Consider the following 54,078-nt stretch of genomic DNA (forward strand, 5'->3'; position numbering starts at 1 on the left):
TGGAGGTATATTTCCATAACAACGGGGCTGACATCTTCTAAAACATTTTAAGCTAGATTTAATGTTGCAGCATGTGTGTTGCAGCACTGCCGTGCAAGCTGCTCCTGCATGGCTTTTTACGGTTCTGTTGCCAACGGCCGGAAAGCAGCCGGAGAAAGAAACCTTTGCAACCGTGTTGCACGTATCAACAGATTACTTATATTGCATCCAATTATTGAGAGCCATCAGCAAAAATCTGAACAGAGCAAACAACCAAATCTGAATCAACATCGGGAAAGGCAATCCGTTTATCGCAAGGCACCAAACACGTTACCATATCGCAGCGCTGATCCCGCGAATTTAGTCCGTTAATCAATTTCATCACGCCCATTTTGTAATCAGCATAACCCGTATGAAAATTCCTTAAATCCAAAACCCAAATTCTTTTTTATGAGAAAGCATTTCTCCTTGCTATTAGGACTTAGCTTGTCCTTACTGATATTCTCTTGTCAGAAAAAAGCAGATCATACAGACCCTTCCACTGAACCCAGCAAACATGGAATGGGAGCACATCTCAACCCGGATGCGTATAACAGGTTACCTCTCACTAACTTCGACGAAGTACGCAAGGATCTTATCAACAAAGGTTACGCGCGCATCGTGGAAAACGCCAAAGTAGCTGCACTGCCCAGTCGCGTCATCCTGAATCACCCGTCTATCGGTAACCAGGGCGCTACCGGTACCTGCGTATCCTGGTCCAGCGGTTATGCAGCAGTAGGTACATTAAACAATGAGTTCCCCAGCGGTGTCTCCAACCCACGCAGTCCGTGGTATGTATATCAGGTGGATCACTCTTCACAAGGCGACTGTGATCCCAACGATGGCATGTACATCGATGCAGGACTCGATATCCTGAGGAATAACGGTGTACCTTCCTACTCTGTTGACTCCAGGCTGGGCTCACCCTGCTCATACCCTACATCTGCCCAGAACACAGATGCAGCCAGGAACAAGATCAGGACTTACGGCAGGCTTTCTTCCGTAACAGATGTTAAGAATGCCCTCAATCTCCGTCTCCCTGTTGAAATGGGATTAATGGTATACAGCAGCTTCGAAACCGCATTTGATTATGGCACTATCTACAAGACTACATCCGGGCAGGAATTAGGCGGCCATGCGATTTGTATTGTAGGCTATGATGATGCAAAACACGCGTTCCTGATCCAGAACAGCTGGGGCACCGGCGGTGGCGATGCCACTTATCCTGGTTGTATGTGGCTCGACTACAACGTTCTCAGCGACTCCCGCCTGGGAGTAGAACTGTATTCAGTATCTAAATAAACTGATGCTGGTTACAAAATGGGACACTATGATTTTTGTGATTTGATTGATTATACTGATGAACGAAGATCAATAAGGAAATTCATTTAAAGATTACACCATCAAGGCTATTCGCATATATAAAATATAATGATCTTCGTTCATCAGTATAATCAATCAAATCACAAAAATCATAGTTCAGACAGTATCCTCTTCTATCTTCGTTCATCAGCATAATCAATCAAATCACGAAAATCACAGTAGCCAACTTCAATGATCACAAAATTGCCGATCTTTGTAAAGCACCCATGCTGCAAACTGATTTATACTGGTTTTCACCTATATGCATACTGTAGAACTACATCAAACTATAACTGAATTATGAACGAACTTTTTCAGGAGATCTTAGATAAACCGCTTCATTCCATTGCTGTTATCGGTAACCTGATCATCATTGAAAGCCTCCTGTCTGTAGACAATGCCGCCGTGTTGGCCACCATGGTAATGGACCTGGAACCTAAGCAACGCCAAAGGGCTCTCCGTTACGGTATCTGGGGTGCCTACTTCTTCCGCGGCGTTGCAATGGTATTTGCCGCTTTCCTGATCCAGATCTGGTGGCTAAAGCCATTGGGCGGGCTATACCTGCTTTACCTGGTGTGGGCCTGGTGGAGAAGTAAAAGGGCGAAACAAAGGCAGCAGGAAGAAGAAGTAATAGACAAAAAGAAGAACTGGCTGTACCGCAAAACAGTAGGCACTATTGGCAATTTCTGGTCTACCGTGATACTGGTGGAACTGATGGATATGGCGTTCTCCATTGACAACGTATTTGCCGCTGTGGCTTTCAGTCCCAATATTATCCTGGTATGTACGGGCGTGTTCATCGGTATCCTCGCCATGCGCTTCATTGCGCAGTGGTTTGTAAAGCTCATGGAGAAATATCCGTTCCTGGAAACAGCCGCCTTTCTGGTGATTGGCGTCCTAGGGCTGAAACTCGCACTATCGCTATTTGAGCATTTCTATCCGGACACTTCCTTCGGAACTTTCCTCAGCAGCCACGTAGCGGATATGACCACATCCATCATTACCGTGTCTATCTTCTTCATTCCTATCCTTACTAGTCTGCTTTTCAATTATCCGAAAAAACACACAGAACACGTATAATACAATTTGCTTCATATTATCAAACCCTTTGCAGATATAGTATGCAAAGGGTTTACTATTTTCCGGAAGGGTAACACCGCACTAGATAAACATTTCCCTATTCACCAGAAATACCCTATCTTCCCCTATACCCGCAAATGTTACCCGATGTCCCTTCAGTACAAATACCTGATGTATTATTGCACCCTGCTGCTGCTGATATTCTCTCCGGCATGTCAGTGTAAAAAGGATGCAGTTGTAAGTCCGGGTGAGATACCGCCTCCTCCCGTACCTCCGGCAAACGACTACCTGGTTACAGCTATTTTTGTAAACGGCATACCGAAAGACAGTCTTATCTACAATAAAAAGAACCAGGTAACAGAAAGATGGGAGTTCCATTCCTATTACCGGCTCTGGCTGAGCCATACAGTATACCGGTATAATAGCAACGGCTATGTGAAAGAAGCGGAATACTACAATGAAGTGGCCTATAACGTGAAAGGGCGTACGCAGAAAGATTCCCTGGTGTGGGCGCCGGGGCTGCTCACTATCTACACCACCTTTTACCGGTTGCAGGACGGCGCCGTATCAGGCTCAGATGTATCAAAACTGGCACTCAACAATAATAATCAGGTAATCACGGCGGGAACCCGGGATACAATCATTTACACAATTGTGAAGGGGAAATTCCTTTCATACATAGGATATGAATTCACGGGGAATGATATACGGGAGCTGATGGACATGACATATGTTGCGATCGAAAACAGCGTTCCCGTTACCAATATACAGCATTTCAAAATGGATTATGATGAAGGCAGGCTTAACCCTTTATACCCCGCCGTAGCGGGGAATCCACTGCTGCTCAGGGCGTTGGCCGGAGACGTATACCCCCTTCCACGAAATGAACTATATCCATACCTGTGCAGCAAACACTATGTAACGCAGGTGCAGAAAATAACAGAATCAGGCCCGCCCGTATCTTCCGTAGCCGTTTATACCAAAGATGAAACCAGCCGTTATGCCAGTACGCAGACGCTGGGAAATCACGGTATTACTATCAGTTATCATTACAGGAAAGCGGATTAACTCCTTACAGTTACAAACACCCCAAGCCCTCCCTTTTCAGGTAAGAAAATGACGGGAATTCAGCTAACATGCCAGGCTGTGCTATAATTGTGTAGCCTGAATGACCGTGAACAATTGTTATTATATCGTGTTTTAATTAGGATATAGATGAGCAAACGGTATATAACATCAAATTGACAGGCATTTTTATTAATTGCTTTTATTAACAAAAAAATGCATTCCTATGAAAAGTGTTGAATCGTATGGATTAACCCCTTTGACCCCAGTGAGTGTAGAAGCATAAACGGTGGTGCGCCAGTGGACCCTTTAGGGATTTTACAGCAAGTATTTGACGGTATAGCTAACATCTTTAAAACTATAGAAGCTATCTTACCAGCAGGTTCGCCCGCTTTAAACATTCTTCATAATGTTTTTAATGGCTTAGCATCTCTCTTTGGCTCTTTAGGTTAGTAGCGCAAGCTACCGGGAGCTTACATTGGTTAGGCAGTAGCTGCGGATGGAATAACTTCCATCCGCTTTATTTTCCATCCGCTCTTTTCAACCTCACAAACAAGGCCATTCCAGAACCATCCCTGCCTCCTTTGTATAGCTCCCAGTTGTTACCGTCAATCGCTTTTAAGCGGTAGGAATACGCAGGATTTGCCAGCTCATTCCTGACCCAACGCGGAAATGCATTGGCGGCCCGGGCATTTTCCCAGGTTCGGATCACCTCGAAGATGACGTCCTTCTGCGGGCAGCTTTCTACATCTTTCTGGTTCAGCGGAAGACTGTAGGTAGTCCCCACACCCACTGAAATGGCTTGTATATGCTCATACTGCTCTACCCTTGAATTCGCTTTAATGGCGAAATTTCCTCCCATGCCTACAGGGAAAAAGTTCGAATAGGTGACGTCTCTCAGATCTTTCCCCTGGCTGGTAGTACTACCCCATTCCCTGGTATCAGCGTCATAAAGATTTTTACCGCCGCCAACATTCCAGATACTCTGATAGTGCCAGGAGCCTTCAGACAGGGTGGCCCCGGTAAACCGGATATACGGAACGCCGTTTTTATGCGCTTGTTCAAACATCTTCCGGAAAAAGCGCTTGGTAGAATAATATCCGTGCCCGTTATTGAACAAAAATTCCTGCCCGTCAAAATCATAATAGGCCAGGCCATTGATCCGGCAAACATCAGCATAGTATTCCGCGATCTTGTCCTGCAGTTGCAGATTGGGAATAATGCCATCGTACCCGTAATTAACGGTAACCTGCAGCTTATATATAGTATCTCCTGTCAAATGATTAGTCGGAACAGTATTCCAGTAGCCGCGTTTCACCTTTAAAAGGCGGTATGGCGGTTTATCAGATACCCCCAGGTAATGAATCAGCTCCTTCCCGATCTTTATCATATTTAAATTTGTACAATGCCCTTCCCAGCTGGCAATTTCCTCAAGGTGCGCCGGATCATTCACAATAATATTTGTGTCTGTCGGACTGAGCGCGCCAACAAGCACCCGTTTCTGCTGATAACATAAACTGTCACTGGGAACAGGACTTGCATCCAGGGTACCTGGAGCCAGCGAATTGGTGATGGGCGTACGCCCGATGATAATACCACTTTTGCCAGCCATATCCGAAAACTCCTTATGCGATTTATTTCCGGCCGTCATTTTTATCGGCTTCTTTTCGAAGCTCAGGCCGTCAAGGTATCCTGCATTTCCCCGGTTGGGCCGCAAAAATCCCTGGTCATATAAACTGATAGCCCTGAATCCTAATCTCGCGGTATAAGCAATGATGCTGTCGTTCAAGTTGCCGCTGGTCATCGCATCAGGAACAAAGGCAACCGGATCCTTCACCCATTTGCCATTGATTGTTGGATAGGGCAATCCTTCTGATAAAACAATGTTTCTGATAACGTCCGTCAGTGCTGTACTATCGGGACTTCCCCAAAATGCCACAGACGAGCCGATGTAATCCACGCCGGGTATAGGCTGAACCTCCAGGTGATTGGGAATGTTCGCCTTCATGTGGGGAATCAGTGAAAAATAAACTTCTCTGCTATATGTTCTGTCTCTCGATTGATAAGAAATGGAAATCCGCCCTTCCTTGTCAACCTGTGCAGCATCACCATACATAATGCGGTAATATGGTTCCTTATGCGCATAAAAACCAACATCGCTGATACCGTTGCCACCCAGAGAAAACACCTGGCCCTCATGCAACGTCGCCGGCAAGGGAAAGCGCCTGGTGTCCGGGCTATGTATGATATATTGAAAGGGTGCTGCATCTGCCACCGTTGCAGCAGTGCCACCCAATGTATTGTCGTCCAATGCCAGCATGCCAATGGCATAATTCGTGGTTTCACTGGTATCACGCGCAACCCCGATGATTTCTCCCAGAAGGTTGGTAATGTTGGTATGATAAAAGCCCCACTGAATGGCTTCTACCCCCTTGCGTGGCGCAAGTGATTGAAGCTTCAGCTTAAAATACTTCCGCTGCGGGATGATGATCACCTTTGCAACAGATCCGTTCGGATATTCCAGTGTTAGCTGATTGGCTGACTTATCATAACTCGCTTTAACCGGCTCATAGTATACTTTTTTTTCTCCATCGAACAACGACATAAAAGCAGAAGGCTTATCAGCCGGACTGAACTCCCTATTGGGCTTTACCGTGATATTCTTCATACTGGTTATATAGCCCCTGTTGTCAATATGGATACTGAAATAATCCGTATTAAAATCCCATTGTGCGTAGGAGGCGCCTGCCCAAAGGGAAAGAGCGGTCATCAAAAAAACCAATCTTGGCAGAAATATCCATTTATTCCTCATATAGTTTATACCTTTTACGATGGGAATAAAAATCAGACTATAAACAGTAAAAAACAACCATCAATTTGATATAATGTAATGCTAAATTTACTGTACTTAATATCCTTTGGCAGGTAACCACACCATCCAAAATACAACAGCCAGGGTACAATAGCATATTGAACCCTGGCTGTTAGCCTTGTAATACATTCTTTTACTTCATATATCCGTTTCCGTTATTAATGCATTGGCGTGTCTTTGATTTCACCTCCGCCCTTGATCAGCCCCGCCAGTTCCGGGTTACTTTTCTTTTCCCTGGTCAGCACCTTGCGGGTGATAATTATACTGAGCAGGATACACACCGCCCCGATCAGGAAGTGCATGCCGGGGAAATGGAACGGCGCAGCTGCCGATGTAAAGTAGGCGAAAGTACCGTTCATCAGCAACGGGCCGAAGATAGTAGTAAGACTCATCAGACTGGTAAGGGCGCCCTGTAGTTCTCCCTGCTGGCTGGGAGATACATGCCCGGATATTACGGACTGCAACGATGGGCCACACAGTCCGCCGAGGCAGTAAGGCACCAGGAACACAAACATCATCCAGCCCTCTGAGGCAAAGGCAAACAATACCAGCCCCACAGCGTAGAGCGACAGACCAAGATAGATGCTCTTTTCATTCCCGATTTTTGGATTTATCACCCTGGTAAGGCCTGCCTGTACAGCACCCACCAGCACGCCTACCACAGCGAGGGAAATACCGACCATTTTTTCGCTCCAGTTGAAACGATAAATAGTAAAGAAGTTCCAGTTCCCCTGAACAGCCTGGGCGCCAAGATAAATCAGGAAGAAAGCGAAAGCGAGTCCGCCAATCTCAGGATGCTTGGCCAGAAACTTCAATGAACCGAAAGGATTGGCCCGCGCCCATTCAAAAGGACGTCGGTTCTCTTTACTTAATGATTCCGGCAGGAAGAAATATCCGTAGATGCAGTTCAGAAGGCAGAGCACCGCGGCGGCATAGAAAGGAGCCCTGATCCCCCAGGTGGCCAGTAACGCCCCAAGCGCAGGCCCCAGTACAAAACCCAGGCCGAAAGCAGCGCCAATAAGACCAAAGTTTTTAGCTTTGGAGATCTCATCCGTACTTACATCTGCAATATAAGCAGAAGCTGTAGTGAAACTGGCTCCCGTGATACCTGCTATCACACGGCCCAGAAACAGCCAGCCGTAAGCCGGCGCCAGCGCTAGTATAATGTAGTCGATACCAAAGCCCAGTAACGACAACAACAGAACAGGACGACGGCCGTATTTGTCGCTCAGGTTGCCAACAACCGGCGCAAACACAAATTGCATAATAGCAAACACCGAAAGCAGTGCAGCGCCATAAGTGCTGGCTTCGTTGACAGGGATGCCCTTCAGCTGGGCGATCAGATCAGCCATTACAGGAATGATCAGCCCCCATCCCATTACATCGATGAGTAGTGTGATGAAAATAAAGCCAATAGCAGCTTTCTTGGATGTGTGCATAGATTTTACATTGAGAACTTACAAAGATGCATTTTTCCGTTTCAGAAAAAAAGAAGAAAATATCTTTCACCACCTTACCGCCAACCAGTTCTCTTCGCTGTTTGGGCCTCAGGAAAAAACCAGCTGTTGATAAATGCAGCAACGACGTGAATATAATACTACGATACAATGACAAAGGTAATGGTTGCAGCAATGATACCATAGCCTGTTCCGGCAAATATCCCGACAATACCGGTAAAAGCATTGGTTCTGTCGGTGAAAACAGATGACGATAGTAACCGGAATTTTTTAAATTAATTGTACATTGACAGGATAAACTTTATTATCAGATGAAAATACGAGCACTTAGTTTTATCTTATTGCTATGCCTGGCATCCACGAGCTATGGACAGAGTAAAGACACCACTGACAAATACGCAAAAGCAAGAGCCATTATCATTGATCGCGACAGAATCCTTACCCCTAACGGCGTGCAGGAAAATTATGAGGTACCTGTAGGCGGTGTAAAGCAATGGGTGTTTGTAAGGGGGTACGACAAAGAAAATCCCATCATTCTCTTTGTGCACGGCGGCCCCGCCTCTCCCCTCGCACCGGTAGCATGGATGTATCAGCGGCCCATTGAAGAATATTTCACAGTAGTAAATTACGACCAGCGCGCCTCCGGAAAAACCTATCGCACCAATGACACCACCGGCCTCGGAGAAACCATCCACATCGACCGTTACGTAGACGACGCCGTTGAACTGGCAGAATTTATCCGGAAGAAATACAACAAGAAAAAACTTGTTCTCGCAGGACATAGCTGGGGCACCATCGTTGCGATGAGAGCAGCACTCAAACGTCCCGATCTGTTCTACGCCTACGTTGGAATCGGACAGGCCATTAATGTGATGGACAATGAGCGGCTGAGTTTTGAATTCGGCGTGAAAGAGGCCACCAGGCTAAAAAATGAAGAAGCGCTGAAAGAGCTGCAATCCATCGCCCCTTATCCTGGAGACAAACCAGTTACAAGAGATCGTATCATCATTGCCCGCAAATGGCCACAGTATTACGGCGGACTTACCGCTTACCGGGAAGAGTCCATGTATTTCTATAATGGCCCGTTGCTTTCACCCGATTACGAAAGAAAGGATGTAAGAGCAATAGATGACGGCAATATCTTCACACTCGGGCGTATCCTGCCTGAGTTCCTGGCCGTTGACTTTAAGAAAGTCAAAACGTTCCCAATACCGGTCCTCATGTTCATGGGAAGACATGACTACACCACCCCTTCAGTACCCACCGAAGCCTGGTTGCAACAGGTAAAGGCGCCCTACAAGAAGGGAATCTGGTTTGAACATTCATCTCACATGATACCAATGGAAGAACCTGGGAAAGTGTTCCTCAGCCTGGTGCAATATGTACTGCCGCTCACACAGAAATAAAAATAAAAAGAGAGGCCAGTCCCCTCAGACTGACCTCTACTGTAGTTACTGATTGGGCCTGGATAGAAATCCTGGCCCTTTTCATACCATTGTCTTATGTTGTGCGAAATATAACAACGTTAGTGTTTGCCGGAAGGCAGCAGGTAACCTACACTGATACCAAAGTAGTTAGCCTTTGATTTGCTCCCCGGGAGCACATCGCTCATACCAAGACTGTAGTTAACGCTGAAGAACAATCCGCTCTTCAGTTCATAACCAGCCAGGAAGTTAGCGCCTGCGTCAATCCGTTTTGCATGGAGCTTACCGTCGTTCTCATTTTCCTTACCGTCAAATTTCACTTTTACGGTTTCTGTCTTGTCTCCCTTTGCGTTACCGCTGATGCCCATAGCAATGTATGGCCCAGCGCCAACAAACAATCTGCCGCTTCCTACCTGTGGCTTATACAGGAAGTTTACAGGAAGTTCAAGATAGTTCAGCTTTGTTGTAACCGACGGCAATACTGTAACACCGGCAGGTGAAACAAGCTCTTTACTGCGATAACCTTTGGCGCTGAATAACAGTTGTGGTTGCAATGAGAAATTTTTAGCGACCGCGATGTCCGCCACAACACCGGCGTGCCATCCCGATTTACGTTGAACGTACTCGTTGCTTTCAAATTTCATTCCGGCGTTGCTGAATCCAGCTTTCACGCCTAATCTTACCTGGGCATAGGTGGCAATGGAGCCAATCATGGGGAATAACAGTACTAATAAATGTTTCTTCATAAAGATTGCAGGTTTAAAAATCGTTTTAGCAAAGGTAATACACGCATTTGCATATTTCCTAACGTATAAATACGCAATCTGTTCGTGAAAAATACTTAGATCGGAGAAGCCAAGGATAATCTTAGTAATAAACGGGGTAACACATCTATATAATTATCAACAACTTAAATAAAATATATTCTAACAAAGCATAGCAAATCATATACATATCCTATTTAACTGGTTGCATATCGCCCTCAGTTAAATATATCGATATTATATAATAACACTACTTATCCGCCAGTTCAATCCATACAGGTGCATGGTCACTCGACTTCTCCCAACCCCGTACATGCCGGTCCACTCCCGCCGCTTTCAACCGGCCGCTCACCTGCGGGCTTAACAGGAAATGATCTATACGCAAACCAGCATTACGGCCATATGCATCACGGAAGTAATCCCAGAACGTATATATCTTCTCATCAGGATATAATGTGCGGATGGCGTCCGTCCAACCCTGTGCCACCAGGTTGCTGAAAGCCTCCCGCACCTCTGGCAGGAACAGCGCATCGTTCACCCATTTCTCCGGTTTATATACATCTAGTTCTGTCGGCATCACATTGAAATCGCCCGTTAATATCACAGGCTTGTCCTGCGTCAGCAGGCCTTTGGCATGATCCGTCAACCGGCGGAACCAACCCATCTTATAATCAAGCTTTGGACCAGGTGCAGGATTCCCATTGGGCAGATAAAGACAGCCTATAAGCACGTTGTCAATCTCAGCTTCCATATAGCGGCTGTGTACATCTTCAGGATCACCCGGCAAAGTACGCCTGACTTCCTGCGGCATTCCCCTTTTTGAAAGTATGGCAACGCCATTCCAGCTTTTCTGTCCATGCCATATAACATTGTACCCTGCATCCTCGATAGCCTGCAGCGGAAACTTCTCCTGCGGCGCTTTCAGCTCCTGCAGACACGCTATATCAGGGGCCGATTCATTCAGCCAGCGGAGTAATACCGGTAAACGCCCGTTAACACCATTCACATTGTAGGTGGCTATTTTCATAGAAAACGATGATGGTCTGCATTAAAGTTAGGGATTAATGTTTACATCATTCATTATAGACAAATTTGTCTATAATGAAAATATAACTATCTTTGTGTCATGGCAAGACCAGGGAATCCAAGAGAAAAGATCATGGCTACTGCAGGGAAGCTCTTCTATGAACAGGGCTACAACGCAACCGGTATCAACCAGATACTGGAAGAAGCAGGTGTCGCAAAAGCAAGCCTCTATAGCCATTTTGGTTCAAAAGAAGAACTCGGTATCGCTTACCTGAAAGAGATGAGCATCGCCTGGTTCAGAGCCTTCTTTACTGCTATCGGGAAAAAGACAATACCCGAAGACAGACTGCTGGCCATTTTCAGCTTCCTGGAAGACAACATGCTGAAGCAGGAATTCATGGGATGCAGGTTCATCAACATGCTGGCGGAAACCGGTAACAACGACATGCAACAGGCAATCGTCGCACATAAACAACAGCTGCGCGATCAGATACATCAGCTCACCGTCGCTGCATGCTCCCAGCTTCCCGCACGGGATACCAAGGCCATCGCAGATACCGTTTACCTGCTCTTTGAAGGCGCTATCGTGGAAAGCAAAGTGTACCGCGATGTATGGCCCATCAGGTCCGCCCGCAAAGCAGTAAAACAACTGGCAGGAATCGCATAACGATTGTAACAACCCGTCACCGGGTTATTTTTATACATCATTATAGACAAATTGGTCTATAACTAAATATATCATCATGAGCACCACCATCAAAGCATTAACGCGGGAAGATGCTCCCGCCGCCGCAACAAGGGTAATGGATCAGCTGACACGCTCCCTCGGCCGTGTTCCTAACATGTACGCCGTAATGGCCAACTCTCCTGCCGTATTGGAAGCCTACACCAGTTTCAGTAACTCACTCAGAAAAGGTTCCATCGGCGCACCACTGGAAGAAAGTATAGCCATCGGCGCCGCAGCTTACAACAACTGTGAGTATTGCCTTTCAGCTCATAGTTACCTTGGCGCCAGGAACGGCCTGAGCGGGAAAGAGATTGCAGACGCCACAACGCTGACGGCACAAGACCCCAAAGCTGCCGCTGCCCTGGAGTTCACCCAAAAGATATTGTCAGCTCCGGCCACACTTTCCCTGGAAGATGCTGACCAGCTGCGCAACAACGGCTTTACTGACGGAGAAATACTCGAGATCATCGCCAACGTGGTTCGTAACATGTTCACCAATTATCTCAATGTGGTAGCCGGTACCGTTAATGACTGGCCTCCTGTAAACCAAACCGTCGCTCATGAAAACAAATAATCACACAATCGTAATCAGCAGGGCATTTGAACCGCTGCTGCAAGCCGCACGCGAAGCCATTCAACAGGAAGGCTTCCTCCTGATTCAGGAGATCAATCCACAGGCCATACTGGCTGCGCACAACATGCATATTCCTCCGGTACGGCAACTACTGTACTTCCATCCGGATTATATGAAAGAGATTATTGACAAAGATCCGGCTGCTGTTATCGAGGCGCCACTGAAACTTGTATTGCGTGAAACAGGGGCAACAGAAACAACCATACACGCCTTTCATCCGTCAATACATTTTGAAGGATACAAGAACCTGGCGTCACTGAGCGCTACGCTGGCCACCAAAACCAACAATATTCTTGCTGCATTGCAGGTTTAACATACAAAGCCGGGAAATTCGCACTTCATGCGGTTTCCCGGCTTATTCATTTGATGAATAACTGTATAACGATCGTCACAACAAAACGGGAGTGCTTTTAAATGTAATCCAACATTACATTTGCAAAAGATGAATGATCAGATAATATGAAGAAAGTTAATCTTTGCTGGTTTCGCAGGGATCTCCGGCTGGAGGACCAGGCCGCATTGTATCATGCGTTGAGCAGTGAGCATCCGGTGGTGCCGGTTTTTGTATTCGATACAAACATCCTGGACGATCTCGAAGACAAGGACGACCGCCGCGTGACTTTCATTCATACACAGTTGCTCCATTTACAGAGTCGCATTGAAAAAACAGGAAGTACTTTTGACATCTTTCATGGCACACCAATCGCAGCTTTTCAACACTGGTTGTCGAAGTATAATGTAGGCGCCGTTTACGCCAATCATGATTATGAACCTTATGCCCGCAGCAGGGACCAGGAAATAGCAGCGTTTCTGAAAGAAAAGAATGTAGGCCTTCATACTTTCAAAGACCAGGTAATCTTTGAAACAACCGACATCGGCAAGGATAACGGTACCCCCTATACGGTATTTACTCCATACAGCCGCAAATGGAAAGCTGCCCTGCAAAAAAAACACTACAACAGCTATCCGGTTGAACAGCACCTCCACCACCTGTTTCCGCAGGCATCCCAACCTGTTCCCGGGTTAAAGCAACTTGGGTTCAACGCGGTGGAAGTCGGCTTTCCTTCACCGGAACCGGATCAGTCACTGATCGCCGGCTATCATCAAACCAGGGACACACCGGGTATTCATGGAACTTCAAGGCTGGGCGTACATCTCCGCTTCGGCGCCATCAGTATCCGGCAGCTGGTCAGCAACGCATTACAATTAAACGAAACTTTCCTGAATGAACTGATCTGGCGCGAATTTTTCCAGATGATACTCTGGCACTTTCCACAGGTAGCCCATCAGTCATTCAAACCGGAATACGACCGGATCAAATGGCGCAACAACGAAACAGAATTCCGTCGCTGGTGTGATGGTACAACCGGCTACCCCATTGTGGATGCAGGTATGCGCGAGCTGAACGCCACCGGTTACATGCATAACCGGGTACGCATGATCACCGCCAGCTTCCTTACCAAACACCTGCTTACTGACTGGCGTTATGGGGAAGGTTATTTCGCGCGGAAGCTGCTGGATTATGATCTGGCCTCCAATAATGGAAACTGGCAATGGGCCGCCGGTTGCGGGTGCGATGCCGCGCCGTATTTCCGGATATTCAATCCCTATATCCAGACAAAAAAATTTGATAAAGACCTCACTTATATACGCCGCTGGATACCCGAGCTGGATACACTCATTTACCCTGCTCCCGTTGTAGAACACGAGACGGCACGGCAACGAGCACTGGCTGCTTATAGCGAAGCATTGAAGAAATAAAAATAGCTTCCCGCATATTACAGTGTTATCATCAGAAAATCGAACAGGAAATTACCCTGCCAGCTCGCAGAGCTTTCTACACGTGTGATCACTACACTAAAAGAGGTAAGCGATTTTGATATGAGGTTGATGTTATAACTGTCTGGATAACTGCTGGTGTTCTTGGCCTGGAAGATCAATACATCCGGCAGTGTGGTGAGTGCAGTCCCCAGCGTATAGGTAACTTTCAGAAAAGGCCTGTCTGAAGTAGTAGGTGCGGTTGTCTTCTGATCTACTTTCCAGCTACACGCCCCAAACACGCTGCTCGTAAAGGTTCCGGTACTACCTGTACTCACGCTGTTATGTACAGGAATGGGAAAATCAGCTCCCACTTTCATCTGCTTAAACCCGGTGTATTGTTTTACCAGATCAGATGCATTCACCCGCCTGATGTTACCATTAACGTCATTAGTGACAATGGAATCCGTTGATACGGAGCCGGATGGAAGTGTGCGTACACGCAGGCTGCCATTTACATCCAGCGTAGCTGTTGGGGAATTGGTACCCACTCCTACATTGGAAATCTGGGAATAGCCAACCAGACTGCATAAACAAATGGTAAACAAAAGGATAATGGCTTTCATAGTCAGCTTGAGTGTGGTTATTCGGATCAGTAATAAAAAAATAAATCATACAGATATTCAATCTGTACAAGAAAATATACGCTGTAATATTAAGTAAGAGGAGAAGGAAAAAAGGGTGAAGAGCCGTGACAGTATCTCAGCAATAATTTTCTACATAAAAAACAAATCCTTCAGACCAGGCTGTCTGAAGGATTCGCTTATCATTTTGCAATGGAAGTGAGTAATGACGTAAGGTCATCGGGCGCCGTGAGCATAGCATCATGGCCCGTAACCAGCTCGTAATATTTCCAGTCAGGCGAAGCCTTAGCCTTCTCTGAAAATGTCTTAAAAAAGGGAGCTTGCGGCTTTGTACAGGCAATATATACTAACGGGAGATGATTGCCGAAGGGATGCTTCAATACAAGCGGCTGTGTGAGTGTTTTATACGGCTGCAAAGTAATCCGCTTTGCCACCCAGGGTTGCAGTTCTTTCCCTAGTCCAAATGCTTCCAGTGGAAGAGAGGGCGCGCTCACCATCTTATATGGCTCAGCCGTCTTTGCGAAAGAGGCTTGCCCTTCTGCAGGCAGCAGCGATAGCAGGCTTTGTCCGTTGTCCGCAAGCATGGCATCCAGGAAAACAAGCTTACTAAGTCTTTCTGGTATGCGGTCGGCCACGCCGGCAATTACCAGGCCGCCGTAACTATGCCCCACCAGCACTACATCATGCAGGTCTTCCATTTCAAGGAGATTCACGATTTCTGAAATGTGTGTGTCGAGATTGATACCTTCATGCGGCACATCTTTGTACTCTCCTAGTCCGCCGAGCGTGGGCGTGTACACTATACTACCCTGGCTACGCAACTTTGTGCTGACCTTCTGCCAACACCATCCTCCATGCCAGGCGCCATGTACCAGTACATACACAGGTGCTCGCCCGGTTTGCGCATAAGACACCGCAACAAACAACAGGAGTAAAACGACTGTTAATCTGATTTTCATAAGCATACTTTTTATAAAGATAACTGTCTCCACTCCCGTCAGGTTTCACTCACCCCCGGTTGTCTTCGTTCTTTAGCACTATCCTGTACCTCGCTTTTCCTTCTTCCAGATGCCTGATGGCATCATTCACCTGCCCCATCGGAAATTCTTCAACCGTCGGATAGATTTGATGTCTCACACAAAAGTCCAGCATCGTTCTGATCAAAGCGGGGCTGCCACCCGGACTGCCGCCTACCGACTTCTGTCCATTGATCAGACTAAGCGTTGGCACTGGTATCGGCTCAGTGACGATGCCCACTGTATGCAGCTTGCCTTTAGGTGCAAGACAATCCAGGTATGTATTCCAATCCAGCGGCACATTGACGGTGCTTAAAATAAAATCCAGTTGCCCCTGTACCTCTTTCAATGCATCTGTATCAGTAGAATCCACCACCCTGGTAGCCCCCATACTAATAATCTCGTCGTGCTTGGACTTGTTGGAACTGAAGCCCACCACTTCACAGCCCCAATGTTTGAGAAAGCGGATGGCCAGATGCCCGAGGCCGCCGATCCCAATCACACCTACCCTGTCTGTAGGCTTTACGCCATCCGCAACGATGGCATTGAAAACAGTCATGCCACCGCAGAGCAACGGCCCCGCTTTAGCGAGATCAGTTGACTCCGGCAACGGGATCACCCATGACCAGTGGCTTCGCACAATGTCAGCAAAACCACCGTGACGCCCCACCTGCGTCTGTTCAATGTCAGTACACAACTGGTGGTTGCCACTCATACAATGACGGCAATGCATACACGAAGCAGAGAACCAGCTCAGTCCTACCTTATCGCCCACCTTTACACCTTTTACTTCGCTTCCTGTACTGATCACTTCACCCACAATCTCGTGACCAGGCACCATGGGGTACTGCGACCAGCCCCAGTCGTTGTTGATCATACTCAGGTCAGAATGGCACAAACCACAGTACGCAACTTTAATATCCACCTGTTCCTTTCCTGTTGCTGGTAGCTCATATATAAATTTCTCCAGCCTGCCGCCGGGTTTCAGGGCCGCATAAGCGTTTACTTTCATCATAAAAAATCATTTTATACAGGCACAAAATTACCCGTCCCGCAAACGGCGCAGGTAATCGCATCAAACTAAAAAGTACAAAAATCAAATAACGCCCATTCTAATCTGCCGGGGTGAATACCCTGTTCTCTTTTTGAAGAAGTTGTAGAAATAGTTGGGATACTCAAAGCCAAGGCCAGAGGCAACATGCGCAATAGGCCAGTCGGTATGACGCAGCAACGCCTTTGCTTCTGCCAGCAACCTGTCGGAGATATGCATAGAAGTAGGCCTTCCGGTGACTTCCTTTACCGCATGGTTCAGGTGATTGACATGCACAGATAATACTTTCGCATAGTCGCCGGCAGTCTTCAGTTGTAGCGAGCGTTCCGGAGAATCAATCGGAAATTGCCTTTCGAGCATTTCAAAAAAAAGCGCAGTAATGCGTCCGGATGCATGTTGATGCTTTATCGGGAAGGTGTCGCGCTCCATTTTCAACGCCTCGTGGATGATGAGGTGAAGATGGCTGCGGAGCAGATCATATTTGTAAATATAGTCCGACTGGATTTCCTTATACATCCTGCTGAAAATATCGTGTATGTATTGCAGTTGTACCTTATCAGGAAAATATACCGGATAAATACCGGTTCTGAAGAGTGGCGAATGCCGGAGGCTTTCCTCCCGGTTACTGTCCCTCAGAAATTCTTTTTTGAACAAGCAGAAGAAACCCGGCTGCTCCGGCGATACCGGGCTCCAGGCGTAGGGTACATGTGGGTTATAGAAGATCAGTGCAGGACGGTTAACCTCAATCACCTGACCATGCCAGCTCAACCTGCTGGTTCCTTTCATCAGCGCGATCTTATAAAAATCCCTCCTGTTATATATCATCGGTTCTGTGCACAATCCCTCGCTCTCAAACACATTGAACAGACTGGTAGACGCAGGTATAATCCCCTTATGGTTAAAATAATCTTCGGCCGTTTCAATTTTCTTCATTCTCCAAAGGTAAGAAAATCAAAGAATGCTATTCATCCTCATCTGCCACCGGTAAAGTGATAATCAACACTGTACCTTCACCCGCCACGCTTTCCACACTGATTCCTCCACGGTTCTGTTGTGCAAAATCTTTACAGAGCAGCATCCCCAGGCCCGTCCCCCATTCCCCGCGTGTACCGTTAGACTGGCTCGGAATCCCTGCCAGCAACGCATTCAGTTGCTCCGCAGTCATACCGATCCCTTTATCTTCCACATGGATAGATACCTTATCTGTATCAGGTATAGCCTTGATACTAATGCTGTCGCCGGGATGACTGAACTTAATGGCGTTGTTGAAAATATTCCGCAGGATAACGGAAACCTGGTCCCTGTCTGCATACAGATATATATCTATCGGTACTTCCACGGACAGGCCAATCTGTTTCTGCTGCATGAGCAACTGGCAGAACGACAGCACCTCCTGCACCAGCGGCGCCAGCGCAAATGCCGCAGGGCGCCAGCGTATACCTCGGATGTTACGGGAACTCCAACGCAGCACATTATCCAACGAACCTCCCAGCTCTGCCACCTTCAGGTATAACGCCTCAGTAGCAGCTTTCATCTCCGCTTCGGGATACTCGCCCTTCCTGTACATATCCAGCAATACTTCCAGCGTAGCCAAAGGGCTGCGTATGTCGTGGGCCACCACAGAGAAAAGCTTTTCCTGGTCCCGGTTGAGGACGGCCAGCTCCTTTCGCTGCTGCTCTATCTGCTGCTGGTAGTCGGACTGTATAAATTTAAAATAGCTGAGCGCCACAATAATAAACGACAAGGAAACTCCCACATTGCTCCAAACCCGCTCCTGTGGCGCCGGCTGAGCCAGATGCCATTGCTGTGGGAAAAAGATGATCAGCATAAAAGCCGCTATCACCATTACACTGAGCCCGGTGATGATCCATATATTATCATATACCAGGATACTGAGGATAAGGATATTGAGCAGAAAATACTCCGCTCCGTTATGGAAATATACCCCGGTAAACGTATACAGCACCACACTGAAGAAAATCATGATGACCCTGGCGCCATAATACATACGGTAATAGTGCATCAGCAACACCGCAACATTCATAAGGGTGGTAGTCAGATTGAGCGCGGCCAGCAGATAGCGGTGCTGACTGGTGTTCAGTATGGCATAGAAAAACATACAAGGTATGCAGGGCAACGCCAGCAGATTGAGCAGTTTCGTACGCCTTACTTCGATAAAAGACATATCAGGGGATACTCCCACATCGACAATATATCTCCAGTATCGTAAGGCAAGGTCTCTGAACATGTCCGCAAAGATACAAAACCGGTTTTTTTTCGGGGGGGTGTTTTACCCTTACATCGCCTTCAGCTTCTCTTCCTCCAGATCTATCAGGTGCAGGTATTTCCTGATCACATCCTCGTCGAAATGCTCGTCTGTCCTGTTTTTGTTCAGCAACCATAACCTTTGCTGATTCAGAATATCCATGTAGGCAGCGCGGCCGGCGGGAGGTATTACCGGGTCAGCGTCTTCGTTGCTCTTCTCTTTCCATTTGGCGGCCAGCTGTTGTAAGAGCATGTGCTCCTGAAGCTCCGCACTGTAGTTGGTAGTAAGGTGATCCAGTGCTTTTCTTGAAATCTCCTTGCTGATGAGATTTTCAGCCTCTTCTTCCGGTGGATAATCGTCGAACGCGGGCAGCTTTATCCTTTCGATCAGGTAAGGAAGGGTCAGACCCTGCAAAACCAGGGTGGTCAGTATCACAATGAAGGTAATGAACAGGATCAGGTTACGCTGGGGAAAGTTGATGCCATTGTCCAGCTGAACCGGGATGGATAAAGCCGCCGCAAGTGACACCACGCCACGCATACCTGTCCAGCCCATTATAACCGGCACTCTCAGCCCCGGGTTTCGTGCATCCGCTACCGTTATAAAGTTGCGGGCTATCAGCGTTACAATCACAGCGCCGTAAGTTGATATGATCCTCGCCACTATCAGTACCCCGGTAATCAACAACCCATAGCCCACCGCCGAAGCAGTACTGATACCTTCACTCCTGAGACCTGCAGTGATCTCCGGCAGGTCAAGTCCTATCAGCATGAAAACAAGGCCATTCAATACAAATACAATGCTCTCCCATACATTCACCCCATGCAATCGCGAAATGGTACCCAGGAAGTGATGCCGCCTGTTCGACAACAACAAACCTCCGCTTACTACGGCCAGCACACCGGAGCTGTGCGCCTCTTCAGCCGCTATATACATCACATAAGGTGTAACCAGCGTGAGAATAATATCCATATTTACATCAGTAGGCAGATATTTATGGAGCTTCATAAACGCCATTCCTACCAGCAATCCGATGCCCACGCCTCCTACCAGCATCCAGACAAAACTAAACGCCGCCTGGTACCAGATGAATTGCCCCGTTGCCAACGCAATCATAGCAAAGCGGAAAATAATAAGCGATGAAGCATCATTCAGCAGGCTTTCCCCCTCCAGTATGGATGACATCCGTTTCGGTACCTTTACAAACTTCAGAATAGCACCGGCACTCACGGCATCCGGCGGCGAAACGATCCCCCCCAGCAGAAAACCCAGTACCAGAGAGAACCCAGGAATGAACCTATTGGCCACAAACGCTACCGACATGGCTGTAAAGAAAACCACTACAAAAGCAAAGCTGCCTATAATACGCCGCCAGCGCCATAACTCCTTCCAGGATATGGCCCACGCCGCTTCATATAAAAGAGGTGGCAGGAAGATCACAAATATCAGTTCCGGATCTATATGCATCACAGGGATGCCGGGAATAAAGCTGATCAGCAGGCCAGCCACAACAAGTAATACGGGGTACGCCACCTTGATTTTATTGCTCAGCATAATGAGCAACACGATAGCAACGATCAGGGTCAGATAAAATGGAAAGTGATCCAGCATTAATTTTTTATGCCAAGATACGGAAGTGTTGGTAGAGAAGGAAGAGAGACAAAATATGATGCTATTATATCCTACGTTTTAATAGCAGGCTCCCCATGTAACGGGGAGCCTGCATAAATATAATCAGTACACGTATGGCAGCTGGAATGTCGGTCCGGCTGTGGTGCCGTCATTCTTGCCGGAAGGAGTTTGCATCAGCCTCCGTGCCTGTACATCAATGGAGTACATCGAGCCGATCGCTTCATTCAGGTGATCCGGATTTCCGTTGAACGTTTCATGCAACCCGTTTAGCAACGCCTGATAGCTACGGGTAAATTCATTGGAATAGAAATCTGCCTGGGAGCCTTTCGGATAATCCATTGGTTGCGGATCATCCACCACAGGATATACACCGGCTGGATCAAACGGGATGACATCTCCGGTATACGAGAACTCACCATCATGCTCTACAAGCCGGTGACCGGCAACGATCTCTGAAAACTTATAATAGTGCGCCAGGTCGCCCTGTCCGGTCATAGGGTCATCGCTCTTCTTACCCTCGCCCTGGTCAAGAATCTCATCAATCGCCTTGAGCGCATCATCAAGAGAGCCGATCGTATACAACGTACCCATGCCACTCCACTTGCTAACCTGTTTGTCAATATTGCCGAAAGTGATCTGGTTTGAATCAGACAATACTTTCAATGCTTTCTTGACCTCCCCATAAAACCAGCCGATGGTATACAGGTGCTGATCAGGTGCAAACGATGCCTGCGACGCCCTGAAGCGTTCCAATACAGCACCTTCCGGCTCCTCGATCGCCATAAAGCAATCGCGTATCTGCTCAATGGAACAACGGCGCAGTCTTACCGTAAGCCCCGGGCACAACCCGCCGGGTAACGAGCCCGGATACTTGGGCACAAAGCGGTTATGGTTAATATTGGGACTTCCCCCGATAGAGATCATGATATTGGCTACCAGCGCCATGTGCAACATCTCTTCTACTGCCACACTGCGTATAAGGCCGGCCACTTCTGTATTACAGCCCTGCCTGATACTATACAGTGCATAGAGATACGGCGGAATAGTAGAATGTTCCAGCTCAATAGCCGTCTGCAAGGCCCGCAACAGATCCTCTTTGGAATCGAGGTCCATATATACCGGGTTGTCCAGCCACTTGAGTATCATCGCCTGCTTACCTCCGGATAGATCGCGGGTAACAGGCATATAGTTGGGGCTGGTAATATCTGCACTGAATACATTCTTCAGGATATTGATGCGCTGCTTTACACTGCCATAATCGCTGAGATCTACAATAGGCTTCATCACAGGGTACAGATCTGCATACTGCTGGAAGATGGGCTGCACATGCTCTACCCAGTTGGGAACGTCTGGCATCTTATACTTGTCGTACACATGGAAATTCAGCAGCATGTTGCCGTTCTGTGTGGCGCCGATAGGCGGAGGTGTCGGGCCCAGCTGATAATCCAGGCAGTACAGCTGGCCATCAATATACTTCCTGGGATTACCGGGATCATCAGCGCCGATAGAAAGTACCACGGTGCCATCTGCTCCTGTGGTAATGCTCTTCTCAACCTTCAGGGCAGAGGTAGGCTCTCCCACTATACGCGGGCCTGGTAACGGCCCCTGCGTAACCTGCCCCAGAAGAACGGTTGGATCAAAGATCAGCGAGATCTGCGCACTAGCCAATGGTTTACCATACTGGGTCGCATAAAATTTTGTGGACGCAGTTTCGCCGGGGTACATGCGGAAAACAAATTTATCCGCCCTTACGAAAGTAGCATCTGGACTTTCCGACAACAACGTAGATTGTATACCTGGTATGGGAGAGTCTGTGCAAACGCACAAGGGGTTGGATGATACAAGTGTTAACTGCTCCGGTGTAAGTGCAAAGGAGATGAGGCCGGAATTATTTTTATACCAGTCGCAGTCTTCATATCTCAACTCATTAACGATCTTCAACCCTGTGCTGGTAGCTGCACACAGGCGAAGGTTGCCTACGTTGGCAAGCGGGCCGCCAACAGCAGCTGTAGGCAAACTATTGCCCAGATCTATGTGCAGGATATTATTCTTATCTATGAGGCAGTAAGCATTATTCAATGCAGGCTGTGCACCCGGAATAGCGGCCAGCAAACGGCCCGCCACAAAATAGTCCGGGTCGCTGGATGTCTGCTGCCCGATAGTGCCCACAACACGGCCCAGCGTGAAGCCCGGTTTGGTTGAATCATCCTGGAAACCATCCACATTGAATTTGATGCTCAGAATGTTTTCTCTGGTATCCGGATCTTTGATCGTCACCGAATCCAGCTCTTTCAGGAAACGCGACTCTCCCATATTATGCCATGATTTCACCCTCAGTACACTTTGCCAGTAAGCGCCGAAGAAGCTATCTGCCTGACCGGGCGGATAACGGACAAAGATATCGCCGAAGGGCGCCACCTGGAAATCACTTTTAAAACCCGTTTGCGCCGGGCTCCCTAAAATCACCTGGAATCCCCATAACTCCGATACCATCTGCTGTTCCGGATCAAGGTCCACAATCTTACCCTCCGCGCGGCTATCTGCCCCTGTTAACGGCATACCTATAACAGGATCGATAGCAGGGTCATCACACCACGTACCATCCAGGTAATATACCCTCTGCACCGTACATTCGTAAAAGCGCCATGCGCCTGTACCTCCGGGGTTCCACCAGCCATTCGACGCACCCGGTCCGGGAAGATCAAAACTACTCTGGAATGTTTTCGTATTGAAATGATAAGGATCATTATTGACCGTGGAAGGGTCAGCCTGAAAACGGCCAGAGAACTGTAAACGGGGGAATTGCAGATAACTCATAACTAAATGTTCGTTAGTTTTATGGAGAAATAAATAAAACAAAAAGAGGCAGGGAGACGCTATGCTGGCATCCCGGAGTTATATGATCAATATGCATTAGTGTGGCTTCTCAGAACAGTCATGCGACAGTTCTCCGATCTTTTCAATGACAATAAACCAGTGCTAAAAAAACGCGAGCTTTAGGGTTCATAGTTGCATCAGTTATTCCGAGAATCAATTCTTACTATGGTTATTAGCTTCCTTCTTCAACTGTACATAAAAATAGGGGATATTTTGAAATTATCGGCATCCTATTTCAAATTACGGGAAATTTCCCCTCTTCATCATTAGACATCCTATCTGCTGACAAACTCTTCATCAACAACGGCAAAAATAAATTTTTACCTTGCGGGTGATAATCGCCTCCTTTTGTAATAAAGGATAGATAAACTATAATCGACAATGCCGAAAGCTATAGACCCAAACCTGATCATCAGACTAAAAGACGGGGATAACACATCTTATGAAGACCTGTACCAACATTGCTTTCCCGCCGTTGCCGGTTTCATCCGGCAGAACAACGGCAATGACCACGATGCAGCAGACATCTTCCAGGAGGCTGTGATTGTACTGCTGCATAAAATAAAACAGCCCGGCTTTGTCTTAACGTCCTCCGTTAAAACCTATCTGTTTGCCGTCTCAAAAAACCTTTGGCTCCGGAAATTAAGAGATGATAAGTATGAGTATTGTGACAATGACAAAATGCTGATGACCTGTGAACATCACACGGATGAAACACATACAGAGGGGCAGTACGAACAGCTGAAAGACTGGTTTAAAAGGATCACAGCACAATGCCAGCAAGTGCTGAAAGCGCTGTTCTTCATGCAGGAACCAATGGAAACACTGATGCACCGGATGGGCTGGAAGAACAAACATACTGCCTCCAATCAGAAGTACAAATGCCTGCAACAGATCGAAAAAATAAAAAGAAAGGAAGGCTGTTAACCTTCCTCTCCTTCCTTAAAAAACTTCATCGCCAGCAGACCATACCCCAAAGCCGCTCCCGGTCTTACCGCCGCCGCGATCATAATAGTTTCAGCCAGCTCCGCCCCGCTTACCCCCAGTTGTTTCGCTCAAAATCCAGCCATGCCTTACCTGGTAATGGCGCGCCTTTTAAAACATCTTCCGCAAATTTTTTGTCCGAACTTTCTGCATACTTTCCCATAGTTTACCGGCTTTGTTATTAATAAATGTAACCACGTCTTACGCGGCGATGGCATGTCTGCTGAAATGTCTCCTGCATTTTTTTTGTCTGAGCTTTCTGCATAATTTTCCATGGCTTAACTGTTTATTATTAATACCGGTAAACAGTTATTATCACCCGGTACTACCGGGATTTATTTTTGCAAAGGACTGATCACAATACTGCCACTGATAGTATTCGGGTTACCGGATACATGTATCTGCACAACGTAAGTGCCCGCCGGGATAGACGGCGGCAGCTTTATCACATTGCGTGCCGTAATTACAGAACGGTGCACTGACCGGCCACTCAGGTCATTGATGGTAAACCATGCGCCGGACAAATCCTTCGGATATACAACCCGTATCAAACCTGTTGCTGGATTGGGATAAAAAGTAATGGCCGTTTTTGCGGCAGATGTCCTCAGGCTGTTGCTTACTACGATCACCACCCTTGTTCTGCTACTCACACAACCATCCACTACCGATTCCACATAGTAATAATATGTACCTGCTGTTGTAAAAGATACAGACAAATTACTGCCGGTGTAAATCAATGTTCCACCCGTGGCTGCCGTATACCACCGGAAGGTAGCACCGGCCGGCGAAACAGCCCTGACCGTATCGCTGGCGCCGATGATCAGGAACAGCGTATCTCTGTCCAGTACGGGCGGGATACGCGGTGTCACCTGCACCTTGACCGCTATACGTTTCGGATATTCGCAGGACCCTTTTGCAGTTACATAGTAGCTCGTGGTAATGGCAGGGGCTACACGAAAATCAGGTCCCGTATACAGCAATGTGCCGCCGGTTGGGGCGCTATACCACAAAATCGAATACAGCGCATTCGGCGTAACCTGAACAGCATGCAGCACTGCCGTATCCCCCTGACAGATATGCACGCTGTCCACATCCACCCGTGGCAGCACGGAAGTACTTCCTGCAAAGTACGAATGGTGTGTGGAGTCAGACAGACACCCCCTGACCGTATCCACAGCCTGCACATAAATATCGCCCTGCGAACCTGCGAAGTTGGCATAATAGGGCAGCCGGATGCTATCCCCTGCTGCTGTATAGGACGTATCCTGTATCAGGTTGGAAAAAGCAGTGTAGATAATGCGTACATTATATCTTACATAAGGCTGATGATTTTGTATAATGATATAAGGCGCACCACATACCATTCCTTCAGGAGGCAGATACAGCGGGTTATCCGGACTTCTCTTTCTAAAAGCATAATACACCCTGAAGCCAGTCAGCAGGCCAACAAGCGAGCTGCTCAACCTGATCTTCACGCGGTCAAACTGCTGCTGCGGATGCAATAATACTTCTGCGCGGGTATTACATTGCAAAAGACGTAATACCGACGAATCAACCACATGCGCATCATTATTGGCAGTGGCGCCGTTGTAAGTCTCCACGGTAACGCCGCCAAACAAACTGGCCGATAGCAACGCATTACCGCTGCCAATACCTATCACCAGCGAATCGCAGCCGGCTGCGCTACCAGAGGGAAAGATCAGCGTCTGCTCCACACTGGTGCCTAAAATGCCCGCCGTGATGTTGAAAGTGGAGTAATCATCCAGGGAGGTATTGTTGACCGGATTACCAGGGCTGCTGACGCCACACAGCAGGCATACACCATTGACCTGATGGGTTTCGCTGCTGGCATAGGTTTTCTGGGCAGCAACGATAACCGGATTCAGTAAACAAACAAGCGGAATAACAGCCGTAATAATTCCCACGACTGCTTTAAGTTTTTTTTTCATACAGGATAGTTATTGATGAGGGGTATCGGAAAAGTAGTACTGATAATATTACAAGCGTTGTTCACCGTCGGTCTCTAAAATTATTACACGTAGCAGCACGTTTAACAGCAGTAAATCAAAATCATTTGTCATAGTTTTTGTACATTGCCCACCTTTAAGTAGCAGATCAACCTATAAAGTAACTGTACCATGCTGACATACGAACGTAAAATACCGCTCGACCTCAATTGTGGCATCACCGTGTTCATGAAAGTGCTGGGCGCCAAATGGAAGCCCTGCATCATTGAAGCCATCTACAGAGGATACCGCCGCCCCACCGAAATCCACCAGGCTATCAAAGAGGCAACGCCGAGAGTGCTGGACATGCAGCTCCGCGAACTGGAAGCTATCGGCGCCGTGGAAAAACAGGTGCAGCCAGGATTCCCGCTCCGCGCAGATTATACGCTGACAAACCTTGGACTCTCGCTCGTACCGATTATCCAGTCGATGGACAAATGGGGCAACCAATACGGCGAACAGGTAAAAGACGTCACCGCTAACGTCGGCGCCTATACCGAATAATTTTTCGGTTATTGACTATCGCCTTTCTGATACGGAATTTTGTGCCCGACAAATCCGTATAGCACATGAATAAGATTACTACTGACAGGCCGTTTACATCAAAAGACATCCTTTATATTTTCATCTGGCTGGGCATTCTGTTCATCACCTGGACATTCATGCACGGCGCTGATAAATACCTGGAACTTACGCCGGAAGCACTGGGGAAATACCTGCCGGTGAAATGGTTCCTGCTCCTGCATATCACCTCCGGTGGCGGCGCACTGGTACTAGGCCCCCTTAATTTCTGGAAAAGATTGCAGTACAATACCAAACTCCATCGTGTGGTTGGCTACCTGTATCTGCTCGCCATACTATGCAGCAGCCTATGTGCAATAGTGCTGGCTTCCACCACCGCTTATGCTATTAACTGGGCTTATGCCTTTTCATTACAGGTATGGGTGTCTGTGTGGATCACAGCTACCTTCATAGCCTGGTGGCTGGCTGTAAAAAGAAAGTTTAAACAACATAAAGACTGGATGATCAGAAGCTATCTCATTACGCTGGCATTCGTGGTATCAGGGTTATTGCTGAAAACACCTATGGTAGCTGGTCTGGGCAACTTCGAAGATATAAGCCCTACTTTCTTCTGGCTGGGATGGTCCCTTCCGCTGTATGTATACGAGCTGATCAAAGCTGTAAAGCTGAAATCATAGCTTCACAAAACAATCAGGTATTTTGTATATTCGTCGGAATCAGAAGACAAAATACTATATGAAAGCGTACGCATTATTATTTTCTTTGCTCCTGTCTTTTTCAGGTTATGCCCAGAATACGATCAACAGCTACAAGTATGTGCTGGTGCCCGAAAAGTATAACTTCTTCCGGGAAGACAATCAGTATGGTCTGAACACCCTCACCAGATCGCTGCTGGAAGAGAAAGGATTTACAGTGTTCTATCCTACTGAGGCATTGCCGAAAGACCTGGCGGACAACAGATGCAATGCGCTGCAGGCAGATGTATTGCAGAAAAAGGGATTATTTGTCACCAATCTTACACTCGTATTAAAAGATTGCCAGGGCAATATTGTTTTCAAAAGTAAAGAAGGAAAAAGCAGGGAGAAAGAATTTGTTGTTTCGTATAATGAAGCACTGAGAGACGCCTTCACTTCGCTGAAAGACGTGCCTTATTCATACGATGGTTCAACACACGGACAAACACAGCAGCCCGTAATTGCCGCAGCAGCTCCTGCACCAACGCCCACACCCGCCCCTGCCGCTACGCCGTCGCCAGCGCCAACACCTGCTGTTGCAGAGGCAAAGGAAGTTGCCGGAACGTTGTATGCACAGGCAACTGCCAATGGTTATCAGTTGATAGATACCACACCTAAAAAGGTACTGACCATGCTCAAAACTTCAGTACAGGATTATTTCATTGCTGATAACGGCGCTTCTCATGGTATTGTACTGAAGCGGAACGGCGACTGGTATTTTGAATATTACAAAGACAACAAACTGGTTGCTGAAAAACTGCTGATCAAGTTCTGATAACCGGATGCTAATATTTACACGCTAACTAAAGAAAACAAATGGCTCCTGATCAACAATGGCTGGAACAGTACACCAGTCAGAAACACAAACTGGCACCGCCATATAACCTGGAAACATATTTTGAAGTAAATGAAATTGCCGGCGTACCCATGCGCCGGTTTTCTGTTGGAGAAGTATCTGTCCCTACCGGCTGGATACTTGTCCGCGATCCGCTGGCGTGGCTCAGACGCGACGACCGCCCTTACCTCACACAAGTGCCGCAGGGCAATTTCACCGTAACCATCGCAGCAGCCATCCCTGATGGCGACAGCCCCCGGTACGCTTCCGTGAAAGTCGGTTTCACCGGTAAGCGAAGCGTCAGACAAGAAGAAGCACTGTTGGGTATTGAAGACCTGAGCAATCTTGCAGAAGGCGAATTCTTCGGTTTCAATGTAGATGCTGGCCTTGCAGCTATTGCCGACAAACAGGTGCGGGACGCCTATTGCGATTTCAAGGACCGCTTCCACCAGGAACATCCGGAAGGTAACATCTACGATGACTATTTTGCGGCCCTGTTCGATGCAAGCTACCAGCAGCATCCGGGGATGCAGCGCTCAGGCGGCGACTGGATCTCATGGACTATCCCGGGAACAGACTATAAGATGCCTATCTTCGCTACTGGCTTTGGAGACGGCGCTTATCCCGTTTATTACGGCTACGATGACAACGATGAAATATGCGCACTGTTTATTCACTTCATCGATGTAGCCCTGGCTTATGGCGAAGTAGAAGAGGAAGAATAACAAACGAATAAATTATAAAGGAAAGGGGATAAAGCGATGCTGCTTTATCCCCTTTCCTTTTCTCTCTTTTGACCTTTAGTGAACTTTTTACTACCGGTGCTGAACTTTCGCCCGGTACCCCATCCCTACTGATGATCAGCTGCAGCATGAAGCAGGTATTTTATACCCGCAGCGCTGCTATCAGAATGAATCCCCTAAAATTATCATCTTATGAAACTAAAGTTAAGTCTGCTTTTACTCCCAATCCTGTTTATGCTGTCTTCCTTCAGGAGCGACACATCCTCCGCCTTCGGCAAAAAAAATTTCGACCTATGGATTAAGGACCAAAACGGGAAAAGCCATCACATCCACGGCTGGATAGAATATACCTTGCTTCCGCCAGGTATCTCCCACGGGGATGTATGGTATGATGGCGACCACATTGTATGGAAAGCTACCGTTCCAAACCCACGTGGTATACCCGACTATATAATCGATATTGAATCCAAAACACCTGAACTTGTACCGTTGCAACTTATTTACGACACGATGGTAGAGCAAATCCCCGATGGCGCTTTGAACAAAAACCAGAGGTTTCAGTTTCTCCCGCTATAACTGTCTTTTGCGACTGTTGATTTTTATAGAAAAACCCTCACTTAACGTGAGGGTTCCTTTTTATATGAATGATCATCACACCCCTCTGCAAATAAGACCAATTACAGTAATGAATATGTAAACGGCTACTAAAAAATGAAATGGCTTCATTTTGCTGATTTGTGAGCGCAGATACTCTTTCATAAACATTTGTTTCTTGTACCACTGCCAATACGGGTGCCGGGATCAACAAAACAACGTAACAGAATATAAATGAGATAGTTAGATATTCTCCCACATTGCTACACCGGAATGACGCCATCCATTTCTGCAGGGTACATTTCATTTTTGGCAAATCCGTTAAGATCAAAACGTGGCATTTACTTGAAAACTTGACAGTCATCCAACAGTGTGTGCTCACCCGCAAAACCCACGCCAGTAGCACATTTGGCTCATCCCGGGTTCACCTTAAGTACACATCAGGTCCGCATCAAGTCCACGTATGCTCCGCATTTCCTTCGATATTACGGTACTATACATTCTATTTTACTATACTATGGCTGTATATCAAGGACTAACACCACCCATTTCAATTCCAGGGAAAAAATTGGTTTTAAACGCCCCCTCCGGCTCCAGCGTACCAAAATAAGTCAGCACTCATCATATTCCATCGATATTCTTCTTCTAAGTTTTTCTCCTTAGAAAAATGAGTGTCAGTGCATAAAAGAATTCCCTCCTTCTTTTTTTTCGATATTCCAGCGATACAGCAAACCCGTCTCCATCAATAGCTGTAATTTACCTTTGCAGAGATCTCTCATTATTTCACGTTATTCTTCCACTAAAACCCTTCCGTATGAAACCAGTAACCCTCCTGGCCATCTGCTGCACCCTATTGCTCATGGCCTGTCAGAAAACGCCGCAGCCGGTAACCGCACTTTCACCCAATGCCGCCCACACGGAACTTCAGTCAAAAGCGGCCGCCGTATTCAAAAGTACTAACAAGAAAATCTTCATCCACTGGATACCCTGGTTTGAAACACCCGCCAGTAAAGGCGCCTGGGGCTATCACTGGAAAATGAACACACAGAATCCGGATATTATCGTCAATGGAAAACGGCAGATCGCAGCATGGTATTACCCGCAGACAGGCCCCTACGCTTCTTCCGATCCGGATATCATTGAATACCAACTCTTGCTGATGAAGTATGCCGGCGCCGACGGCGTGTTCATCGACTGGCCCGGCACCCGCCAGCGGTACGATTATCCTGACAACCTGTTTAACTCCAATGCGCTCATCAATAAGCTCGACGCTGCAGGGTTACAATTCGCCATTGTACATGAAGATCGCAACTGGGACGCTGGCATGACTTCCGGTGGTCATGACGATTTCGTTTACATGCAAAACAATTACTTCAGCAGGTCCAATTATTTCCGCGTGAACAACACACCGGTAGTGCTTAATTTCGGGCCTATCACTTTTCACCAGTCATCAGAGTGGGATCAGATACTGAATGGTATCAATCCACGTCCTAAAGTATGGCGGCTATTCGGCTTCACTAATCAGGTAGGCACTAACAACGCCGGTGGCGAATACCCGTGGATCTACCAGGATCATCCCGGGGTGGTGGACAACTACTACTCGCAGCTATCCAGGTTTCCTACACCCATCGGTGTAGTATATCCGGGCTTCCATACTTTCTACGCAGCCGGAAATGCCGATGGCCCCAACTGGCAGATACCCTATAACGGTACCGGCGTATTCTCACTGATGATAGACAAGGCCCTGCAATCAAGTGTTCCCATCATTCAATTTGCCACCTGGAATGACTACGGAGAAGGTACCATGATAGAACCTACACAGGAGTTTGGCTACGGTTTTCTCACCGTGATGCAACAAAAGCTGGGCGTGCCTTACGGCCAGCATGAACTGGATCTGGTATATCGCCTGTACAAAGCACGGAAACAGTTCAGCGGTAACAACAATGCGCAGCAGCAACTGAACCAGGTGTTCAGCTATCTCGCCAACCTGCAGGTAAGCCAGGCAGAGACACTGCTAAACCAGGCAGATGGCGGCAGCGGCAACAATGGTGTGTATATTAAAAACAAATGGCTCAGCACCTACCTGTATGAAGAAAACGGACAGGTGAAATATAGCAGCAACAACAACGGCAATCAATACAAATGGATACAGGAACAGATGAACGGGCATACCCGCTTCAGGAACCTGGCTACCGGCCATTATATGAACATCGAGAACAGGCTGAGTTATGTAGAGTGCACAGCTGTTCCCAATACCTTCTATAGCAGTTACTGGGTGTTGGAAAACTACAATGGCGCCACACGTTTGAAGAATGAATGGCAAAACACTTATCTCAACCTGGAAAATCAGAGCGGAACAGCACAATGCACAGCTGTGCCGGGTTTCTTTGAAAGCAGTCAGTGGATACTGCAACCATAATTTCAAACAGTAAGCGGGATGATGCAATACACTATAACGTATTGTATCATCCCGCCTGTACCTGTTCCCATACCAGGTACCTATCTGAAGGCCTCACCGGCAACGTAAGTGTCAAAGAATTCCTGGAACTTTACTATCTTATTATTTTCAATCACTGCGAGGTGAACGAAATCCGATTCGTAGATCTTCCCTGTTTTAACGGCTTTGCATTTCATATAGCCAACAACCGCCACGGAATCCTGATCCGAAAGGAATCTCTTCGGCGACAGGATGAGAATTTCCTCCGCATTCCTGCCAATATTCAGCCATTCCAGAAAACCAGCATGTCCCCTTCTCGTTCCCCCGGCAGGGTTATAGGGATTTTCCGGCTCTCCCCATTCAATATCTTCACTCATTAACGCCATCATTCCAGCTATATCTTTCCTGGAAAAAGCCTCATATAGCTGGCCCACTATTCCGATGTTAGCCTGATTATTCATCTATTATCTTTTTTGACCATACAAGGTAATACATTTCTTCACAACATACCGCTCATCTGCTACACGATAAGGATGGTCCGGCTGCATATCGTTATTTTAGCTACTTTAGCCATTATGTTTGAACAGATTGACAAATTTGCAGACCGCTGTATTTCCCTGACTCCTGAAGAAAGAGAGCTGTTTCACTCCATGCTCAAGTTCAGGCGGGTAAGGAAGCGCACGTATCTGCTCCAGGAAGGGGAAGTATGTGACTTCGAGGCGTATATTATTAAAGGTTGTATCCGTACTTATTATCTGAGTGATGATGGAACGGAGACTATTTTGTCTTTTGCAATTGAAGACTGGTGGGTGAGCGATCTGTATAGCTTTACAGAACAGACGCCTTCCAATATGTTTATTGAATCACTGGAAGACTGCGAACTGCTGGTCATCGATCATAAAAGTAAAATTGCGCTTTTCGAAAAGATACCCAAATTTGAAACCCTCTTCCGACTGCTGGTGCAACGTTCGCTCTTCGCATTGCAAAAGCGTTTCCACAGCCTCGTTTCACAAACAGCAGAACAACGTTACAAAGCTTTTATTGAAAAGTATCCCCAGATAGTACAACGGGTTCCGCAAAACCAGATTGCACGCTACCTGGGGGTATCTCCTGAATTTCTGAGCAAGGTGCGTAATACCTTACAGAAGAAAAAGTAAGCCTTAGCTGAAAACAAGCTGGTTGGCCAGGTTGATCTCTTCCTGTATAATGGTATGCCCCATGTTGTCGTAAATCTTTTCAGTAACGTCAGCGCCCATACGTTTCAGGATGCCGGTGGTATCGTGAACGCGCTGTACCGGCACATGAAAATCGGGATTACTGCTTCCCAGGAAAACCGGCATGCCGTTAAAGTCGCCGCGATAGTTTTCTTTATAAAGCCGATCGCCGATAAGCCCACCGGTAAACGCTACTGCTCCACCATATTTCATTGCATGCCTCGCAATAAATTCCAGCATCAGGCAGGCGCCCTGCGAAAAGCCCAGGAAGCGGATATTTTCAGACGCTATGCCTGCAGCCACTACCCTGTCCACCGTTTTTGCTATCAGTTCCAGCGCAGATGACAACCAGGGTTCATTTTGCGCAGGAGGCGCCAGAAAAGACTGCGGATACCAGGTATGATTGGTAGCCTGTGGTGCCAATAACGTATAGTCTTTCACGTTAAGGTATCCGGTAATTGACAATATATCTTCTGCCGAAGCTCCCCTGCCATGTATCATGATCAATGCCTTTTCAGCATCCTGCAACTCCTTTCCTCTTATCAGAATATTCTCCTTGTGCATAAAAGTTTTTATATGATTAATGAAGGCAGTTCTTTCTCTATTTCCGTGCGTACGGACTCATACTGTTTGGGCAATTTCAGGTTGCTGCCCAGCTGTGCCAGCGGCTCATCTACCGTAAACCCCGGATTATCAGTGGCTATTTCAAACAGCACACCACCTGGTTCACGGAAGTATAAAGAGAAGAAATAATCACGATCGATTTTAGGTGTGATATGCAATCCCTTGCTGGCTATCTTCTCGTGAAACTCCATTTGTATGTTGTCATTGGCAACGCGGAAAGCCACGTGGTGATTAGTACCTCCGGCATTCTCACCGCGCTGTTGATCCGGTAGCTCCAGCAAATCTATGACGTTTGCAGTTTCTACGGCATCTGTTATAAACCGGTAACGGTTACCTTCCTGTGCCTGCAGCCTGTATCCGAAAATATCTGTCAGGATTTTGGCAGTTGGCTCAATCTGCCGGAGCGACAACGTTGTACTGTGAAATCCTTTAGTGGCCACCGCTTCTTTTACATCATCGGTCGTCCATACAGTACGGTTGTCCGGTTGTTTTGGTACAAGCAGGCTTAAATTCAGACCATCGGGATCTGTGAAGGAAAGAAAGGTTTCTCCAAACCTTTCCGCAGTTTCATTAAATGGCACCTGGTGCTGTTGAAAGCGTTCCTGCCAGGAATCCAGGCTTCCCTCAGGTACTGCATAGGTGATTTCTGTAGCCATGCCGGTACCGGTGCGGCCCTGCCTGATACCTTCCCAGGGGAAGAATGTAAGGATAGTGCCTGGTGTACCGGTTTCATTGCCAAAATAAAAATGATAGGTGCCGGGGTCATCAAAATTGACGGTTCTTTTAACCATTCTGAGGCCCAGTACTTTTGTATAAAAATCGTAATTACGTTGTGCGTTGCCGGCAATCGCAGTAATGTGATGCAGGCCCAGTATCTGTTGGTTCATATGTCAGTTTTTTAAGAAGTTTATTTATTCAGGGCGGTGCGGATCTCGCTTTCCAGCAGCCCGCTGCCGCCTCCAAAGTGTCGTATTACTTTGGTGTCCGTATTTATTGTCTTCGCAGTTCTTCTGAAATATTCCTCATCTTCCGGAGATACACCTGCGCACAGCAATATAACATCCAGCTCCCGCTCTTTCAGGTTGTTGACTGCGTCCTCCCTGGATAACGCCACAGCGCCGTTCCAGTAGTTGTGGCTGTTGATCAGCCGGAGAACTACATCCATGATAGGCTGATTGTAGCCTATTGCGAGTATATTAATATTCAGCTCATCCATGATGATTGCATTGATTGGTTATTGTATGTTCATCGGCACTTCCATCAACAGCAGTGTTGCCCCCTGCTCCAGCGACCTGATAGTAATCTGCATTGTGTCCTGGATACCCAGACCATCTCTGGTTGATAACATCTGCCCATCTATCCCGAAGTTGCCATTGATCACAAAAGCATAAACCCCGTTGCCTTCTCTATGGACCTGGTATTCCAGCTGCGCGTCTTTCGTGAAAGTGCCTTTACTGAACCAGGTATCCTTACGGATAGCAAGGTTGCCCGGCGCGATAAACTCGTACAAAGTATTCTCTTGCGACGTTACAGGCAGGTTCGCCTGTATATACCGGGGAGCGGTATTCAGCTCTTCCGGGAAAACCCATATCTGCAGAAACTTTGCGGTCTGGTCTTCACTGTTGTTATATTCACTGTGAAATAAGCCTGAGCCGGCGTGCATTACCTGGATCTGTCCGGCCGCCACCACTCCTTTGTTGCCAGCGCTGTCTTCATGCCGCAAGGCGCCTTCCAGCGGGATACTAATGATCTCCATATTATCATGGGGATGCGTACCAAAGCCTCTTCCACCGGCCAGTGTATCATCATTGAGTACTCTGAGCGCACCAAATCCCATACGCTTGGGATTGTAGTAATCCGCGAAGCTGAATGTCTTCCTGCTGTCCAGCCAGTCAAGATGATCATGGCCGCGGGTCTCTGCTTTATGAAGTGTGTATTGTGACATATCTGAAACATTTACAGTACAAAGTTCTGATGAAATACACCTGCCCCCGATGAACTACGTTAAGAAAGCGGGTTAATCTATGTTAAGAAATCGGGGCGGCAAACCAACCCGGACAAATCCAGACGGCTACCCAAAAAATGAAAACTGTATTACAAGGAAAGTGCTTTCTTCAATTCAGCTCCGGCAAACAGTAAGGCGCTGCGGGTACCAGGTACGGTTGCCAGGGGATTGAGCAATCCCCAGTCGTGGATCATGCCGTTGAAGCGGATGGCAGTAACCGGTACGCCCGCTTCATTCAGCTTACGTGCATAGGCTTCTCCTTCATCTCTCAACACATCATTTTCAGCGGTGAGTACCAATGCAGGTGGTAACCCTTTCAACTGTTCATGGGTAGCCTGCAGCGGTGAGGCATAGATCTGCCTGCGTGCCGCAGCATCCGTTGTATAATTGTCCCAGAACCACTTCATCATATTCCTGGTCAGGAATCTTCCGGTAGCGAACTGTTGATAGGACGCATTATCGAAATCGGCATCCGTAACAGGCCACAGGAGCACCTGTAATTGAATCATCGGACTGTTATGCTCTTTTGCTTTCAACGCAGTCACCGCTGCCATGTTACCCCCTACACTGTTGCCCACCACTGCCAGTCTTTTACCATCAATCCCAATTTCAAGGCCATGCGCTGCCACCCACTGTGTAGCTGCATAGGCCTGGTTGATGGCAACAGGATACTGCGCCTCAGGCGACGGTGTATAATTAACAAAAACCGCAGCAGCGCCGGAAGCTACCACGAGATCGCGCACCAGTCGCTGATGTGTTGGAAAATCTCCCAGTACCCATCCGCCTCCATGAAAAAACATAAAGCCTGGTAAAATGCCGGTCTGCCCGGAAGGCTTTACAATATGGAGTTGTACGGTTTCGCCTGCGTGTGTGATCGTCTTTGTGGTCACATCAATACCGGAAAGATCTACAGTTACAGACGACTGCGCACCCGTAAGCACGGCCCGCGCATCCACTGGCGGCAATTCCTCCAATGGCTTACCTGATCCGGCATTCAGCTCATTGAGAAACACTTTGGTATTGCTTTCTATCAGGGGATCGATAGCCGGGTCAACAGGAATGGTGGCAGTTGTCAGGTTTATTGCTAAGTTCTCCATAGTCTGGTTTTTATTGGTTAGTGTTGAATGTTTTATTTTGATGTTTTACAACACAAATTTCAGCAGAAGGAGAACGAGGGCCGATAATCTACATTAAGAAATACAGTTAATCCAGGTTAAGATTTTTCGAAAGAGAAGTGTTCCGGGAATATTTATATTTTGCATCCCATATCAATAACACATCCATCAATGTTCAACACACTTGCAAGCCTCGCAGGACTAAGGATTGACGACAACCGGGTCGTGGAGTTTCTGAAAGACAACGGATTTAAATACCCGGCAAAGCCGTTCATTTCCAACCGCGCATCAGATACCTCTTACTGGGTACAAAACAAAAAACTCGGCATAGATCTGCTGTTTCAGGCGAAGAACTATCTGACCCGGTACCCGTTGATCCCCGGAAACAAAAAAGGAATCTTCGTCCCCGTATTGAATAGCGCCAGGTGGTATAACAATAAATCCAATACCATCTTCCCTGAAGACCTGGATTTCAGCCACAGCTTTGAAGCCCTGAAAACCAAACTGGGAGAACCCACCATGAAGAGCAGCGATATTTCGCCCATTTGGCTGAACGACGATGGAACCGAAAGCTTTTACAGATGGAAGAAGACGCTCGACCATGAAAGAGAACTCGTCTGGGGCTTGCAGTTCGACGATGACCATACCATCAGGGAATTTACATTGGGTCTGCAATACCGGAATCCGCTCTTTCATATGTATGATGAATGGGAGTACGAAGATTTTGAGGATTTTATGGGGAGCAAAGGTTTTTATAGAACAGCCCATCTGATGTTCCTGCAGTGGGCCATAGATCGGGACCTCATAAAAACAGGCCATATCAGTGCAGCACAGGTTAAAACAGGCGCAGCACCCGTTACTGCCTGGATACAGTGCCTTAACAGGGGATATATTTTAGCAGAAGATTTCACATCAGAAGAAGCATTCATCCGTGCCTATATTAATAACCTGAGCGGGCATGACATCCTTTATACGCAAGATGTAGCTTTCGCATTTTTAACCGATGATGCACTAAAGCAGAACTATTTCAGCGAAGAGGCCACCACACAGCTGAATACCATTACATATAATGAAGAGAACTATGCAATCGTGAAATCTATCATCGATCAGCGGCTTACTGAATATAAAAGCCATCAGTTCAAAAACAGCAAATAACACCAACATTAAAGCCGCATAAATGTCAACATTTATGCGGCTTTAATAATAGTTGTCAGTAGTATTTTGATTTCGCCAGGAACTGCATCACAACCGTCCTGTCGGAAAAATTAAGTCCTATGATCTCCCTGATGGCCTGGCGCTTGTTGCGGGCATGACGGTAATACGATTTACAGATAGTATAACCCATGAAATATCCCAGGTCTCCCATTGTCTTAGTAGTGGAGCCGTTGTATAACCAGTTGGAAAAATCTTCCCCCATCATTTCCTTTTTAAATTCTTGCTTCAGCGCCTCCTCATTCTTCCGGCCATAAATCAGATATGAATTGCTCAATAGTTGTTTGAGTACTATTTCTGTGATGAAATCACAGGCGCCTTCATGTATGCACCGCTCCAGCAGTATCTTCGCTTCTCCTTTCTGCTGCGTATGTACATACTCATGAATAACAACGGGAATAATATTATTTGAATCCTGTGGTTGAAAGAAATTCGCCAGTCTCTTATCCGGAAACTCCGATACATCTGTGTACTTGTTGCCCATGGCAATTTCAGAACCGATCAGTGCCATTGAATCCTTTACGGTACCGGCAGCGCGTATCGCCGTGATAGTGAAGTAGATCTTCGCAGGCCGCAACTCAGGGTACAAAGACCTGAATTCCCGGATATGCGCTTCAAAAGCGGCAGTCTTATCTTTTATTTCCAGCGTGTTACTTCTGATAGAGTACCAGAACTTAGGGTACTTACCAATACTTTCCACCAGCTTCGCAGCATCAAATCTTCTGAGCACCATAAATACCTTCAACCCTTCTGTTCCTTTGTCCGTATACAAAGACTTCATTATTTCAATCTGCTTGTCCTTCTCCTTTACGGTCTGAATACTATCAAAAGCCGTCCAGAAATTATCAATATCGCTGGTAAAAACGCTGGGACCACTTTGTCCGTGGACAATAAAGGGGCTTACCAGGAAATACATGCATGCAAAAAGATATACTGATAGTTTGGTGTGTGACCAGTTGGTTTTCCGTTCCATGAAGTTCGCAATGTTTGGTTGTGTTACAGTTTTTGATACAGGGAATAAGAAAGTAAAATAAAAAAAATCCGGTTATTCCCAGGATCTTTTTACATCATCAATCTTTTTTACCAGAAGAATCTTTCTGAACAGAAATTCTGTAATCATCGGCAGTAATACCTTTCACACCTCTGGTTTTTCTGACGGGAGGAGGAATATTGACAGAATCAATAACAGGCATGTACACCTTATGATGCGGCTTGACAAGAGAATCCACCTTAATCCATGGCAACATACGTTCAGCAGCGGAATCAGTTTCCGGCGCCACTGCAGACACAGCATCCTTCCCGGAGATGGTATCTGCCTTCACTTTGGGAGGTGCAATGGGTGGAGGCTTCATTTCAACAGGCTTTATGGTGGTATTACTATCTGCAGCCTGTACAGGCGCCTGGATAGCAGGTACTGCTTTCACAGGTGATACTTTCTCCGGAACCGGATGTTCGCGGTGTGTATACCACCACATACTGGCAGCTGCTGCTGTTACTGCAGCAAAGCCATACCAGCCTTTTCCATCATATTTAATAATATTCTCCTCTCCGGCTGTATTATCCGGATTATTGTCAGGAGTGTCTGCAACCGCATCCAACTGCATGTCAATACTGGCCCAGATACTGTCTGCCATGTCAGGCACAGGAATCTGATCCAGCTTTGCTGCCATTAATTTTTCGTATGGAGTGGTTGTATTCACTAATTTTTTATTGCTGTTATCTTTTGTTGAAGGATCTTTCTTGCTTCGCTGAGATGCCATTTGCTGGTACCTTCGCTGATACCCAGCTGCGCGGCTATCTCCTTGTGGGCATAGCCGTCAATGGCATACAATACAAATACAGCATGCGTCGCTGGCGGCAGTAGCCTTACCAGTTGCAGGATCGCAGCCGCATCTATTTTTTCGATAATGCTGTTATTAACAAACGGCTCCTCCGCTGTTTCCAGCTCCATCGTACTGAAGCGGCTGCGCTGTTTTATATGATCCAATGACTCATTGATAACGATCTTCTTCAACCAGCCATGGAAATTCCCTTTCGTTGCATCATAAGTATGTATGCTCCTGAACATCTTCACGAAAGCATGGCCCAGGATATCGCCGGCTTCGTGCTCATCTGCAGCATAGCGCATGGCAATGGCCATAGCAAAGCCGTAGAGCTGGCGGTATAGCTGCTCCTGCGCTTTCCTGCTGCCATTACGGCATTCAACGATAATATTACTTAAATCCTGTTCCAGTTGCTGATCGAACCATTTAATACTTTTACCTCATTTCCCCGTGGTCATGCCTCTTTGCCCCAATCACCACTTTGCGTCATGCACTTTTCTTGCGAAAAGGGCCGTTCCAATGGCGCTGACATTTAGCTTCTCTGCCGGTGTCAGCTCATTGTAGAACCAGATATTCCGGTCAATCATATCAACAATCGCAATCACTCCCTCACTTACGCTCAATTCATACCCCGACAACATCTTAATCGGCAGCATGCCTGTTTTGCCGTTAGACATTTCCGTTTTCCTGATGCTGACAGGCTTTATGAACACTGTATCTGTACCGTTGGTAGCCAGGCCGCTGTCTTCCTGCCTGATAAAGGTGAACGGGTTCTTATCCTTCTCAGCCTTCCGGTCGTAGATGTTCGTCATCATCAGCTCCCAGTTCTTGCTTTCCTGTGTAGTATCCACACTGATAAGAGCCGAGAAAACATATTCATAATGCTGTAACACCTCGAAACCACTAAAGATACTCTTACTCCCTGTCAATTCATAATCATGTTTGCGGGTAATTTGCCGCTCCGTCGCAAAAACCTGCACCGTATTCTTCCCGTCTGTCAGGGCATAACGGAACTTTGTCTTCTCATTCTCAACAACATCTGTCTTTGAGATGCCCACCTGGTTCAATAACAGGTTCTCCAGAAAGAAGGGATTTCCCCACCCCGGATACGAGACATGCACCCCCCTTTTAATTTTCGATGTGGTGAAATTGGCAAACGACATCCTGTTGCCCCTGGCTCCGTTCACATGCTGCATAGTAGCCTGCTGTTTGAATGCATCCGGTACCGCCAGTTTCATGGAAGTGCCACAGCTCATCAGGCAGGTTACGCCGAGTATCAATACTTTGTTTCTCATCTTAAATTATTACAATAATCGCTAATGTAAAAAATCTGCCGGTATTAAAACAGACCCGGTCTATACCGCAATACCTCGTTTTTCGGATAAAGGTTGGGGAGCTCCCAAAAAATATTTTTTTTGTCCTTTCCCCAACGCCTGAGGTTATTGGGAAGGTATTACTGTCAAACAACAGTTATACCCACTCAAACGAAATGTATGAAAACAAACACCACTAAATGGGCTTTAACAGCACTGATAGCATGCAGCATGCTTTTCTCCTGTAAAAAGGAAATGAGTACTCCATCCACCTGTGAGATCAGTATGAACGGGCTTTCCGGCTCCTATAAACTTACGTCACTACAATACCGGGCAAACGGAACAACCGCTCCGGTGGACTATCTCTCTTCCATGGAAGATTGTGAAAAAGATGATATACTGGTATTGAAGAACAATGGCATGTATGAATACAATGATCTTGGTACCGCCTGTAAAGACAGCGAGCCGGAACACGGCACCTGGACAGTGAAAGGTAATACCCTCAGTACTGATGGCACGCTGCACGGAACCATCAGCAGTTACGACTGTAAAACAATGGTTTACTATATAGATGATGCCATCGTGAAAGGTGACCGGATAATATTCACTATGACCAAACAATAAAGGAAAAATAAAGCCCCCCCCGCTCAAGGCGGAGGGGCCTACCCTTTAAATCACTGTTTATGAAAAAACAAGCCCCACTTTATTCCTTACCCGGGACTGCCTTGCCGGTTGCTATGTGGTTGCCTACGCTCAGCCTGTACAGTAGTGTAGACCTGTGAGCGTCTGGCACATTGAATTCCATGGTATGAACAGAACCTTTTTCAACCATTCCGTAGTTCAGCTGTCCAACCTGCTGTCCCATCATATTGTATACATCCAGCTTAACCTGTGCCTTTTCCGGAGCGGTGAACCGGAATATGAGCTTATCCCTGTATGGATTGGGGAATACGTCCACATTGAGGTTGGTACTTTCTGCAGCCGGGGCCTCCTTATAGTCAGGCGCTGTAACGGCAACAATGTTACCGTTGATATTTGTAACGCCGGAAGAACTGGTCCAGCGAACGGAGAATGCACATTTATCAAAGCCATTGTTGATCGCATCCACGGCATTGTTTACATCTGATACCGATACGCCGGTTACGGTTTGTCCTCCTAAGTATTTATTAGCCAGCTCATACAAGCCGGCAATGTTCGCTTTGCCAACAGACTTGAGATAATTCACCACGTTGATCGGGAGAACGTACCTGGTTACCATTCCGGATACGACCTTGCTGCCACATGCGGTAAGCTTGTCTGTATACAGCGTATCCCCTTCAATCGGCAGGTTACTGAGTGTTGGAGAAAGATAAGTATTGAAGAACAAGGTCATTGTCTGCGCGAGGAGCACATTATTGATCTTACCGGTGTTGCTGCCGGAAGCAGTAATCGGAACATTGTTCCAACTGGATGTTTTACCAAATGTTGCATAGCCTTTCAATGCTGCCGGGGTACCACCACCAGGCAACATCTTATAGATATTACCATTGGTGATGTCAGTCAGGAACAAGGTAAAGAACCTGGCGGTTGACTTCAGACCGAAGAAGACAGAATCTCCCGGTTGTGCATCCACCGCAGCAGTCATCATCTGTTTAGATGTGAGCGTTCTGCCATCAGGAGTACAGCCTTTACCACCAGTGTTGCCATAGAAACCCTGTGTATAGGTGCAGAAACTCTTACAACATGCCACCTGAATAGTCTGTGTTACCTGAGTACTGTTATTGCAGGCATCTGTAGCTGTCCACTTACGGGTGTAAGTGAACGGACAGTTTGTTTCATCTTTCGTATCTGCATATGTAACTTTCACGCTGCCGCCGCAATTATCTGTAAAAACAGGCGTACCGAATACAGGTGTCCCCCCGCAGGACAAGGTTACATTATCCGGTTTGAAAGTAGTCACTGGTGCTGTAACATCCTTGATATGGATTACCTGTATGACAGAATCTGCATTGCCACATGCATCAGTGAACACCCACTTCCTGGTGATGACAGAATCACAGGCATTACCGGAGCCCACAACGGTGTACACAGGCGGTATGTTGCCGGCACAATTGTCAGTGGCTGTTGGCGTTGGTAGTGCGGGTATATCTTTCAGACATTCTATACTGATAGATTTTTCAAAATCAGCAGTAATCACAGGTTTCACATCGTCATTCACATTAATCACCTGCATGATGGCATTGGATGTGTTACCACATGCATCGGTAGCCCACCACTTACGGGTCACATTGTATTTATTCGGACAGGTGCTGTCGGAAACCACCTGGCTGTAGTGAACCACCGGGGCTGCGTCACAATTGTCTGTTGCCTTAATATCAGCAACGGCCGGAATGTCGCCAGTGCATTTCACATTCAGGTTATCTGCAATACCGGAAAGTGCCGGTGCTATATCGTCCTTAATATGAATCCCCTGTGTTACAGAATCAGCATTACCACATGCATCAGTGAACACCCACTTCCTGGTGATGACAGAATCACAGGCAGTACCGGAGCCCACGACGGTATACGCAGGCGGTATGTTGGCAGCACAATTGTCAGTGGCTGTTGGCGTTGGTGGTGCGGGTATATCTTTCAGACATTCTATATTGATAGATTTTTCAAAATCAGCAATAATCACAGGTTTCACATCGTCATTCACAACAATCACCTGTGTCAGCGTATCTGAAGTATTGCCACAAACATCTGTAGCCCACCATTTGCGGGTCACCTTAAACTTGTTCACACACATACTGTCAGTCACGGTAGTGCTGCTTTCTATATTCAGTGTAGGCGCACAGTTATCCGTAGCCGTAATAGTTGGTGCAGCCGGTATATTGTTAGCGCAACTTACGGTAGCACCGGTTACATCCCCTGAAAGCACAGGCTTAATAGTATCTTTGATGAATGCCTGGAGATAACAGGTGTCTTTACGTTTACCATCAGTAGTCGATACAATCAGCTGTATCATATAACTGCCACACTTATTAGCTGCCTGTATCAATACTTTCTCCTTGTTGTTATCTCCGGTAATAGTTGCATCTCCGGTAACAGACCACAGATAAGAACCTACGGTTCCGGCGTCAGGACCCGCATACTCTCCCTGTGAACCCGGGCAAACCGGATTGGGTCCTGTGATGCCGCACGGAGGCTTTGGATGCTCTGTCACGGTGACCACTATAGTATCAACATCTTCACACTTGTTCCCATCCACCGCTTTTACGATAAACTGGAACACCCCCACAGACGATGGGATGAACTGCGGATTGAAGATATTCGGATCACTAAGCCCTGTAACCGGCGTCCAGCTGAAAGTATACGGTGCTGTGCCACCGGATGCAGATGCTGACAAATAAGCTGTATCCAGGTTTGTAATAGACTGGTCACTGCCTGCATCGACAATAACGTGGCTGATAACAACGGATGCTCCAGGGTTATTATGGCTGTTGATGTAACAGGTATCTTTCAACCCATCGCGGGTCACGATAAGCCGGAGATTGAAACTGCCCGGTGCGAAAGCTGTGCCGATAGGCACCACCTCAATAGTTCCCAGTGTAGGGTTCACTATTTTTGCATTGGCGGTATTAGCGCCGATGATGCTCCATAAATAAGTAAGCCCTGTAGGATCATCTACAGTAGACACATACACGAGCTTCGCTGTTTCTGCACAGGCATTGACCGGTCCTGTCACATTGCAGACAGGTGGTATAAATACAGCATCTGTTTTAAGTGATCTGTCCTGATTGCCGATGCTGACCGTATCTCCATTTATAATCCAGTTCTTGAGGCGCATATGATAAGGAGAGCCGTTGATGGCACTGGCAGAGCGGGACTCATTGGTGATGGGGTCTTTACCCCAATCAGTTACACTGGCAATATGTCCCCCCCAGGCAAGTACCACTGTCTCTTTCAGCGCTTTGAACGTAATATTAATCGTCGCTTCCGATTGTGCAGCATTGAGATCACCCGGCGCGCTATAGACCACGCTGAGCAAATCAGCATTGTAGCCGGTGAATAATTTTTCACTGGCAGGCAATGCGTTAAAGCTGGCGGTAGGTTGCCCGGCTACCGGCGATCCTGCGCTGGATGGCGCCGGTATTGGCTCCGCATCGGAAGAAGTAAAGTAAGCCGGCGGGAAACCTGTAATATCCAGTAAAGGATTAACGGTTTCAGCACCATGACCGAATACCGTATGTGGTTCCAGTCGTTGATAATGTGTAATATAATCCAGAGCATGCTTACTACCGTTCGTGATATCGCATCCTATTACAAGGGTGTAGGTTTGATTCACGATCAAACCTTTCAGTACAGCCCTGTATGGAACGGAATAGCCTTCCAGAAAATGCGCGGCATTCATGTTCAGATTTCCATTGACCCAGTCAACGGGGCTGGTAGGAGCCGTAGCCTGATTATTGGCTCCCTGGTCAAGGTTGGCGGATTGACCCAATGTCCGGAACGTTACGAACGTAAGTAAAAGCATAAGTAGTGCAATACGCTCAGAAAACCGGGGAGGCATCTTTCGGGGCATCTGCTTTTGAGGTAGATTTGTTGCATTCATAGAGAGATATTTTTTGATTATGTTGATGAATGCGCCATCCCACCACAGTACATGACATGATGTAATGTGTAACTAAGTAGGCGTAAAATTAGTGCTCCTGAAATAGTCGTTCAGGTAAGAAACAGAGGCGTAATTATTCCATTCACATGCAATGACACCAATTAATAAAAGATATTTTTAAATGCACAGGTAGAGGACCATTCTTAACGGCAATAAGAATCACAACATTTAAGGAGACGGCTAAAATTCGGGGTGGGGAGATTGGTATAGTGTATTAAATCCCGAACACTTATTTACATAGATCTTGGCTTGGCTCGATAATATTAAAGATAGTCCATTTTTTGTAATTATCATCAAGATTTACAGGTATTTTAATGCAATGGATTGAATTCAATTAAAGAATTCATTAATGCGATTAGACATTTCTAATGGCCGGAAATTATTTCTTCCTACTATCGATTTAGTATATTTAGAGGCAAAACTAAAATCCTATGTTAAGTCATGTACTGGCTGGTTTCTACGAAAGAGACCTCCGCAAACTGATGGAAGAGATCAACTCATTTCATGACGAAAACAATCTCTGGAAAACACAAGGCGCGGTAAAGAACGCTAGTGGCAATCTCGTATTACATATCATCGGAGGCACAAATTTTTTGATCGGAACTACACTGGCACAAACTGCATACGTCCGTAACCGTGACCAGGAGTTTATCCGGAAAGACGTGCCAAGAAAGGAGTTGACCGCTCAACTGGAAGACCTTATCGCTATGGTCACCCAAACTGTGAGTGCACTTACATCGGAAGACCTGGAAAAAGAGTTTCCTATATTCTTCGACAAGCCTGGTACGAGTGTCAGCTACGTATTAACACAGTTGTTGCTTCATCTAAACTATCACTTGGGGCAGGTAAACTATCTCCGCAGGGTCATTGAACAACACTGATGCTGTTTGTACAACCGGTAAAGTAGCATAACAGAACTTAACAACACCGGAATGTTCCCTGTCTGCAAATGGCTGTGCAGGATTAACAGCAACGGTATACGACGTGAAAGCGAACTGGTTTCATAAAAAAACAGCCCCCGCAAACGGGGGGCTGTTGATACCTATATCAGACTTTCTTAGTTCCATCCTCCACCCAATGCCTGGTAAATATTTACCACAGCATTCAACTGTTGTTTCCTGGTTTCGATCAGTTCAAATCTGGATTCCAGCGCATCGCGTTGTGTCAGCAATACTTCCATGTAATCCGCACGCGCAGACTTGAACAGGTCATTGGAAATAGTGATCGACTGTGTAAGCGCCTCCACCTGCTTCGATTTCAAATCATAGCTTTTCTCCAGGTTATTGATCTTCGCCAGTTGATTGGCTACTTCTACATATGCATTCAGGATAGTGCGTTCGTAATTGTATACCGCCTGTATCTGTTTTGCATTGGCGCTGTAGTAAGTGGCCTTTATCGCGTTTCTGTTGACCAGTGGTGCTACTAGCTCTCCCGCTACCGAATATAGCATCGATGCCGGCGTTCTGAGCAGATAGGAAGGGTTAAATGCCTGATACCCGATTCCCGCGGAAATACCTACTGAAGGATAAAACTGGGCCTTCGCCACTTTCACATCCAGCCGTGCCGCCGCCAGCGCCAGCTCCGCCTGCCTGATGTCAGGACGGTTAGCCAGCAGCTGCGAAGGGATACCGGCGTGAATAGTAGCAGGTATCATCTCATCAAAGCGTTGTCCATCCCGGGGAACAGGCTGCGGGTAACGAGCCAGCAAAAAGTTGATTCTGTTCTCCGTTTCCGTGATCTGCTGCTGGATGCCATACTGCAGGCTTTGGGTTTTGAGCACCTCCGCTTCAAATTTACGTACGGCCAGCTCCGTTACCCTCGTCGCTTCTTTCTGCAGCTTCACAATCTCAAGAACATTGTGCTGAATCTCCATATTCTTCTTTACAATATCCAGTTGATTATCCAGCGCCAACAGCTCGTAGTAGGAATTGGCAATTTCTGCAACCAGGTTGGTGATCACGAAATTCCGGCCTTCCACAGTCGCGAGATAGCGGGTCATGGCCGCTTTCGTAGCGTTGTGCAGCTTGTGCCATATATCCACTTCCCAATTGGCATATACCCCTAACTGGTAGTCTGGCAACGGGTCCGGCATTTCCTTACCGGGCTTGATCTCCGTGTTTTCCTCCATAGCGCCGATGTTCGTATACCTGGCCGCTTTATCGATACCGACACCGGCTTTTACACCAACAAAAGGTAAGTACTCTCCTTTCCTGGCCCTGGCCTCGTTCCTCGCAATCTCAATCTCCTGCAAGGTAATATTGAGTTCCTGGTTGTTCTTCAACGCGGTATCGATCAGCGCCACCAGGTAAGGATCGGTGAAATAGCTGTTCCACTTCACCTGAGCGGTATTCACCGTGTCCTGCGAATTGTTATAGCTGACGGGGACGTTCTTATTGACAATCCTGCTTTCCAGGCCCGGTACTTTACAGGCCGCATAGGCAATAGAAAGAAAAGCGATCCCTATATATTTATATTTTTTTCTTGACATCGTAATCAGTTTCCTGGGTTAAGGTTATCTTCTTCCATGATGATGATCTTGCGCTCAGTCAGCGGTTTCACATCCTCGTCCTTGATGAGCTTGCGCTTAGAAGCAATAGTGCCGAATATGTAATACAATCCCGGAATAAGAATTACACCGAAGAGCGTTCCTATCAACATACCGCCGAGCGAGGCCGCACCAATAGTACGGTTACCGATTGCGCCCGGGCCCGTAGCCACTACCAGTGGTATCAGACCCGCAATAAACGCAAGGGAAGTCATTAATATAGGGCGGAAACGTGTCTTCGCACCCTCTATTGCAGCCTCAAATACGGTGGCGCCTAAACGATGTTTCTGCGTGGCAAACTCCACTATCAGCACAGCGTTCTTACCCAGCAAACCGACCAGCATTATAAGCCCCACCTGCGCATAAATATCATTCGACAAGCCCATCACCTTCAGCAACAGGAATGATCCGAATACGCCGGCCGGCAGTGAAAGTACTACCGCCAATGGCAGCACGAAACTCTCATACTGAGCCGCCAGAATCAGGTAAACAAAGAACAATACAATCAGGAAGATGTAGAGCGCCTCATTACCACGCCCCGCTTCATCTTTTGAAAGCCCTTCCCAGTCTATACCATAGCCATGAGGCAATGTTTTGGCTGCCACCTCCTGAATGATTTTGATGGCTTCACCGCTACTATACCCTGCCGCAGGCTCACCGCGGATAGCAGATGAATTGTACATATTATACCTGGTGATCTCATTCAGGCCATGTGTTTTCTTGATGCTCATGAAAGCGGAATAAGGCACCATTTCATCCCGGCTGTTCTTCACGTACAGGTTCATCAGGTCATCCGGCAACCGCCTGTATTCCGGCGCCGCCTGTACATATACTTTGAAGAAGTTGCCGAAGCGGATGAACCCCAGTTCATAAGTACTGCCAATCAGGATAGACAGGTTATCCATCGCTTTACCGATAGAAACCCCTTTCTGCATAGCCGCCTGGTTATCGATCTGCAACTCATATTGCGGATAATTGGCACTATAGAAAGTGAACAGGCCGGTCAGCTCTTTCCTTTTCCGCAATGCCTCCATAAAGTCATCGTTCACCTTTTCCATCTCCTTGTAATCATCACTGTTGGTCTTATCCAGCAAACGCAGGGAGAAACCGCCTGCTGCACCGTAACCAGGTACCGCTGGAGGTCCGAAGAATTCAATGGTTGCACCAGGAATATCGTGGCACTTTTCCTCCAGCTCTGCTATGATCTGGTTAACAGAATGCTTGCGCTCTGACCAGCCTTTGAGATTGATCAGACAAGTGCCGGCGTTAGAACCACGGCCTTCTGTCAGTACCTCGTAACCCGCCAGTGCAGACACCGACTGAATACCCTCCACATGTTCCGCGATCTCCTGTACCTTCCGTGCCAGATCATTTGTTCTTTCGAGTGTAGAACCCGGGGGTGTCTGGATGATGGCATAGATCATCCCCTGGTCTTCACTGGGAATGAAGCCGGATGGCAGTGATTTACCAACACCGAATATGCCGAACCCGAATGCCAGCAGGATACCGAAAGTGATCACCCTCCGGTTCACGATCTTTTCCATCAGACGTGTATACCTGCCCGTTAGTTTCTCAAATCCTTTGTTGAAAACATCCAGCGCCCTGTCGATAGGCGTCTTCTTTTTCGGTTGTCCATGGTTGTTCTTCAGCAGGATGGCACAGAGCACTGGCGTCAGTGTGAGCGCTACGATACCGGAAAGCACAATGGAGGTTGCCATCGTGATAGAAAACTGCCGGTAGAATATACCCACAGGCCCCGACATGAAAGCCACCGGCACAAATACCGCCGCCATCACAAACGTAATAGCCACAATAGCCCCGCTGATTTCGTACAGCACTTTTTTAGTAGCCGCATAGGGAGAAAGATGTTCCTCCTCCATTTTGGCATGCACCGCCTCAATCACAACAATCGCATTATCCACCACAATACCGATTGCCAGCACCAGCGCAAATAACGTGATGAGGTTAATGGTGAGACCAAATACCTGCATAAAGAAGAAGGCCCCTACCAATGACACCGGAACGGCCAGTGTAGGAATCAAGGTAGAACGCCAGTCACCCAGGAACAGGAATACCACAATAGCCACCAGCACAAAGGCCTCGCCCAGTGTATGCAACACTTTTTCTATAGACGCGTCCAGGAAGCTGGATACGTCATAGCTGATCTCATAATCCATCCCCGGCGGGAAAGAGCCCTTCAGTTCCTCCAGCTTGGCCTTCACCTCCTTGATTACTTCACTCGCGTTACTGCCGTAAGTCTGCTTCAATACAATCGCCGCAGAAGGATGATTGTTCAGGTTGGAATAAATATCATAAAACTCACTGCCCAGTTCCACATCTGCAATGTCTTTCAGGCGCAGCAGCTCACCGCTCGGGTTAGCTTTGATGATGACATCTTTATACTGCTCCGGCTGATTATATCGTCCCTGGTAGGTAAGCACGTACTCAAGTGCTTCCGAACGTTTGCCATCACTTCGGCCAAGCCTTCCGGGTGAACCGATCACGCTCTGGCTTCCCAGCGCCGCCATTACTTCGTCTGTTGATATGTTGTACGCCCTCATCCTGTCTGGCTTCAGCCAGATACGCATGGCATACTGGCGGCTACCCAATATCTGGGCGTTACCAATACCTTTCACACGGCTCAGCTCACGCAGGATGTTAACGTTGGAAAAATTGTACAGAAAATTCTCATCTGCTTTGGGATCTTTACTGTATACGTTTACATACATCAGCATGTTGGGCTGCAGGATGTTCACTACAATCCCTTCGCGCTGTACCAGCTCCGGCAAACGGTTCGTTACCTGCTCAATGCGGTTCTTTACGTTTACCACCGCCTGATTGGGGTCAGTGCCCAGATCAAAAACCACCTGTATGTTTGCTTCACCGGCGCTGGTTGCATCGGAAGTCATGTACTTCATTCCCGGTACACCGTTCACGGATTTCTCCAATGGAATAAGCACCGACTTCACCAGTACATCTGCACTGGCACCCGGATATGCCACACTCACAATTACCCTGGGAGGCGCTATAGAAGGGAATTGTGAGGTAGGAAGTGTATTAATAGCCAGTATGCCCATGAAGATAATGACAAGGGATATCACTATCGCAAAGACCGGCCTTTTCATAAATATATTGAACATGTCTCTTGCTTTTTTGGATGTTTACATTATTCCGTTGGTAACTTTAACTGAGCGATCACCTTAGCCGGTTCCTCATAGTCAAAGGTGATCTTATCATTGTCTTTCACCTTACGTAAACCTTCCAGCAATATCCGGTCGTTTTCAGCCAGACCATCCTTCACCACGTACAAGTCGGGCATTTCGGCGCTGATGGTAATGGGTTTCATCCGTACTATATTATTTTTATCCACCACAAAAACATACTTCTTGTCCATCACCTCCATCGTCGCTTTCTGCGGAATGATCAGCGCATTCTTCAGTTGCATGTCCATCAATATGCTGCCGGTTTCTCCGTGTCTCAGCAGCTTGTCAGGATTGGGGAATGTAGCCCTGAATGCGATGTTACCGGTCTCATTGTTGAATTCGCCTTCAATAGTCTCCACCACGCCGGGATATTTGAATACCTGTTTATTAGCCATCAGCAGGTTTACCTTCATCTCTCCTTTTGATTTTACGCTGGCTTCATAATCCAGGTACTCAGGTTCGGAAACATTGAAGTAGACCCACATGCGGCTGTTGTCTGACAATGTAGTGAGGAGGTCCCCGTCTCCGACAAGGCTTCCCTGCTTCAGATTGAGGCGATTGATGATGCCGTCGAAAGGCGCCCTGATTTCTGTAAACGCCAGGTGAGTTTTAGCGAGCGATAACTCTGCCTTAGCCTTTTGCAGTTTGGCATTAGCCAGTGCCAGTTCATTTTTCGACACAATATTTTTATCGGCCAGCGTCTGCGTATTCTGCAATTCAATTTCCGCAGCTTTGGTTTCCGCTTCTGCTTTCGCCTGTTCGGCCTCATACAACTTAGGCATGATGCTGAATAACAGCTGTCCCGTTTTCACAGGCCGGCCTTCATCTACAGCTACCTGCTGCAGGTAACCCTTTTCCTGGGCTCTCAGCTCAATGTTACGGATGGAACGTATCTGACACACGTACTCCCTGGTAACAACCGTATCCATTTTCAACGGACTGGTAACAAGGAATTTTGTGGTTGCTGAGTTTTCTTCTCCTTTTGATGATTTGCAGCTCGTATGGCACAGCAAGGCACACAAGCCCGCGAGCATGATGATGATTCGTCTCATAATATATTATGCTTAATTCAGGTTACGTTGAACATTCTTTGTGATAGGTGCATGACTATCCTGACTCCATAGCAACGCTATGCAGGCAAACCTGTTAAATACCTTGTCAGGAAATAAATTAAGTACAGTCAGGCCATTGGCCCGTTACAGAATAGAGGGAATAGTGGAATCAAATCCTGATCACACGGTGCACGATAAACATATCTACATCCGCGTAGGAAAAATGCGTGGAGTAAGGAAGATCGATGTTGTGAAAATCGGTGTTACAACATCCTCGTTCGGGGGCATAAAAAAGGGTAATAAGGTTCATACCGGTTTCCAGGAGCTTCCTGAAAGATACCGGGTCTTCGTCTTCTTCGATTTCCGTTGCTTTTATCTTCTCACCAGCTTTCCGCTTATTGGAGGAAGGAGCTTTACCGACAAATGCATGGCTGCTTTGGGCAGCTGAAAACTCCGCGTGCACCGAATTTCCGACAATCCGTCTTATGGCATGATTGACACTGTTTCCGTGTGCGTGCGCATATCCCTTCAATAAAAGAAAAAAACATAATGATAGAAGATATCCTATTATTAGTCTCATCATTTGAACCCCAAAATAATATCAAACAAACAAAAGTTGCAAATTAAATTTCCTTTAAAATCAAATCAAAGCACATAAAATTATACAGCAACCATCGTCACTTATTAATATCATTCCCGCCTCAGACGTTTTTAATACGCTTATTAGAGAATATCTATATTTTGATGTTTGGGTTGTTTGTTAAGTTTCTTTTTATACTTTTATGCAAACGATTGCAAATATAGACACGGA

At 47.0% G+C, this 54,078-nt stretch carries 47 protein-coding genes; 20 read left to right on the forward strand and 27 right to left on the reverse strand.

Annotation, left to right across the window (positions count from 1 at the left end; genetic code table 11):
- Window positions 1-429 precede the first annotated feature (429 nt).
- The 3 genes from VM802_RS20635 (at window position 430) to VM802_RS20645 (ending at window position 3,528) form a co-directional block, all read left to right on the forward strand.
- A complete protein-coding gene (locus tag VM802_RS20635) occupies window positions 430-1,320 on the forward strand; it encodes a C1 family peptidase (RefSeq protein ID WP_325534070.1) in 891 nt (296 codons plus the stop codon).
- Window positions 1,321-1,680: 360 nt separating this feature from the next.
- On the forward strand, window positions 1,681-2,460 hold the full coding sequence (locus tag VM802_RS20640; protein ID WP_325534072.1) for a MeeY/MeeF family manganese export membrane protein: 780 nt from the start codon (window positions 1,681-1,683) through the stop codon (window positions 2,458-2,460).
- A 147-nt stretch (window positions 2,461-2,607) separates the two neighbouring features.
- Entirely contained in the window at window positions 2,608-3,528 is a 921-nt protein-coding gene (locus tag VM802_RS20645; protein ID WP_325534074.1) for a hypothetical protein, read from the forward strand.
- Window positions 3,529-4,045: 517 nt separating this feature from the next.
- Here VM802_RS20645 and VM802_RS20650 read toward each other — a convergent pair.
- The gene (locus VM802_RS20650) at window positions 4,046-6,337 is read right to left on the reverse strand and encodes a hypothetical protein (protein ID WP_325534076.1); all 2,292 of its coding nucleotides are present in this window, start codon (window positions 6,335-6,337) and stop codon (window positions 4,046-4,048) included.
- A 218-nt stretch (window positions 6,338-6,555) separates the two neighbouring features.
- On the reverse strand, window positions 6,556-7,836 hold the full coding sequence (locus VM802_RS20655; protein ID WP_325534078.1) for a TCR/Tet family MFS transporter: 1,281 nt from the start codon (window positions 7,834-7,836) through the stop codon (window positions 6,556-6,558).
- 26 nt (window positions 7,837-7,862) lie between these two features.
- Between VM802_RS20655 and VM802_RS20660 the strand changes: the two genes are divergently transcribed.
- Both VM802_RS20660 and VM802_RS20665 read left to right on the forward strand, forming a co-directional pair.
- Complete coding sequence (locus VM802_RS20660; RefSeq protein WP_325534080.1) at window positions 7,863-8,105, forward strand: hypothetical protein; 243 nt, start codon at window positions 7,863-7,865, stop codon at window positions 8,103-8,105.
- Window positions 8,106-8,165: 60 nt separating this feature from the next.
- On the forward strand, window positions 8,166-9,260 hold the full coding sequence (locus VM802_RS20665) for an alpha/beta fold hydrolase (protein WP_325534082.1): 1,095 nt from the start codon (window positions 8,166-8,168) through the stop codon (window positions 9,258-9,260).
- A gap of 119 nt (window positions 9,261-9,379) precedes the next feature.
- On the opposite strand, the gene VM802_RS20670 is transcribed toward VM802_RS20665, so the two are convergent.
- Both VM802_RS20670 and xth read right to left on the reverse strand, forming a co-directional pair.
- The gene (locus VM802_RS20670; RefSeq protein ID WP_325534084.1) at window positions 9,380-10,024 is read right to left on the reverse strand and encodes a porin family protein; all 645 of its coding nucleotides are present in this window, start codon (window positions 10,022-10,024) and stop codon (window positions 9,380-9,382) included.
- A 268-nt stretch (window positions 10,025-10,292) separates the two neighbouring features.
- Window positions 10,293-11,069: an exodeoxyribonuclease III gene (gene xth / locus VM802_RS20675; RefSeq protein ID WP_325534086.1), complete on the reverse strand. Its 777-nt coding sequence runs from the start codon at window positions 11,067-11,069 to the stop codon at window positions 10,293-10,295.
- 99 nt (window positions 11,070-11,168) lie between these two features.
- Here xth and VM802_RS20680 point away from each other — a divergent pair, with 99 nt between their 5' ends.
- The 4 genes from VM802_RS20680 (at window position 11,169) to VM802_RS20695 (ending at window position 14,190) form a co-directional block, all read left to right on the forward strand.
- Window positions 11,169-11,735: a TetR/AcrR family transcriptional regulator gene (locus tag VM802_RS20680; protein WP_325534088.1), complete on the forward strand. Its 567-nt coding sequence runs from the start codon at window positions 11,169-11,171 to the stop codon at window positions 11,733-11,735.
- Window positions 11,736-11,811: 76 nt separating this feature from the next.
- Complete coding sequence (locus VM802_RS20685; RefSeq protein ID WP_325534090.1) at window positions 11,812-12,369, forward strand: carboxymuconolactone decarboxylase family protein; 558 nt, start codon at window positions 11,812-11,814, stop codon at window positions 12,367-12,369.
- Window positions 12,356-12,742: a DUF302 domain-containing protein gene (locus tag VM802_RS20690; RefSeq protein ID WP_325534092.1), complete on the forward strand. Its 387-nt coding sequence runs from the start codon at window positions 12,356-12,358 to the stop codon at window positions 12,740-12,742. The genes VM802_RS20685 and VM802_RS20690 overlap by 14 nt, the downstream gene beginning before the upstream one ends.
- Before the next feature lie 146 nt (window positions 12,743-12,888).
- Window positions 12,889-14,190 (forward strand): cryptochrome/photolyase family protein, encoded by a 1,302-nt coding sequence (locus tag VM802_RS20695; RefSeq protein WP_325534094.1) that lies wholly within the window; start codon window positions 12,889-12,891, stop codon window positions 14,188-14,190.
- A 17-nt stretch (window positions 14,191-14,207) separates the two neighbouring features.
- Here the strand turns inward: VM802_RS20695 and VM802_RS20700 are convergent, their stop codons facing one another.
- From VM802_RS20700 to VM802_RS20730, 7 genes are all read right to left on the reverse strand, one after another.
- Window positions 14,208-14,813, reverse strand: a complete 606-nt coding sequence (locus tag VM802_RS20700) for a hypothetical protein (RefSeq protein WP_325534096.1) — start codon at window positions 14,811-14,813, stop codon at window positions 14,208-14,210.
- A gap of 200 nt (window positions 14,814-15,013) precedes the next feature.
- Complete coding sequence (locus VM802_RS20705; protein ID WP_325534098.1) at window positions 15,014-15,790, reverse strand: alpha/beta hydrolase; 777 nt, start codon at window positions 15,788-15,790, stop codon at window positions 15,014-15,016.
- A gap of 49 nt (window positions 15,791-15,839) precedes the next feature.
- Complete coding sequence (gene ahr / locus VM802_RS20710; RefSeq protein WP_325534100.1) at window positions 15,840-16,862, reverse strand: NADPH-dependent aldehyde reductase Ahr; 1,023 nt, start codon at window positions 16,860-16,862, stop codon at window positions 15,840-15,842.
- Between the two features lie 81 nt (window positions 16,863-16,943).
- Window positions 16,944-17,831, reverse strand: a complete 888-nt coding sequence (locus VM802_RS20715) for a helix-turn-helix domain-containing protein (RefSeq protein WP_325534102.1) — start codon at window positions 17,829-17,831, stop codon at window positions 16,944-16,946.
- A gap of 28 nt (window positions 17,832-17,859) precedes the next feature.
- Complete coding sequence (locus VM802_RS20720; RefSeq protein WP_325534104.1) at window positions 17,860-19,146, reverse strand: sensor histidine kinase; 1,287 nt, start codon at window positions 19,144-19,146, stop codon at window positions 17,860-17,862.
- 48 nt (window positions 19,147-19,194) lie between these two features.
- Window positions 19,195-20,775, reverse strand: a complete 1,581-nt coding sequence (locus VM802_RS20725) for a Na+/H+ antiporter (protein ID WP_325534106.1) — start codon at window positions 20,773-20,775, stop codon at window positions 19,195-19,197.
- Window positions 20,776-20,898: 123 nt separating this feature from the next.
- Window positions 20,899-23,613, reverse strand: a complete 2,715-nt coding sequence (locus VM802_RS20730; RefSeq protein ID WP_325534108.1) for a ferritin-like domain-containing protein — start codon at window positions 23,611-23,613, stop codon at window positions 20,899-20,901.
- 441 nt (window positions 23,614-24,054) lie between these two features.
- Here VM802_RS20730 and VM802_RS20735 point away from each other — a divergent pair, with 441 nt between their 5' ends.
- A complete protein-coding gene (locus VM802_RS20735) occupies window positions 24,055-24,600 on the forward strand; it encodes an RNA polymerase sigma factor (RefSeq protein ID WP_325534110.1) in 546 nt (181 codons plus the stop codon).
- 392 nt (window positions 24,601-24,992) lie between these two features.
- On the opposite strand, the gene VM802_RS20740 is transcribed toward VM802_RS20735, so the two are convergent.
- Window positions 24,993-26,606, reverse strand: coding sequence for an Ig-like domain-containing protein (locus tag VM802_RS20740; RefSeq protein ID WP_325534112.1), 1,614 nt, complete (start codon window positions 26,604-26,606; stop codon window positions 24,993-24,995).
- Window positions 26,607-26,795: 189 nt separating this feature from the next.
- Here VM802_RS20740 and VM802_RS20745 point away from each other — a divergent pair, with 189 nt between their 5' ends.
- The 6 genes from VM802_RS20745 (at window position 26,796) to VM802_RS20770 (ending at window position 32,510) form a co-directional block, all read left to right on the forward strand.
- Window positions 26,796-27,167 carry a winged helix-turn-helix transcriptional regulator gene (locus tag VM802_RS20745; protein WP_325534114.1) on the forward strand — a complete coding sequence of 124 codons (372 nt, stop codon included), beginning with the start codon at window positions 26,796-26,798 and terminating at the stop codon, window positions 27,165-27,167.
- A 65-nt stretch (window positions 27,168-27,232) separates the two neighbouring features.
- Window positions 27,233-27,862, forward strand: a complete 630-nt coding sequence (locus tag VM802_RS20750) for a DUF2306 domain-containing protein (RefSeq protein ID WP_325534115.1) — start codon at window positions 27,233-27,235, stop codon at window positions 27,860-27,862.
- A gap of 58 nt (window positions 27,863-27,920) precedes the next feature.
- Complete coding sequence (locus tag VM802_RS20755; RefSeq protein ID WP_325534116.1) at window positions 27,921-28,694, forward strand: hypothetical protein; 774 nt, start codon at window positions 27,921-27,923, stop codon at window positions 28,692-28,694.
- A 41-nt stretch (window positions 28,695-28,735) separates the two neighbouring features.
- The gene (locus tag VM802_RS20760; protein ID WP_325534118.1) at window positions 28,736-29,479 is read left to right on the forward strand and encodes a DUF4241 domain-containing protein; all 744 of its coding nucleotides are present in this window, start codon (window positions 28,736-28,738) and stop codon (window positions 29,477-29,479) included.
- 210 nt (window positions 29,480-29,689) lie between these two features.
- Window positions 29,690-30,073 carry a hypothetical protein gene (locus VM802_RS20765; RefSeq protein WP_325534120.1) on the forward strand — a complete coding sequence of 128 codons (384 nt, stop codon included), beginning with the start codon at window positions 29,690-29,692 and terminating at the stop codon, window positions 30,071-30,073.
- 832 nt (window positions 30,074-30,905) lie between these two features.
- Window positions 30,906-32,510 (forward strand): glycoside hydrolase family 71/99-like protein, encoded by a 1,605-nt coding sequence (locus tag VM802_RS20770; RefSeq protein WP_325534122.1) that lies wholly within the window; start codon window positions 30,906-30,908, stop codon window positions 32,508-32,510.
- A gap of 80 nt (window positions 32,511-32,590) precedes the next feature.
- Here VM802_RS20770 and VM802_RS20775 read toward each other — a convergent pair whose 3' ends face one another.
- Window positions 32,591-32,989 carry a nuclear transport factor 2 family protein gene (locus VM802_RS20775; protein ID WP_325534124.1) on the reverse strand — a complete coding sequence of 133 codons (399 nt, stop codon included), beginning with the start codon at window positions 32,987-32,989 and terminating at the stop codon, window positions 32,591-32,593.
- A 114-nt stretch (window positions 32,990-33,103) separates the two neighbouring features.
- Here VM802_RS20775 and VM802_RS20780 point away from each other — a divergent pair, with 114 nt between their 5' ends.
- On the forward strand, window positions 33,104-33,685 hold the full coding sequence (locus VM802_RS20780; RefSeq protein ID WP_325534126.1) for a Crp/Fnr family transcriptional regulator: 582 nt from the start codon (window positions 33,104-33,106) through the stop codon (window positions 33,683-33,685).
- Window positions 33,686-33,688: 3 nt separating this feature from the next.
- Here the strand turns inward: VM802_RS20780 and VM802_RS20785 are convergent, their stop codons facing one another.
- The 5 genes from VM802_RS20785 to VM802_RS20805 form a co-directional block, all read right to left on the reverse strand.
- The gene (locus VM802_RS20785; protein ID WP_325534128.1) at window positions 33,689-34,306 is read right to left on the reverse strand and encodes an alpha/beta hydrolase; all 618 of its coding nucleotides are present in this window, start codon (window positions 34,304-34,306) and stop codon (window positions 33,689-33,691) included.
- Window positions 34,307-34,314: 8 nt separating this feature from the next.
- A complete protein-coding gene (locus tag VM802_RS20790; RefSeq protein ID WP_325534130.1) occupies window positions 34,315-35,253 on the reverse strand; it encodes a ring-cleaving dioxygenase in 939 nt (312 codons plus the stop codon).
- A gap of 20 nt (window positions 35,254-35,273) precedes the next feature.
- Window positions 35,274-35,582: a hypothetical protein gene (locus tag VM802_RS20795; RefSeq protein ID WP_325534132.1), complete on the reverse strand. Its 309-nt coding sequence runs from the start codon at window positions 35,580-35,582 to the stop codon at window positions 35,274-35,276.
- 18 nt (window positions 35,583-35,600) lie between these two features.
- Entirely contained in the window at window positions 35,601-36,311 is a 711-nt protein-coding gene (locus VM802_RS20800; protein WP_325534134.1) for a pirin family protein, read from the reverse strand.
- 149 nt (window positions 36,312-36,460) lie between these two features.
- Window positions 36,461-37,468, reverse strand: a complete 1,008-nt coding sequence (locus VM802_RS20805) for an alpha/beta hydrolase (RefSeq protein WP_325534136.1) — start codon at window positions 37,466-37,468, stop codon at window positions 36,461-36,463.
- Between the two features lie 189 nt (window positions 37,469-37,657).
- Here VM802_RS20805 and VM802_RS20810 point away from each other — a divergent pair, with 189 nt between their 5' ends.
- Window positions 37,658-38,641, forward strand: a complete 984-nt coding sequence (locus VM802_RS20810) for a hypothetical protein (protein WP_325534138.1) — start codon at window positions 37,658-37,660, stop codon at window positions 38,639-38,641.
- A gap of 55 nt (window positions 38,642-38,696) precedes the next feature.
- Here the strand turns inward: VM802_RS20810 and VM802_RS20815 are convergent, their stop codons facing one another.
- From VM802_RS20815 to VM802_RS20830, 4 genes are all read right to left on the reverse strand, one after another.
- The gene (locus tag VM802_RS20815) at window positions 38,697-39,671 is read right to left on the reverse strand and encodes a gliding motility protein GldB-related protein (RefSeq protein WP_325534141.1); all 975 of its coding nucleotides are present in this window, start codon (window positions 39,669-39,671) and stop codon (window positions 38,697-38,699) included.
- 97 nt (window positions 39,672-39,768) lie between these two features.
- Window positions 39,769-40,368 carry a hypothetical protein gene (locus tag VM802_RS20820; protein ID WP_325534143.1) on the reverse strand — a complete coding sequence of 200 codons (600 nt, stop codon included), beginning with the start codon at window positions 40,366-40,368 and terminating at the stop codon, window positions 39,769-39,771.
- A 29-nt stretch (window positions 40,369-40,397) separates the two neighbouring features.
- A complete protein-coding gene (locus tag VM802_RS20825) occupies window positions 40,398-40,952 on the reverse strand; it encodes an RNA polymerase sigma factor (RefSeq protein ID WP_325534161.1) in 555 nt (184 codons plus the stop codon).
- 42 nt (window positions 40,953-40,994) lie between these two features.
- A complete protein-coding gene (locus tag VM802_RS20830) occupies window positions 40,995-41,816 on the reverse strand; it encodes a hypothetical protein (protein WP_325534145.1) in 822 nt (273 codons plus the stop codon).
- A gap of 198 nt (window positions 41,817-42,014) precedes the next feature.
- On the opposite strand from VM802_RS20830, the gene VM802_RS20835 reads away from it, so the two are divergent.
- Window positions 42,015-42,458 (forward strand): lipocalin-like domain-containing protein, encoded by a 444-nt coding sequence (locus VM802_RS20835; RefSeq protein WP_325534147.1) that lies wholly within the window; start codon window positions 42,015-42,017, stop codon window positions 42,456-42,458.
- Between the two features lie 79 nt (window positions 42,459-42,537).
- Here VM802_RS20835 and VM802_RS20840 read toward each other — a convergent pair whose 3' ends face one another.
- A complete protein-coding gene (locus VM802_RS20840; protein WP_325534149.1) occupies window positions 42,538-46,407 on the reverse strand; it encodes an HYR-like domain-containing protein in 3,870 nt (1,289 codons plus the stop codon).
- 491 nt (window positions 46,408-46,898) lie between these two features.
- Between VM802_RS20840 and VM802_RS20845 the strand changes: the two genes are divergently transcribed.
- On the forward strand, window positions 46,899-47,348 hold the full coding sequence (locus tag VM802_RS20845) for a DinB family protein (RefSeq protein ID WP_325534151.1): 450 nt from the start codon (window positions 46,899-46,901) through the stop codon (window positions 47,346-47,348).
- A gap of 176 nt (window positions 47,349-47,524) precedes the next feature.
- Here the strand turns inward: VM802_RS20845 and VM802_RS20850 are convergent, their stop codons facing one another.
- The 4 genes from VM802_RS20850 to VM802_RS20865 all read right to left on the reverse strand — a co-directional run bounded on the left by VM802_RS20850 (window position 47,525) and on the right by VM802_RS20865 (window position 53,730).
- A complete protein-coding gene (locus VM802_RS20850; RefSeq protein WP_325534153.1) occupies window positions 47,525-48,955 on the reverse strand; it encodes a TolC family protein in 1,431 nt (476 codons plus the stop codon).
- A gap of 5 nt (window positions 48,956-48,960) precedes the next feature.
- Window positions 48,961-52,152 (reverse strand): efflux RND transporter permease subunit, encoded by a 3,192-nt coding sequence (locus VM802_RS20855; RefSeq protein WP_325534155.1) that lies wholly within the window; start codon window positions 52,150-52,152, stop codon window positions 48,961-48,963.
- Between the two features lie 26 nt (window positions 52,153-52,178).
- Window positions 52,179-53,267 (reverse strand): efflux RND transporter periplasmic adaptor subunit, encoded by a 1,089-nt coding sequence (locus VM802_RS20860; protein ID WP_325534157.1) that lies wholly within the window; start codon window positions 53,265-53,267, stop codon window positions 52,179-52,181.
- A 169-nt stretch (window positions 53,268-53,436) separates the two neighbouring features.
- Window positions 53,437-53,730 (reverse strand): hypothetical protein, encoded by a 294-nt coding sequence (locus tag VM802_RS20865; protein WP_325534159.1) that lies wholly within the window; start codon window positions 53,728-53,730, stop codon window positions 53,437-53,439.
- Window positions 53,731-54,078: the final 348 nt, after the last annotated feature.

Origin of the sequence: Chitinophaga sp. (assembly GCF_035538455.1) — a bacterium.
In the GTDB taxonomy this organism is placed as follows: Bacteria; Bacteroidota; Bacteroidia; order Chitinophagales; family Chitinophagaceae; genus Chitinophaga.

Coding starts and splice junctions, on each gene's coding strand:
- VM802_RS20795 (WP_325534132.1), bottom strand. CDS start 35,582: ATGGATGAGCTGAATATTAATATACTCGCAATAGGCTACAATCAGCCT.
- VM802_RS20690 (WP_325534092.1), top strand. CDS start 12,356: ATGAAAACAAATAATCACACAATCGTAATCAGCAGGGCATTTGAACCG.
- VM802_RS20810 (WP_325534138.1), top strand. CDS start 37,658: ATGTTCAACACACTTGCAAGCCTCGCAGGACTAAGGATTGACGACAAC.
- VM802_RS20785 (WP_325534128.1), bottom strand. CDS start 34,306: ATGCACAAGGAGAATATTCTGATAAGAGGAAAGGAGTTGCAGGATGCT.
- VM802_RS20735 (WP_325534110.1), top strand. CDS start 24,055: ATGCCGAAAGCTATAGACCCAAACCTGATCATCAGACTAAAAGACGGG.
- VM802_RS20805 (WP_325534136.1), bottom strand. CDS start 37,468: ATGGAGAACTTAGCAATAAACCTGACAACTGCCACCATTCCTGTTGAC.
- VM802_RS20650 (WP_325534076.1), bottom strand. CDS start 6,337: ATGAGGAATAAATGGATATTTCTGCCAAGATTGGTTTTTTTGATGACC.
- xth (WP_325534086.1), bottom strand. CDS start 11,069: ATGAAAATAGCCACCTACAATGTGAATGGTGTTAACGGGCGTTTACCG.
- VM802_RS20685 (WP_325534090.1), top strand. CDS start 11,812: ATGAGCACCACCATCAAAGCATTAACGCGGGAAGATGCTCCCGCCGCC.
- VM802_RS20695 (WP_325534094.1), top strand. CDS start 12,889: ATGAAGAAAGTTAATCTTTGCTGGTTTCGCAGGGATCTCCGGCTGGAG.
- VM802_RS20740 (WP_325534112.1), bottom strand. CDS start 26,606: ATGAAAAAAAAACTTAAAGCAGTCGTGGGAATTATTACGGCTGTTATT.
- VM802_RS20750 (WP_325534115.1), top strand. CDS start 27,233: ATGAATAAGATTACTACTGACAGGCCGTTTACATCAAAAGACATCCTT.
- VM802_RS20660 (WP_325534080.1), top strand. CDS start 7,863: ATGCATTTTTCCGTTTCAGAAAAAAAGAAGAAAATATCTTTCACCACC.
- VM802_RS20850 (WP_325534153.1), bottom strand. CDS start 48,955: ATGTCAAGAAAAAAATATAAATATATAGGGATCGCTTTTCTTTCTATT.
- VM802_RS20700 (WP_325534096.1), bottom strand. CDS start 14,813: ATGAAAGCCATTATCCTTTTGTTTACCATTTGTTTATGCAGTCTGGTT.
- VM802_RS20830 (WP_325534145.1), bottom strand. CDS start 41,816: ATGAGAAACAAAGTATTGATACTCGGCGTAACCTGCCTGATGAGCTGT.
- ahr (WP_325534100.1), bottom strand. CDS start 16,862: ATGATGAAAGTAAACGCTTATGCGGCCCTGAAACCCGGCGGCAGGCTG.
- VM802_RS20790 (WP_325534130.1), bottom strand. CDS start 35,253: ATGAACCAACAGATACTGGGCCTGCATCACATTACTGCGATTGCCGGC.
- VM802_RS20635 (WP_325534070.1), top strand. CDS start 430: ATGAGAAAGCATTTCTCCTTGCTATTAGGACTTAGCTTGTCCTTACTG.
- VM802_RS20855 (WP_325534155.1), bottom strand. CDS start 52,152: ATGTTCAATATATTTATGAAAAGGCCGGTCTTTGCGATAGTGATATCC.
- VM802_RS20715 (WP_325534102.1), bottom strand. CDS start 17,831: ATGAAGAAAATTGAAACGGCCGAAGATTATTTTAACCATAAGGGGATT.
- VM802_RS20755 (WP_325534116.1), top strand. CDS start 27,921: ATGAAAGCGTACGCATTATTATTTTCTTTGCTCCTGTCTTTTTCAGGT.
- VM802_RS20680 (WP_325534088.1), top strand. CDS start 11,169: ATGGCAAGACCAGGGAATCCAAGAGAAAAGATCATGGCTACTGCAGGG.
- VM802_RS20725 (WP_325534106.1), bottom strand. CDS start 20,775: ATGCTGGATCACTTTCCATTTTATCTGACCCTGATCGTTGCTATCGTG.
- VM802_RS20705 (WP_325534098.1), bottom strand. CDS start 15,790: ATGAAAATCAGATTAACAGTCGTTTTACTCCTGTTGTTTGTTGCGGTG.
- VM802_RS20645 (WP_325534074.1), top strand. CDS start 2,608: ATGTCCCTTCAGTACAAATACCTGATGTATTATTGCACCCTGCTGCTG.
- VM802_RS20820 (WP_325534143.1), bottom strand. CDS start 40,368: ATGGCAGCAAAGCTGGATCAGATTCCTGTGCCTGACATGGCAGACAGT.
- VM802_RS20730 (WP_325534108.1), bottom strand. CDS start 23,613: ATGAGTTATCTGCAATTCCCCCGTTTACAGTTCTCTGGCCGTTTTCAG.
- VM802_RS20845 (WP_325534151.1), top strand. CDS start 46,899: ATGTTAAGTCATGTACTGGCTGGTTTCTACGAAAGAGACCTCCGCAAA.
- VM802_RS20665 (WP_325534082.1), top strand. CDS start 8,166: ATGAAAATACGAGCACTTAGTTTTATCTTATTGCTATGCCTGGCATCC.
- VM802_RS20835 (WP_325534147.1), top strand. CDS start 42,015: ATGAAAACAAACACCACTAAATGGGCTTTAACAGCACTGATAGCATGC.
- VM802_RS20765 (WP_325534120.1), top strand. CDS start 29,690: ATGAAACTAAAGTTAAGTCTGCTTTTACTCCCAATCCTGTTTATGCTG.
- VM802_RS20745 (WP_325534114.1), top strand. CDS start 26,796: ATGCTGACATACGAACGTAAAATACCGCTCGACCTCAATTGTGGCATC.
- VM802_RS20670 (WP_325534084.1), bottom strand. CDS start 10,024: ATGAAGAAACATTTATTAGTACTGTTATTCCCCATGATTGGCTCCATT.
- VM802_RS20640 (WP_325534072.1), top strand. CDS start 1,681: ATGAACGAACTTTTTCAGGAGATCTTAGATAAACCGCTTCATTCCATT.
- VM802_RS20770 (WP_325534122.1), top strand. CDS start 30,906: ATGAAACCAGTAACCCTCCTGGCCATCTGCTGCACCCTATTGCTCATG.
- VM802_RS20760 (WP_325534118.1), top strand. CDS start 28,736: ATGGCTCCTGATCAACAATGGCTGGAACAGTACACCAGTCAGAAACAC.
- VM802_RS20655 (WP_325534078.1), bottom strand. CDS start 7,836: ATGCACACATCCAAGAAAGCTGCTATTGGCTTTATTTTCATCACACTA.
- VM802_RS20800 (WP_325534134.1), bottom strand. CDS start 36,311: ATGTCACAATACACACTTCATAAAGCAGAGACCCGCGGCCATGATCAT.
- VM802_RS20775 (WP_325534124.1), bottom strand. CDS start 32,989: ATGAATAATCAGGCTAACATCGGAATAGTGGGCCAGCTATATGAGGCT.
- VM802_RS20860 (WP_325534157.1), bottom strand. CDS start 53,267: ATGAGACGAATCATCATCATGCTCGCGGGCTTGTGTGCCTTGCTGTGC.
- VM802_RS20720 (WP_325534104.1), bottom strand. CDS start 19,146: ATGTTCAGAGACCTTGCCTTACGATACTGGAGATATATTGTCGATGTG.
- VM802_RS20815 (WP_325534141.1), bottom strand. CDS start 39,671: ATGGAACGGAAAACCAACTGGTCACACACCAAACTATCAGTATATCTT.
- VM802_RS20840 (WP_325534149.1), bottom strand. CDS start 46,407: ATGAATGCAACAAATCTACCTCAAAAGCAGATGCCCCGAAAGATGCCT.
- VM802_RS20780 (WP_325534126.1), top strand. CDS start 33,104: ATGTTTGAACAGATTGACAAATTTGCAGACCGCTGTATTTCCCTGACT.